Genomic DNA, 48152 nt, shown 5'->3' with positions numbered 1-48152 from the left:
TCCCGAAGGCACCAATCCATCTCTGGAAAGTTCTCTGGATGTCAAGAGTAGGTAAGGTTCTTCGCGTTGCATCGAATTAAACCACATGCTCCACCGCTTGTGCGGGCCCCCGTCAATTCATTTGAGTTTTAATCTTGCGACCGTACTCCCCAGGCGGTCTACTTAACGCGTTAGCTCCGAAAGCCACGGCTCAAGGCCACAACCTCCAAGTAGACATCGTTTACGGCGTGGACTACCAGGGTATCTAATCCTGTTTGCTCCCCACGCTTTCGCATCTGAGTGTCAGTATCTGTCCAGGGGGCCGCCTTCGCCACCGGTATTCCTTCAGATCTCTACGCATTTCACCGCTACACCTGAAATTCTACCCCCCTCTACAGTACTCTAGTCTGCCAGTTTCAAATGCTATTCCGAGGTTGAGCCCCGGGCTTTCACATCTGACTTAACAAACCACCTGCATGCGCTTTACGCCCAGTAATTCCGATTAACGCTCGCACCCTCCGTATTACCGCGGCTGCTGGCACGGAGTTAGCCGGTGCTTCTTCTGTCGCTAACGTCAAACGATGCCGCTATTAACGACAACGCCTTCCTCACGACTGAAAGTACTTTACAACCCGAAGGCCTTCTTCATACACGCGGCATGGCTGCATCAGGCTTGCGCCCATTGTGCAATATTCCCCACTGCTGCCTCCCGTAGGAGTCTGGACCGTGTCTCAGTTCCAGTGTGGCTGATCATCCTCTCAGACCAGCTAGGGATCGTCGCCTTGGTGAGCCCTTACCTCACCAACTAGCTAATCCCACCTAGGCATATCCTGACGCGAGAGGCCCGAAGGTCCCCCTCTTTGGCCCGTAGGCATCATGCGGTATTAGCCATCGTTTCCAATGGTTATCCCCCACATCAGGGCAATTTCCTAGGCATTACTCACCCGTCCGCCGCTCGACGCCGTTATCGTCCCCCGAAGGTTCAGATAACTCGTTTCCGCTCGACTTGCATGTGTTAGGCCTGCCGCCAGCGTTCAATCTGAGCCATGATCAAACTCTTCAATTTAAAGTTTTTGATTCCCTAAATAAATAGGGAGAGGCTCAATGAATACTGACTTCAAAACTACTTATGTAATTTTAAAGCTATTATCGTTCCAACAGAACGATAATGAATTGACTGTGCCAAGTCCGAAGACTTGATTGGTCACTTCGTATCATTGAAACCTAATTTGATACCGAAGTATCGAATTGGATTATCATCAACGAGTGCCCACACAGATTGATAGGTCTATATTGTTAAAGAGCTTGCTTCGTAAGCTTTGCTATCGAAGCGGAGGCGTATTCTAAGGAATTAACTTTCAGTGTCAAACACTTTTTTAAATTAATTTTTAGAAGCTTTTCTTTCGCCTTGTTGCCAACCGCTTTTGCGTTTCCGCTTTGCCCTGACAACGGAGGCGCATTATAGGGAGATGATTTTTCTTGGCAACCCCTTTTTAGAAAAAAAACCAAAAAAAAGCGTCGAGTGATTAAATCTCACTCAAACGCTTATTTTTAGCACTCAGTTGTTAACTTCAAGTAGCAAATAGGCAATCAGTATGTGTCTACCCAGCTTTCTTTAAAGCTGGTGATATCAAGATCCAGTAATTGCGCCGCTTCGATTTGCTCAATTGCCTCTAATTCTTTATTTACACTACTCATCGTCAATGTGTTGTTGTCTAACTCAAACACCTGACTTTGAGTCGTGTAGTAGAACTTAAGGATCGTCAGCGCTTTTACATCGTGCTCAGCAGAAGCAGCTTTAATGCTTTTCAGTTTGCGAAAGATCTTGTTGTGCAGCTGCTTGAGTTTCCAGACATACAACACTTCTTCCATATAAGGGCGTGTTTTGAATTGGTTCAACAAAGACAGTGAAGTAGCTAAGGCAAGCACAACACCAATTAAGTTCCAGTGAAAGTTCCCCGTCGACTGTTCAGGTACTACATCTGTATTACCGAACAAAACGATCAATAGCGTACTAAAAGCAAGAGAAGAGATAGCAAGCAAGGCAACAAAGCCACCAATCACTAGGTTGACCTTCTTTCTATAGACTTGTTTGTTTATTTTTTTGATTTCCATATACCGCTCCTAACAGGTTGCCTCTATTCTAACCAGCACACTCCGCACGACAATCGAAGCTTTGTAAGTAAGTTCACATTTGCTATTAAACTCGCATCCCTTCCCTGCTTGGGTATATACTTCCGCGCATTCACTCTTCCTATATAGAGGCTAAATTCATGCGCTCTTTTGTTTTACGAGCTCGCGCGGCGCCAACCACCAGCAAAGCACTGTTAGAAGGTGTTGGTAATGAAGCGCATACAGAGATTCTTGCTCATACCATGATGAACACTATGTTCGTTGCTCAATCACACCGTGAAGATGTGGTTGTTCACTTGGTTTTGGAAAGCACAAAAGACTTCTCACGCACCATTACTATTCGCTCCAACGACATTACCAATATTGGCGGTTTTCACGAGTCAACGTTGATCGCTGCCGTTACCCGTGCGTTGGACGCATCTGTTGGTATGGGTAAAGAGCAGCTTCGCGAAGTTGAACCGGGTATTACGGTTCGTACAGTAAGCTTCGAACGCTTGGTTCAAGAACTAGCCGAAGATCACCAACTTTATATGTTGGACAAGAAAGGCGAATTTGTTCGTGATGCAGAAATTGGTGAAAACCCATGCTTCTTGTTAACTGACCATATTCCGATGCCTAAGAAGTCTTTTAACAGCTTAAAGCGCCTTGGCACAGAGAAGATCAGCTTGGGTCCTAAGATGCTTTTCGCTTCTCAGTGTGTGGTATTGATCCACAACGAACTGGATATCCGCGAATTCTAGTTATTCGCGTACACGTTGCTAGATGATGAAAGAGGACTCGATTGAGTCCTCTTTTTTGTTTCTGATTTTCTATGCTGCGCTTATTTGCCGCCAATACTCAAGCGAGCAAAACGCACATCTGGCGCGAAGAAAGTGCGGCTATCATTAATAAGCTGGGTATCACCCACAGCTTCTACTTCTTGCAGCATCTTATAGAAGTTACCTGCAACTGTAATTCCGCGCACAGGTTGAACACGTTGACCATCACGACACAAGAAACCACTCGCACCAAATGAGAAATCACCACTGACAGCATCTGCACCAGAGTGAACCCCTTGCAGTTCCACTAATTCTAGGTATTCACCTGCTTTGACTTCTGACGCACTGCTGTTGCCTGTCGCAATCACTTTGTGATTCGCTGACACGTCTAAGCTCGATTTTGCACCGCGAGCAGCACTTGCCGTCGACACTGCACCCAAATAACTCGCTGTTTGGCTATTGTGCAATAGCGTATTCAGTTGGCCATTGGAGATCAACACATTGTCTTGAGTAGCAAAGCCTTCACTATCAAAACTTGCGATTGCCATACCATTTGGCATGTAAGCCGCATCGGTAAAGGTGATCAGTTCACTTGCAACGCTTTGACCAAGCTTGTCACCCAGTGGCGAGATGCCTTTCATCGCACTCACACCAGAAAACGCACTGCCGAATGCACCAAACAGGCTGCTTAAAGCATTGATGTGGAAAATGGCCGGATAGTTACCTGTCGCAACCGGAGCGCCTTCAAGAAGATCGCGAGCAAGGTTGTAACCGCCTTCTATACAATAAGCTGGATCCAACTCATCAAAACGGCGACCTAGCGACATTCTTCCCGCCATCGACTGTTTGCCGTCTTTTTCAAACAAGGTATACGCGTAACAAGTGAACGATCGCTCGAAATGTTGACATAACGTACCTTGAGTATTCGCGATGATGAGCTGAGTTTCACCGTCACTGTAACCATTGTATGGTGAGCTTGAAGCGTGAGGCAGAGCCACAACACCTTGCTCAAGCGCAAGGGACAGTTCAATTTTCTCATCGACCGATGTGGTATCGTCTTGCGCAATTTCTGCAATATCAGTGGTGATTTGGCTGTTCACGGAACTAATGCTCTGATGTTCATCTTGCTTGGAAAAGCGAGCACTTTGCAGCGCGTTTGTGAGCATCAAATCTAAACTTGGTTGCTCTAGTGATTCAGAATAACTTGTCGCGACACGAGCATCTTTAATAACTCGAACACCCAGCACTTGACTTGAGCTTACTTTGTACTCATCCAACTTGCCTTGGTTCGCTTTCAGAGAAAAGCTGCTGTTGCGGTTTACAATGACGTCCGCTTCTGCGCCTTGACGCTTTGCTTCTGATAGGACGTAATCAACCGCATTAAGAAGTTGTTTTTCTTGGCTCATTAGTTACCGCCTCCTACCAGAATATTATCTACTTTCAGTGTTGGCTGACCGACTGTTGTTGGTACTGAACCACTTACTGAACCACACATGCCCGGCGCAAGCGCCATGTCTTTGCCGACCATGCTGATTTCTTTCAACACTTTTGGACCCGTGCTGATCAGCGTTGCTGTTTTCAGAGGTTTGGTGATTTTGCCATTTTCAATGAGGTAAGCTTCACGAACGGCAAAGTTAAACTCGCCCGTTCCCGGTTGAACCGAGCCGCCGCCCATCTTCTTCGCATAGATACCACGTTCGATACCTGCCAGCATGTCATCAAGTGAATGCTCGCCTTCTTCAATAAAGGTGTTACGCATTCGCGAGGTTGGTGCGAACTTGTAGTTCTGACGACGACCAGAACCCGTAGGCTCATAACCTGTCTTCATACCACCCATTTTATCGACCATAAAGCTGGTTAGCTTACCGTCTTTGATCAATTGGGTTCGCTGAGTCGTCATGCCTTCGTCATCAACATGAATCGAGCCCCATTCGTTGGTCATGGTGCCATCATCGACAGCATTCACTGCAGTGTGAGCAACCATTTCGCCCATTTTGTCGTGGAATACGGACGCTTTCTTCGCAACCGAAGTGGTTTCGAGTAAGTGACCACACGCTTCATGGAAGATAACGCCGCCAAAGCCGTTACCAATTACCACTGGCATTTCACCCGATGGACAAGTATCCGCGCCAAGTTTCACTAACGCTTGCTGCGCGATAGTTTGACCCAGCTCTTTCGCATCTATCTGCTCACTGAACTCCCAACCGGCAAGAGCGCCAGGACCTTCCATACCAGAAGACTGCTCATTACCTTTTTGAGCAACGGTGTTACCCGCCACACGAATGTAGTGACGCGTATCGTCTACATGCAAACCTTCTGAGTTGAAGATAGACACTTGCTGCTCGCGCTGAAGCACACTACCAATGAACTGGCTTATGTACTCACTTTCTGCACGCGCAGCTTGGTCAACTTTCAATAGAAACGCGATTTTTGAATCTAAGTTGGCATCCTGACTTAACGGCATGCGGCAACCGTGTTGGATTGGGTAGCGGTTCAAATTTAAAGAACCTGCTGACGCGATTTGTTCACGCTTGTCTTTTGCCGCAAGCAATGAGGTTACGCGTTTTAGCTCGGCTTCGTCCGTGCTATTGGTGTATCCATAAAGCACTTTGTGACCGAAGAAGAGGCGAATACCGATACCAAAATCAATCCCCGAATTGACCTTGTCCACCTCACCAGATGCGATCTGGACGGTGTTAGTTTGATGATGTTCAACGAATAGTTCAGCGAAATCAGCCCCTAAAAAGAGAGCATGATCGATCACTGACTTCGCTGTTGCAGAATTAAGCATGAAGTCTCCTTGCTCGATGATCGTCTTAGCCTTCCTAATTAACTGTCGAAAAGTTCAACAAAGTTAAATTGGCAACGCGTTAAATTTTAACAGTTTTTTAACCTTGTTTTGTGCTAATCCTTGCTTAGCGAGACCACGATTATTTATTAAATATTCCAGGTTCAGCTCTTTCACCAGAGCGTTGCACTAGTAAATTCCACACGACGAACCATTTAGATGCTTACTCTATCACTCACCTCGCATAATTGAATACTCAATAATAATTACTCTCAAAAAACGTATCCCTTCTACAAGGGTCCTGCTATCATCCGAGCGAAATAGTCGGGGGGCCACGCGATAAGCGTTGGCTGAGATCGAGATTCGAGACCCGTTGAACCTGATTCAGTTAGCACTGACGTAGGGAACTATGCGCACTTTGCCTTTCGCCGCTCCTCTTTGGCGAGCGAAACGATCGAACAATCGATCTATCCACAACGGTCAAAGTCAGTTCCTATACGTCTTGTAGTAGGAGCGACCATGACGCAGCAATCACAGCCATCTTTACACCAGGCACAATCACCTATAACCACCCCTGTTGTCTTAACCATCGCAGGCTCCGACAGCGGCGGCGGCGCAGGCATCCAAGCCGATATCAAAGCGATGTCCGCAACTGGCAGCTTTGCCTGCTCAGTGATTACCGCCATCACCTCACAAAACACGCAAGGCGTTTCTGCGATTTTCCCGATCCCACTTGATCACGTTGAAAGCCAACTCGATGCGGTGTTTACCGATCTCAATATTGTGGCGGTAAAAGTCGGCATGCTGGCGGATTCGAACATCATTAAAGTCGTTGCTAACAAGATTAAGCAATACCAACCCAAACATCTTGTGATTGATCCCGTCATGGTCGCCACCAGCGGCGATTTGCTACTTGAGCAATCAGCAATCAGCACATTAAAAGAAGAGTTAATTCCACTGGCAGACATCATCACTCCTAACCTGCCAGAAGGTGCAGCATTGACGGGTAAGCCAGTGCCTCAATCAGAATCTGAAATGAACGATATGATTACCGACCTTCGTGCGCTTGGCGCCAAAGCTATTCTGCTCAAAGGCGGTCACCTTGAAGAAAATGAAAACAGCAACGATTTGCTGATCATGCAAGACAGTGCCGAGTTAATTAGCGCCAAGCGATTTCCAACCAAAAACACCCATGGCACAGGCTGTACACTGTCTTCCGCCATTGCGTCTTACCTTGGTCAAGGCAACAACCTGCACAAAGCGGTTCACCTTGGTAAGCAGTACATCAGCCAAGCTATCGCACACGCTGATGAATTGGAAGTGGGGAAAGGTCACGGGCCAGTGAATCACTTTTTTTCGGGTCATACTTATGTTCGCTAACGCGATTGGCATTCAGCTTTCCGACGCCAGTTTGCAATACAAAGACAGCCAAACACCGACTTTAGCGGGAGTGAACATGACCATTCCTGTCGGTCAATGGACGGTATTACTCGGACGAAGTGGCTGCGGGAAAACCACAATATTGCGTTACTTAGCTGGTTTACTGGATGACCAAGTTGACTGGCATGGCGAACTCATCACAACCGATGGCGCTGCACTGCATGACCGTATCGCTTATATGGCTCAGCAGGATTTATTGCTACCGTGGCTTAACGTGCTGGATAACGTCTGCCTCAGCTCGCGCTTTTCTCACACCAACTCAAATCCAGCGGATGAGAAACAACGCGCTCTCAACTTGTTAGAGCACGTTGGGTTGGCAGATTACGCTTACGCCAAACCCGCTCAACTCTCCGGAGGTATGCGACAGCGCGTAGCCCTTGCTCGCACTCTGATGCAAGATAAACCTTTGGTTTTGATGGATGAACCTTTCTCGGCATTGGACGCCGTGACTCGCCACAAATTGCAAACTCTCTCTGCCGAGCTACTAAAAGACAAAACCGTTGTCTTGATTACACACGATCCGCAAGAAGCAGTGCGATTGGCGCATCAACTCTATGTGTTACAAGGCACGCCTGCTCAAGCGCAGCACTTGGTTGTTCCGGACGCCAAGCCACCAAGATCTCTCGATGGAGAATGCGCAACTCTACAACAAGCGATTTTGAATCAATTGGAGAAAGACTATGAGTGATATGACTCAGTACAACTCCGTTTCGGCGCGTATCAGTAAAAAGGAACGCGTGACTCATCCGGCATTGCGTCTGCTAATCAGCGCAGCCGTGATCTTAGGTTTGTGGCAACTCATTGTAGTGGTGTTTGACATGCCAAGCTTCATCTTGCCTTCGCCGATTGAAGTATTGGATAGATTAGTCACTCGATACGACGTGCTACTCAAACACACTTGGGTAACAGCACAAGAGATCCTACTTGGCCTCGCACTCGGCTTATCAATGGGTTTGCTATTCGCTTTGCAAATGCTGATGTTTGAGCCGCTGAAGCGTTGGTTACTCCCAATTCTGATTGCCAGCCAAGCAATTCCAGTATTTGCTATCGCGCCAGTGCTCATGCTTTGGCTGGGTTACGGCATTGCATCGAAAGTAGTAATGGCGGCGATCATCATCTTTTTCCCCGTCACGACATGTTGCTACGACGGTTTACGCAATACACCAACTGGTTACCTCGATCTTGCCAAAACCATGGGCGCATCGAAATGGCAATTACTGCGCCATATTCAACTACCTGCCGCCCTACCAACGTTAGCGTCTGGTATTCGCGTTGCCGTGGTTATTGCGCCGATTGGTGCCGTGGTAGGTGAATGGGTTGGTTCAAGTGAGGGCCTTGGCTATCTGATGCTGCAAGCCAACGCACGCATGATCATCGATGAGATGTTCGCGGCGCTGTTTATTCTCGCCGCGCTGTCTATCGCACTCTATTTCACCACTGACAAATTACTGAAAAAAGCCATTCCCTGGGAAAACAAATAGGGAAAGAAAAAGGAAGAACCCCGTGAATAAAAACAAACTCATGAGCGCTGCTGCTCTGCTCGCTTCAATGGTTTCAACTAACGTACTTGCTGCCGAAAAAGAGCTTACTTTAATGCTGGATTGGTTCGTTAACCCGAACCATGGCCCTATCGTGATCGCACAAGAGCGCGGCTACTTTAAACAGCAAGGTTTGAAGATCAATATCCAAGAACCCGCCGACCCAAGCACTCCACCCAAACTAGTTGCGGCTGGCAAAGTCGATATGGCGATTTCATACCAACCTAGCCTGACCATCGACGTAGCGGCTGGCTTGCCATTAATTCGCTCTGCGACCTTGATTGCTACTCCCCTCAACACATTGATGGTGTTGGATAACGGCAAGAACGACAACCTTGGCGACCTTAAAGGCAAGAAGATCGGTATTGCGATCGCAGGTAACGAAGAGGCGACAATCGGCACCATGCTTGCGCAGGAGAACGTGAAGTTTTCTGACGTGCAAATCATCAACGTCGGTTGGGCACTCTCTTCCTCTCTTGCCTCAGGGAAAGTAGACGCTATTTGGGGCGGCTTGCGTAACTTCGAAACCAACCAACTTGCGCTAGAAGGCTACAAAGCCAAAGCCTTCTTCCCAGAAGAATACGGCGTACCAGCGTATGACGAACTGGTGTTTGTGGCGAATGCAAAAACCTACGATAAAGCGGCTATTAAAGCGTTCAACAAAGCGCTGGAGCAAGCGACCACTTACATCGTCAACCACCCTAAAGAGTCTTGGAAAGAGTTTGTCGCTTACTCGCCAGACACGCTAAACAACGAGCTCAACCAACGCGCTTGGAATGACACGTTAACTCGTTTCGCGCTTCGCCCATCAGCAGTCGACCTAAAACGCTATGACGATTACGCCGAGTTCATGTACTCACAAAAAATCATCGAAACGCTACCAAAAGCAAAAGATTACGTACCGAGCTTTGACTAATTACGAGGCTGCCCCATTATGAAATACCAAGATTTGATCGACGCTTGCTGCCAAGATTGGCAAGAATACACCGAGCATGCCTTCGTGCAGCAATTAGCCAAAGGCACACTGGCTCAACCTTGTTTTCTGCATTACTTGAAGCAAGATTTCTTATTCCTAAAACAGTACGCGCGAGCTTATGCGCTGGCAATCTACAAAGCACGTACGTTAGACGACATGCGCCGCGCACTACCAAGTGTACATGCGCTTTTAGATTCAGAGATTGCCCACCATGTTACCTACTGCGGTCAGTGGGGATTGACGGAATCTGATCTCGAAAACGAGCCGGAAGATTTTGGCACGGTGGCTTACACGCGCTACGTATTGGATGCAGGCATGACGGGCGACTTAGTTGACTTGTATGCCGCGCTCGCCCCTTGCTCCATCGGCTACGCCGTCATTGGTAAAATGCTGATTGAAGATGAAAACACGGTATTCGAAGGCAATCCTTACGCAAGTTGGATTAACTTGTACGGCGGTGAAGAGTTCCAATCTGGCGTGGCAAGTGGGGCCGAACACTTTAACCAGTTGCTGGCTGAAATCGACATCCACAGCCAGCGCGGTCAAAACCTGATTCAGGTCTTCAAAACTGCAACGCGTATGGAAGTGGCGTTTTGGCAACAAGGTCTAAACGCGCAATAAGGTTAATTGGAGAATCTCATGTTAATAGAACAAATAACTCAAGCATTAACTGCAGTGCGTCAGCAAAAGCCTTTAGTCGTGAACATTACCAACTACGTGGTGATGAACAACACGGCGAACGCTTTGTTGGCTATCGGAGCTTCGCCAATCATGGCGCATTCAAAGCAAGAAATGGCAGAAATGATGTCGTTTGCAGGCGCTTTGGTGATCAACATCGGCACCCTAGACAGCGTTTGGACGCCGCGCATGAGCTATGCCGTCGAGCAAGCCAACTCGAACGGTAAAATCGTTGTGCTCGACCCTGTCGGTTGCGGTGCAAGTTCACTGCGCACCGAAACCTCGCGCGAAATCGCCCGCCTTGCAAACAAGTTAATCATTCGTGGTAATGCTTCCGAAATCATTGCTCTCGCTGGTGAGCAAGCACAAAGCAAAGGTGTAGATGCACTCGACAGTAGTGATGCAGCCCTTGGGGCGGCTCACTTCTTGGTTAAAGAGTACGGAGCGAGCGTGGTGATCTCCGGCGAAACTGACTACATCGTGACAAAAGAGCAAACCGTCCAGCTGAATAATGGTCACGAGATGATGCCATACGTAACGGGCATGGGTTGCACGTTAACCGCACTGACAGGCGCGTTCGCAGCAATCGGCGACGAAACAGGCCTTGCTGCGGCAGCGGTGCTTGGCGTTGTGGGTGAAATTGCGGCTGAGCAAGCGCGAGGGCCAGGTAGCTTGCAAATGCATCTTTTGGATGAGCTTTACCAACTGGATGAAAAAACACTGGCAACACGTCTTACATTACAAGTGAGATAAATCGCTTCTCAATGCTTTAAACGCCTCTCACTCCAACGAAAGTGGGAGGCGAAAGGAAACACAATGAACGCCTATCGTTTGTATTTGGTCACCGACGACCAACAAGATTTATTCACTCTCAAACACGTTGTAAGAAAGGCGGTAGAAGGTGGGGTCACCATGGTACAGGTGCGCGAAAAACATGGTGACGTTCGTGCATTTATTGAACGAGCTCAAGCCGTGAAGACGATCCTTGAAGGCACTGGCGTCCCGTTAATCATCAATGATCGTGTTGATGTTGCCCTTGCCGTCGATGCCGATGGTGTTCACCTCGGGCAGTCAGACATGCCAGCAGAGATCGCTCGTCAATTGATTGGCCCAAACAAGATTCTCGGCTTATCGATTGAGACTGAAGATCAACTGGCAGAGGCGGATTCTCTGCCCATTGATTACATCGGCTTGAGTGCCATCTTCGCTACGCCGACCAAAACCAACACCAAAAAACACTGGGGTATTGGAGGTTTGAAGATGGCGTTGAACACCACGTCCTTACCAATCGTCGCTATTGGTGGCATCAACGAAACCAACATTCCTGCCCTGAGTGCGACAGGTGTACATGGTTTGGCTTTGGTTTCTGCCATTTGTCATGCAGAAAACCCAACCAAAGCAGCAGAATACTTACTTTCTCTGATGGATTAAGACCCCAGCGCTTAAGGATGAGCGCCTTTACCTTCCGGATAAATGTCATCAATTCATCACTCAACCTTCATTCTCTCGTCAAATTGACAAAGCGTTGATAAGTTTTTCACGCCAGATAACGTAAGATAAGTCCCTTATTTTCACGTGGTTGAATAACCCTCAATAAAAACAAAACGCTCTCAATGAAAACCAAAAAATATGGATTGATGATGCTCGCCTTGTTTGTTCTTGGCATCATCCCAATGTCGCTGTTTGGCTCTTATCACGATCTCACTTCACAGGTGCCTGAAAGTCTGGGTATTACTTTTACTTTGCTCACTGACTCTGCTGGCAGCAAAGGCTTTTTAATTACCTTAACACTGCTACTGCTTTCTTTATTTCGCTTTAAGCCAAGTCGCACTGAGTGGATGCAAAAACTCTCAATGTTAGGGCTGTTACTTGTGATTGGCTTTGCCAGCAAAACGGGGCTAAAACTGATGACAGAAAGCCCTCGCCCGTACACGGAATTGCTCGCAGCAGAACAATTAATTGAAACACCAGAAACGTTTTATCAGTTAGATACAAAGCAACAAGCCAACGTAATTAACCAGATTTCTGAACACGTCAGTGATTGGCGGACACGCCATTGGCAAGGCGAGAAAGACTATTCTTTCCCGTCGGGCCATACGATTTTCGTTTCGATTTGTTTGGCTTTCTTTGGTGGGTTGTTCTTACAGAACAAGTGCTATATCTCTGCACTGTCATTGTGGATGTGGGGAATGAGCGTCGCATATAGCCGCTTATGGCTGGGCATGCATCGCCCTGAAGATTTAATAGGTTCGGTCTTGTTTGTCGCGATTGTATTTACTTTACTCCCGACATTTCAGATTAAGAAACAGATGCCGTTTGTTTCTCTCGCTTCGCGCTAATGTGAACGATGACTAGATAAAAAAGAAGCCAGCGATTCGCTGGCTTCTTGCTTTCAAGCGCTACTTTTTTCTAGCCATTTTTTGGTGGTTCAAACGCTGTTAGTTCTAATTCTGGGCCAGTGTATTTTTCAATACGAACCAGTGCCGAGTTCGCCGCACAGCCGTTTGCAAGTCGAGAGGTCGGAATATCCAACGTTAACACGTTACAACCGCCGTTCTTACAAATGCCGGTTTTCGGATCCAAATCCGGCCAACCACCTTCATGAATACACACTGAACCTTGCTTGATTCGGTCAGTCACTTCTGCGCCAACCAATACTTGGCCACGGTTGTTAAACGCACGAACTAGATCGCCCGTTTTAATACCACGCGCTTTCGCATCTTCAGGGTGAATCCAAATAGGCTCACGGTTTGCAATTGCGTACTCTTCGCGAATCTTCGCGTAGTTAAACTGGCTGTGTAGACGATGCGCTGCGTGCGCGGTCATTAGCTGCAACTCGCCATCTTTTGCATTGCCAGTGTACTCGGTTGGAGCCATCCACGTTGGGTGTGGAGGACAGTCTTCCAACTGGTAACCTTCAATCGTTTTCGAGAAGATTTCGATCTTACCACTTGGCGTACCTAGCGGATTCATGATCGGGTCTTCACGGAAATCCGCGTAACGAACAAACTGTGCGTTCTTCTCGTTCCACTTCATCTCGATCAGTTGGTTATCTTCCCAGAACTTGCTGAAGTTCGGCATTGCTACGCGAGAGCCACGGCCACCTTGTTGCGCCGCCTTGTAGAAGCCGTACAGCCATTCCATTTCGGTTTTGCCTTCGGTGTACACATCACGGCCACCCGGTGCTAGCATCTCCGCCATGTCCGCGAATACGTCGAAGTCATTACGCGCTTCACCTTGCGGCTCAACCACTTTCTTCATTGGCACCAAGTGTTGGTTACTGTAGTCGCCTGTCATCGTTAAGTCATTACGCTCGAACGATGTGGTGATTGGCAGAACGACATCCGCATGCTTCGCCGCTGCTGTCCAATAAGGTTCTGAAATCACGATCAGCTCAGGCTTTTGCCACGCTTTAATCAAGCGGTTGGTGTCTTGGTGGTGAGTAAAGTTCGCACCACCTGCCCACCAAATCATCTTGATATCTGGGAACGTCAGTTCATGACCGTTGTGATGGTAGGATTGACCTGGGTTTTCCAGCGCCTCGACAATACGCGCCACAGGGAAACTTTGCACCGCGCCAGACACCGCCCAGTCGTTACCCGCAGAAGAGCCGCCACCCAGTGATGCTGAAATCGCAGGAAGCACGCCAGCGTCACGAGCAGGGTTACCACCGTTTGAGTAGTGGTAAGAGAAACCAAAACCACCGCCCGGCAAACCGATTTGACCCAACATCGTTGCCAGTGTAACCAGCATCCAGTGACGCTGCTCACCGTATTGTTGGCGCTGCATACCCCAACCAGCCATCAACATGGTGCGGTTTTTACTGAAGATGTCCGCCAGTAGCTCAAGTTGCTTCGCAGGTACGCCACAGATTTGTGATGCCCATTCTGCTGATTTTTCTACGCCGTCTTCTTCGCCCATCAGGTACGCTTCAAACTTATCGTAGCCTGCGGTGTATTTATCGAGGAAGGCTTTATCGTGCTTACCTTGTTTCACCAAGGTGTGTGCGATACCCATCATCATTGCCACGTCGGTCATTGGGTGAGGAGCAATCCACTCCGCATTCTCGCCAAAGAACTCGATGGTTTCAGAACGAATAGGGTCAATCGCAATAACCGTCTTGCCTGATTTTTTCAATTGATGGAAGAACTCAAGACCAGCACAGTCTGTTGAGCTCCACGCGATTTTTAGAGTGTTAATTGGGTTTAAGCCCCAAAGAACCACTACATCACTGTGCTCTAGCACCACTGGGTACGTGGTTTGTTGTTCGTACACTTCGATAGAGCCCACAACGTGCGGCATGATGATCTGCGCAGCACCCGTTGAGTAGTCACCCAAGTGGCCTGAATAGCCACCCGCCATGCTCATGTAACGTTGCAGCAAGGTTTGTGCTTTGTGCAGTACGCCACTTGAACGCCAGCCGTAAGAGCCTGCAAACACAGAAGCCGGGCCATATTCTTTGCGAATTCGCATGTGCTGTTCGTGGATCAGCTTGTAAGCCTCATCCCAAGACACACGCACAAATTCATCACTACCGCGCACACCTTCTGGCGACGATGGGTTTGCCAAGTAGCCTTTACGTACCATTGGGTACTTCACACGCGCCTTGGTATGCACTTGGTCAGGCCCAGTAGTTTGTAGACTATTTGGTACAGTTTGTGGCAGAGCATTAGTGGTCGATACTAGCTTGCCATCTTTCACTTCACATAACATTGGGCCCATGCGGCCCGCTGTCAAAATGCCCTTGCCACGCTGGTTTGAAGACGCAACAGACATAGGCGCAAAAGAAGTAAATGCCATGGCGCCAGCCGCCATACCTGTGCCTTTTAGAAATCCACGACGGGTTAAATTAGTCATAATCTTATCCTTCTATTTATCGTTAGTGACCAACCACATCTTTCGCGTGGTGCTGGAAGAACTTAGTAAGAATTTCTAGGTTTTCGGCAGTGATGTCTGTTCGATCACCCATACTCTTCGCCACTGGTCCCCATGCGTTCACTGTGAAGTGATTTGAAGGAATTTTCGCGTGACAAGTTGCACAATAAACGTTGTCTAGCTCTTCTGCGTATGACCAAACTGGGTCAAGCGTATCCACAACAGGAGAATCGATCGTGCCTGTTAGTGACACTGCGCGCCATTCGTTGCCGTAAACGTCGGCCTTAAACTCACCGCCCTCAAGAGCTTGCTGACCTTGCTCGGTTAGCGTTGCTACGATGGCACGTTGACCTTCACCCATGTACAGCACTTGCTCTGCGCCTTTCATTTGGAATGCGTCCAACTTAACAGTACGCTCATCACCTTCAGAGCTGATTACTTCTAACTTCGTCGTTGGGTTAATTTTACCCATCTCACCCATTGCGATTTCAGTCACAGGGTAAACGACTTTGGCACCAGGTGATGTTTTTGTGGTGAAGCTCATCAACGTTTCAAATGCCTTGCTGTCTAGCTCAGCTTCTGGTGCAAAGTGAGCAACGCCTTTGTGACAATCGATACACGTTTGATCGTTCGCTTTTGCGTACTCGTGCATTTTCGCTGCATCGCGAGATTGCTCAAATTCTTCCATCGCGTCAAAGTCGTGGCAAGAACGGCACGTTGCAGAGTCGTTTTCACGGAACTGCTCCCACACCATCTCCGCAAGCTCTTTGCGGTGCGCTTCGTATTTTTCTGGCGTGTCGATCTTGCCAGTCACGAACTCATGGTAGATGTCTTTCGATGCACGAATCTTCGTGATCAGGTAGTCCATCGGTTCTTGTGGGATGTGGCAATCAGAACACTCGGCACGAATGCCTTTCGCATTGCTGAAGTGCACTGAGCCTTGGTACTCTTTGTAAGGGATTTCCATAGAGTGGCACGAGAGACAGAACTCAGTATCAGAGGTGTAATGCATTACCGCTGCAGTACCACCTAATGTTAACCAGCCCACACCAATGCCGGCAGCAACCAGCAGTGCAACATATCGTTTTTTTATTGACATAATTAGCAACACTTCCAAATAAAATGTAATTATAGATCGCAAAATACTACTTTATGGGTAGTTCTCTCTTGATCCACATCATTTCCGTGTTGCTCTAAGTGTCTCAAGTATGAAATTTCGTTATTTTCATCCCATAAATGAATATTCAGTAAGAATTCATTACCCAACCAGGCATTCACCACACAAATCACTTTTGTAAGTGCAACCGTTTGATTAAAGAGATAAGAGGATGAGAAACTGGCTCTCTACATAAATGCTGTAAGGACACGCATGTCAGTTTATATTGAGACTCACCGAAGCCGATTAAGACCTATCGAAGCCAGCGATTGGGAACTATTTCAGCGATTACATTCCGAACCAGAGATCATTGAGCTCTGTTTTGATCGCCCGAGCGAAAAACAAATAAAAGAAAAATTTGCTTCGCGATTATTACCATGGACACCAGACAGTCCGCACTGGCTTTGCCTCGTCATACTCGATAAGCAATCTGAACAACCGATTGGCGTCACTGGCCTTGCCATTGAAGAAGGTAACGCAGAGGTGGGTTACTTACTTTTGCCTGAATTTCATGGCCGACAGTTTGGAACAGAAACCCTTCAAGCGCTTCTAAATTGGGCTAGAGCAACACATGACATCGACCGCTTTTCCGCTACGGTCACTGAAGGGAATATTGCTTCAGAGCGTGTTCTCATGAAGTGCGGATTCGAGCTATCTGAAGTCATTCCTGACGCATACCAAATTGGCGACAAGCGTTACGCCGACAAAATCTACTCGCTACAAAAATAAGGATGTATTTTGAATAAAGTAGTCATCGTTACTGGCGCAAGCCGAGGCATTGGAGCCGCAACAGCGAAAAAAATGGCCGAGCAAGGCTATTCCGTGTGTGTTAATTACCGTGCGCAAAGTGAAGCAGCTCACCAAGTGGTCAGAGACATACAAGCAAATGGCGGAAAAGCGATCGCCGTTCAAGCAGATGTATCGGACGAGCAACAAGTGCTCAATCTTTTCGATGCAACAGAAAACGCACTAGGCTCAGTCACCCATTTGGTCAACAACGTTGGCATTCTATTTACTCAGTCACCGTTGGCGGAAATCAGCTTGGAACGCTTTCAGAAAGTAATGAACACTAATGTGAATAGCTGCTTTCTTTGTTGTAGAGAAGCGGCGAAGCGATTCAGTACTGGTGGCGCAATTGTGAATGTTTCTTCTGGGGCATCACGCTCAGGCGCGCCATTTGAATATGTCGATTACGCCACATCAAAAGGCGCAATGGATACCTTAACCAAAGGGCTATCGCTTGAATTGGCAGACCGAAATATTCGCGTCAATGGCGTTCGACCTGGTTTCATTTATACCGATATGCACGCCGATGGTGGAGAACCAAACCGAGTGGATAGGCTCAGCCCTCAAATTCCACTGAAACGGGGCGGTACGGTAGAAGAAGTGGCGAATGCGATCGCTTGGCTACTCAGTGATGAAGCTTCTTATGTTACAGGCTCTTTTATCGATCTTTCAGGCGGTAAGTAAAATGGAAGTCAACATTCGACAAGCAACTCCTGACGATTTGGATGCAATTTTTGAATTAAACCTACAAATCAACGCACTGCATTTCGCCAACGCGCCTGAAGCTTTTGTAGCACCTTCAGAAGACGACCGAGCGTTCCTCACTCAGGCTCTCGAGAATGATGAACGCTTGTTTTTAGTCGCAGAACATGAAAAGGAGGTAGTCGGCTTTTTAACCGCGATGATCACTCAGAATGAAACCGTCAGCTTTCTGATCAAAGATCCAATTTGTCGAGTAGGAACGATTGTTGTCGATGAGGAGCAGAAGCAGCAGGGCATAGGTCGCCAACTGCTTGAGGTCTGTGAGCAATGGGCGCGCGATGCCAATGCTACACAAGTTCGATTAGAAGTGATGGAATTCAATCAACCAGCACAGCGGTTTTACGACAAGCAAGGTTTTAAAACTAACTCACGCATTATGATGAAACATTTGTAACGATAACGACAATTAAGCGCTTTTCACGACTAAAGCCACCTAAATCGCATTTATCGATGCAATTTATCCCCTGATTTTAGAAAAGACGATATGATGTGCGGATAAAGGAGATTCGAACATGATTTATCTTTTCGATTGGGGGAACACCTTAATGGTGGATTTCCCTCACGCACAAGGAAAAATGTGCGATTGGGAACACGTAGAAACGATTCCTCTGGCCAAAGAAACACTGGCAACACTTTCCCAAAATCATGCTATTTACATCGCGACCAGTGCGTCTGATTCCAACATGGAAGAGGTTCAGCGTGCATTCGTCCGCGTCGACTTAGACCAGCACTTAAATGGCTACTTTTGTTTTGCCAATCTCGGCATCGCTAAAAAACAACCTGAGTTTTATCTTGCTATCGCAAAACAGCTAGGGGTTAACGTGAGTGAGTTAACCATGGTTGGCGACTTGCCTCATAAAGACATTTACCCTGCAATGCAAGCTGGCGTAAATACGATTTGGTTTAATCCAACAGGAGCCAGTGCGCCAGCCGATCCCATTCCGAACCAAATTCGCTGTTTATCTGAACTCGTACCTTAACCATCACTAACCTGCACTAATCAAGGAAGATGAATGCAAATCAGACCCATCCAGGTAAGCGATATCGAGCGCTTTACCGAACTGTGGAACCGAGTCTATGCCGAAGGTAAATACCTGCGCAGTCCGGCTCCAGATAAAGACACCCTGACCAATATTTTACGTCGCGTAGAACTTGAATCGATTCCTCAATTTGTTGCTTTGGACAATCACGTTCTGATTGGTAGTGTAGAGATTTTTCCTGCCGAACTGTGCGGTTATGAAGGCGGTCAACTCACTAGCACAGGCATTTTAGGTATTCATATCGATAGAACATTCAGAGGAAAAGGGCTAGGTAAGCAGCTATTGTCTGTCGCACTTAAAAGTGCCTGGGAATATGGTTACGACACCATTGTACTTAATGTTTATAAGGACAACCTTGCCGCGATAGCGTTGTACGAACGATTTGGATTTGAGCACCATGGTGAACTAGGAGGAGTCACTCTCCCCAATGGCGAAGTGTTGATGAGTCAGAAGATGATGTTAAGCGCGCCTAACAACCCTCAGTAACGTGCCCTCGGACGATAGACTCTGTGGATGCTTGATTAACATAATAGAAATAGCATGCCTCTTCTGCCAAGGTATACCCTTGCGGCCAAATGTACACCACCCGATCAAGACCTGACTGGTCGACAAATTGATAATCGGGAATAGACACAAAGTGGGTACTATTTGGGTGTTGCTGACCAATAATACAAAAGTCACTGCCTTTGCAGGGAACATCAATTTTGGACACGCCACTCTGCGGCAAATCGATTTCTAATAACGCGCCAATGCTATTGGCGCTCGCTTCTGGCATACCACTTAAGGTTTTTACGTTCCTATCAATATAGTGGACTAGGTTTTGCTCGGCAGCATTGTCTATCACCACTCGGGCGTTAAAAAATTTAAGCGCGGTACCCAATGACGAATTGGAACTGTGTAACATCGACGCATAGGCTTGGCGATGAATGTGGAGTAGTGTTGGCAACGCAGCCAAAGCGATGAAAGCCAAAGTGGCGAGCACTATGGTGATTTCCATCAGAGTAAATCCCTTTAATCTCACTTTTTTATCTCAGCAGAATGAATGGTCGTTTGCCTCACATCCATGTGAGACCTTGCCAATATATCGCTGCTTTAAAACGTTTAAAGCCCTAGTAGATGACAAACAAGAGTCATGGGCCAAAGTTGAGACCGCTCGCCAAGTTACTATGCAAACGCACACATTTATGTGTCAATTTTAGGACTTTATTTATCAATCACTTATTTACTGAAGTAGATTACCCGAGTAGTGGAACGTTATTACGAACAAGTCCGCGACGTACGTTAGTGCACATCTTCCCGAAACGACGGATCTCATCAAACTGCGGAATCACACCCCGCTCCATTGCCGACTCCCAATAAGTAACCTCTGAATCGACCATTTCTAATAATTTCTTTGGACAACCGATGCACTGCCCTTCCGGCCCACACACAAAGGTTTCCGGTTCGTAAATCGGTAGCTCAGCTTTTACTTGCTCGATGATATTACGCATCGCGGTCATTCGATCTGGCTTTAACGTCATCACTCTGCTCCACGGATTAAGATGAAGCAGAATTGTACTCACTGGCACGTGAATGTCCCTACCCAATTTAGGTATATTCTGTTTGAACCGATTTTTTTATCGTCAGCTCTGGCTTTTTAACCACTAGATAGACCGCCGTGGCCGCTAATACAAAGCCAGAAATGCCCATCCAATCAAACGACTCACCAAACGCGAGCCAAGCTTGAATCGCTGTTGTTGGCGGCACTAGGTAAAACACAGACGCCACACTCGAAGACGCGCCATTTCTCACCATGTACAGCAGCAGCAGAATAGCCACACAAGAGAGCACGACGACCAACCACAACACGGTCAAAATAAACTCCAGTTCCCACTGAACTTGCATGGTTTCAAACTGCATCGCAACAGGCAGAAACATGATGAGTGCGGCCAAATATTGCACCGTCGCACCACCAACCATATCCACCTGCTGGCAATGTTTTTTCTGATACAGCGTCCCTAACGTGATACCAACCAAAGACAGTAAACAGACTCCAATGGCTAAGAACTTATGTTGCTCAGACTGCCACTCCATGTTTCCCATCAGCACCATAGCGATGCCGACAAAGCCAAGAGCCAAACCCAGCCATTGCGAGGGTTTAAATTCCTCACGAACAAACACCACCAGCAAAGCCGCGGTTAAAATCGGCTGAATGCCCACCAACAACGAACTCAGCCCTGCAGGCATACCCAAATCAATAGCGAAATAAGTGCCGCCTAAATAGAAGCCATGGATCAACACACCCACCACACAGCTGTGCCAGAAATCGCTTCCTGTCGGCAACCTTCTACGCAATACCGCCACAAGAACCAAAAACAGTAAGACATTGAATGCCATACGGATAGAAAGTAGTGTCGCTGGCTCGGCATACTGCAAACCAAAACGCGCACCAACAAATCCAGAAGCCCAAAGGATGACAAATACAAAAGGGATGGCTCGGATTAACATGATCGCCTCACTCACGCTTGTTTTATGTTTTGAGATACTGTTAATGTAATTAGGTACAGTGTTTTCAAAAAGTGACAGATGGAAGTGTTTTTATGGGTACAGATTTATTGGAAAGCGGTGAAGGGAATAAGTACCTCGTGGTGGAAAAACACCTCAAACAAGCCATCAATGGTGGCGTTTATCAAACGGATGAACGACTGCCCTCCATTCGCTCGTTGAGCCAAGAATTAAACGTCAGCAAAAATACCGTGATTCGTGCATATCAAGAGCTGGAAGCGCAAAACTTGGTGTACTCGGTTCCCAAATCGGGTTATCGAGTGAAAGTCGCTTTGCCGACCTCTCGCTCAATTCCGGATCCGACTCGTGTGGATTTGCTCTCGATCTGCAAAGAAATCCTCACGTATCCTGAATACCAAGAGCGTTTGCCCGCTGGCTCTGCCCACCCAAACATTGATTCCCCCGCGATCAAAAGCTTGTACGCCGAGATTGGCCGTCACAGCCGCCAGCAAACGCATGTACCGAGCCATTACCAATTGCCACCCGGAGATCACCTATTAATCAAACAACTGGCGAAAATCACGCAAGATTTGGGCACGCCAGCCAAATTGGATGAGATCATGGTGACGCACGGCGCTCAACAAGCAATAAGCCTAGCGCTGCGCGCAACGACACAAAAAGGCGATATCGTCGCGGTGGAGTCTCCTTGTTATTTTGGCAACTTATTGATGCTCGAATCACTCGGCCTCAAAGTGGTGGAGATCCCGAGTTGCCCACGAGACGGTATGTGCCCCGAAGCCTTAGCAAAAGCAATGGCGACATGGGACATAAGAGCGATCATCGTAACACCAAACTTCACCAACCCTACTGGAGCCATGATGCCGCTAGAAAAGCGCCAGCAATTGCTATTGGCGTCCGGCAATATTCCTATTATCGAAGACGATGTGTTTGGCGGGTTAAGTTATGATAAGCCGTTGCCAAGCTTGAGCTTGCTCGATGACAAGCAACGCGTGATTTACGTGAATTCGTTATCCAAAACACTCGATTCGCGTTTGAGAATCGGTTGGATGTTGGCGGGCCGATATCGAGACCAAATTGAGCAATATCTACTGTGTGAGAACATGGGCAGTTTGAACCTGATGCAATCTGCCGTGGCAACGTTTCTAACGTCAGGCAAGTATCGAACGCATACTGCGCGAATGGGGCGGGTTTATCAAAACAACATGCGTCGATTTATCCAGATGCTTCATCAATACTTAGATGAATACGAATCTCTAAAAAAACGATACCAGATCAACGCCGTGCAAGGTTCGTTCTTGCTTTGGTTGCGCCTGCCCAAAGAAACGGACAGCTATGCGTTGTATCAAGCGTGTAATCAACACAGAATCAGCCTACTTCCCGGTACCGTATTTGGCACTCAAGGACAATATCGACATTGCGTGCGCCTCAGCGTGGCAAACTTTGGTAGTGAAACCGATTGGATTCACGCGATGCAAACACTGGCAAAGTTGATAGCAAAGCATGTTCGTTAACTCGCTCTTGCTAAATGAACTTATGCCCGCATACGTAGACTGGTAACAACAAAAAACTCCACGCAAAGGTGGAGTTTTTTCGTATCGTTATCGCCCTCAGTGCGACTTAATTTGCCACATTCTCGCGACGTTTTCGGCTAAATTGGCAACGTTGACGTCGGCCTCTTTCATGGCCTCAGGTAAGCTCATCGCCCTTGGTACACAAGCAAACACCGCATCAATGCCGCACTCATAAACCGCCTGATAGTTGTCGCCCACACAGCCTGCTAATGCAATGACTGGTAAATTACACTGCTTAGCCACCTGAGCAACGCCCATCGGCGTTTTGCCATGTGCGGTTTGATGATCGATTCGACCCTCGCCTGTAAATACGATATCCGCATCCGCAACATGCTGAGCAAGTTTGACCGTTTCAAGCACAATCTCAATTCCCGGTTGCAAACGTGCTGGCGTGTACCCAAGCAAGGCCGCTCCCATACCACCAGCAGCACCCGCCCCTTCACGAGTCAGTACGTGCTTACCCGTCGCTTGTTCCGTCAACTCGCCAAACTTGCGCAATGCGTTATCGAGCAGAGTGACGTCTGACGCCGTCGCTCCCTTTTGTGGGCCAAAGATAGCCGACGCGCCTTTGTCACCACAGAGTGGGTTATCAACATCGCACGCTACCAACACTTCGCAAGTTGCTAAACGAGGGTCAAGACCAGAAATATCGATGGACGCAAGCGCCGCTAACCCGTCTCCATTTGGGGTAATTGCATGACCAGATTCATCAAGAAACGCCACCCCCAACGCGGTCAACATGCCCACGCCACCATCATTGGTAGCGCTGCCACCCAAACCAATGATTAAGCGTTGAATACCTCTGTCTAGCGCGTGTTTGATCAGCTGTCCGGTACCAATGCTGCTGGTCAGTTTTGGGTCGCGAGCATCACTCGGCACAAGGTGCAGCCCACTGGCCTCCGCCATTTCAATAACCGCGGTTTCGCCGTCGCCGAGGATGCCATAAAACGCTTCAACATCATTCCCTAATGGCGCGGTCACCGTTGTGAAGACTTGTTCGCCTTGAGTTGCATCAATCAAAGATTGAACCGTGCCTTCGCCACCGTCTGCGACCGGAACCGTAACAAACTCAGCATCATGCCATACGCGAGCAAGACCTGTTTTGATCGCCTCGCTCACTTGTTTGGCGGTTAAGCTTTCTTTAAATGAATCAGGTGCAATTACCACTTTCATACGTATTTCCAGAGACTTATAAGAGAACGAGGCTCAAAATGTACACCAATGCCATTGCCGTGACACCTTGAACGAGCGTAGCCATGGTTTGCGCGCGGTACGCTAAGCCCACCGACATGCGACTAAACTGCGAAACTACCCAGAAGAAACTGTCGTTTGCATGAGAAACCGTCATCGCACCTGCACCGATCGCCATCACCGTTAATACGCGGCCCATTTCTGAATCGAGCCCCAATTGCGTAAGCATAGGCGCAACCAAAGCCGATGTAGTCACCAATGCAACCGTTGATGACCCTTGCGCCGACTTTAGCGCAGCCGCAACGATAAATGGCATGAAAATACCCACGCCCAGCGCCGATAGCGTCGTACCTAAGTATTCACCTAGCGGCGTGGCTTTTAATACCGCGCCAAATGCACCACCCGCACCGGTAATCAAAAGAATAGGCGCAGCAGCCGTAATACCTTGGCTGATTCGCTCGCCAAATTCTTCAATCTTGTTGTCTGACTTGAGTAGGCGAACAGAAAGGAACAGGCCAATCACCAATGCCGTTAGTGGCTGTCCTAAGAAAGTCAGAACATCAAACACAAAACCTTCGCCCAACGGTAAGCTTGGGAATTTCGCGATAGAGCCAAAACAGATCAATAAGATAGGAACAAAAATAGGAGCGAATGCTTGGCTCGCCGTTGGCAATTTGCCGTAAGACGCTTTGAGTGCTTGCCAGTCTTGCTGAATTTCTTCTACGGCTTCAATGCCATCTGGTTCAACATGTTGGAATCGGTTCGCCCACAGCATACCCGCTAACGCCGCAACCGCTGCAACAAACACACCCACACCAATCACTAAACCAAGGTTAGATTCCAGGCCTAAGTTACCCGCAGCGGCAATCGGGCCAGGAGTTGGCGGCACAAACGTGTGCGTCGCGTATAGGCCAGTAGCCAACGCTACACTCATCGCAACGCTTGAGGTTTTTAAACGCTTCGCGAGTGATTCTTTGAGCGAGTTCAGAATGACAAAGCCTGAATCACAAAATACCGGAACAGAAACGATGTAACCGATGATGCTCATAGTCAATGTTGGGAAACGCTCACCCAACACTTTAATAACCGTATCGGCCATGGTGATCGCCGCACCACTTTTCTCCAAAATAACACCGATGATGGTACCTAAAACGATAACCAAGCCAATGTAACCAAGGATGCCGCCAAAGCCAGAAGCAATGGTTTTGGCAATGCTATCTGCCGGTAAGCCGTAAGCAAATGCCGCAAGGAACGCCGCGATGATCAGCGCTAAAAAGGGATGTAATTTGAATTTGGTGGTCGTGAGCACAATAAATGCGATCACCCCGAGCAGGATTAATATAAGGTTCATGATAACTCCATTTATTCTTATTTTGCTGAGCGAGTCCGTGTTGGCTCACTCAACATGTAGGGACGCATGAATTATTAATCGTTTGCTTTCGAATTCCTTTAGGCGGAGTGACAAATGATGTGGTCAAAAAATGACGAGTATTGTGCAAATGCACAATGTCACGCCATTTTTGAGAGCCGAGTCGCAATATAAAGCTCCGCTAACCCCACAAAATTGGTGGTTGGTAGCCCCGTTATCTCGGTGATTTTTTCTAACCGATAACGCAGAGTGTTCCGGTGAATAAACAGCATTTTAGAGCATTCCGTCACATTGCCATTGCATTCAAACAACGCATCTAGGGTTTTCAATAATTGCCCGGATTTGTCTTTCTCTTTCAACCGTTTCACGCCATCAATAATTTGTTCACCTTGCCAAATATCCGCCAACGGCGCTAACAGCACAGGCAAACGAAGTTCGTCGAACAGGTACTTACGTTTCTCTGGGTAGAACTGCTTGCCAATGGCTAATACCTGCTTCGCGCTTTGGTATGACAACGCGACATCTTTAGGCTCATTAAACAACTGCCCAAGCGCAATGTGAAACGTATGCGAATCGTGATCGCTTAAACGCGACATCAACTTATCAATGCGTTCACTTTCGATTTGGCTATCCCACTGCTTGGCGGAATGACACGGTTTCAACACCACAATTTCATTCACCGAGACAATCGCAACCAGGTTGTTACGCTCCGGATATTCAAGCAGCTCAACAATATTGCGCACGCTCTTCATGCTTTTTGAAGCGGACGGCGTCGAGACTTCAATCACCGTTGCCACTCGTGGTTGAGTCACATCGATAGAAAGACGCATCGCCCAATCTTTCAGCTCTTCATCGGTCAATTTGCCATTGATCCAAGCCAGAATAAACTCTTCGCGATGACGTCTGTCCCACTGAAATTTTTCCACCAGCGCGGCTTGCTCGATTGTCAGTTCAGCGGTCATTTTGACCAGCTTGGCGAAATCTCGGATTTTCTCCGGCTCGCCTGTCACACCAACAATACCGACCACGTCTCCATGCAATTTCAACAGCATATTGATTCCGGGTTTGACACCCTGCAACGTCAAACATTGCTGCTCATTCAGCTCTAGCGAATCGCCGTGATTCAACGCCAATACCGCGCCATCATGCACTTGCCCAACGCGGTTGGGATCGCCACTGCCAATGATGACGCCTGCTGAGTTCATCACATTTACGTTGTGACCAATGATGGACATGGTTCGATCGACAATTTGCTGTGCTAGGGAGTGGTCGAGAATAACCATTTCGATTTTCCAGATTGACAATTTAATCGTTCAATAAATCACAAATAGCCAACTGTCGCGATGATGCAGTTAAAAATAACTGAAGCAGCTCAAAGCATTACTCAATTAACCACACGATAAAAATGGATTAAACCCTCATTTTGAGCTGAGAGTTATATACTTAGAACAAAGGTCACCGATGCATTCGTCACTGTGCATCGATACCGCTCGTCTACCTACAGAGGAGGAAACAACATGGAATTACGTAATAAATCGGGTGAAGTCGCAAAAATTGCAGATAACCTCACATTAAAGGAAATCACAGAAATGGGCTACACCGTAGATTTATGCGATGAAGCATTTGACCCCGGTGAGCATTGGAAAGCGGAAGGTAAAACGCAAGGTATGGGCGAGTACCCAGAGGAGTAAGCGTCCTGACGGGCCAGCGCACAAAGCGCTCCATAAACAGAAAAACCGAGCGACTTAACGCTCGGTTTTTTACTTTTGAACTTCTTGAATAAACAAGCCCATCTCTTCAAGATAATTGCCGTTTGAGCATCCCCAATCGGTGACTTCAATCAGCTCGGTAACTAACTGTCCAGATTCATCATTTTGTACTCGCTGCACAAACGCTTCAAAGCGTTCTAACTGCGCCTGAGTCTTAATGCCATGCACAGCATATTCTACAAGCAAGCCGTTGTATGTCTGCCAGCGCTGTTCACCTGAAACATCACTGCTTAAAATTACAGAGCACTTTTGTTGAATGTTCTCGACCGCATCATTTCTTGGCGGCGTGACTGAAGAGCATCCAACCAAAATCGTACCTAGCGCCAATAGCGTAACTTTTGTCTTATTTATCATATCGTTTCCATATGTACTGCCGCGATATAGAAATATTATTACACATGACAAAGATCATCGAGAGCGCCTCGCAGATTAATTACCTGATGAACTGTAAAATCCGTGCCAGTCTTAACACTGCGCACTCCGAACTCGTAACAACTCTTGCTAACTCATTAAAATGTAAACAAATAGTAAAATCACGTTTACGCAGTACACTACCAGCAAATTAATTTGTCCCTCCTTTATTATCAACAAGCGTGCAATAATTAGGGGTCTACTCCCAACCATTTGAAGGATCAAAATGACCGCAACGGATTATCTCAACGACCTCAATCAACGTTACCTCGCAATTCACCGCACCAAAGAAGATTTCTTTTGGGAAACTTACATGGGGATCAGCGATGACCATGATGGCTCGACGCAAGCACAAACCGCATGGACAAGCTTTTTGAGCAACGCCGAGCAAATTACTGCCATCAAACAACAGCTTGAAGCCACGGACTCAATTACCGACCCACAAGAGAAACAGCAAACCATTACGGGTCTTTCTGGTTGGCTGGCGATGTTTGAATCTCACGCAATCGAGGGCGAAAAGGCACAAGCGTTGAAAAATCAGCTCATTGCCTTTGAAGCTGAGCTGTTCGAGAAAAAACAGAACCACGTACAAACGTTTACCGATGAAAACGGCGAGCAAGTGGAAGGTTCACTGCCAGTATTGAGCTCAACCATTCGCACCAACAATCATGAAGAAGTTCGCCAATCGGCTCATCAAGCGTTGCTGAACCTTGAACAATGGCTACTGCAAAACGGCTTTATAGAACTGATCAAACTGCGCAACCAGTTCGCTCGCTCACTTGGTTATGCGACCTTCTTTGATTACTCCGTGCAAAAAACGGAAAAGATGAGCTCTGAGCAGCTGTTTGAGATTTTGGAAGATTTCGAACAACGCACGCGAGATGCGCACCTAAACAGCTTAGAAAACTTGGCGAAAGAGAAAGGCGCAAGCGCACTAACGGGCTTCAACTTTGTTTACTCGTTCGCGGGTGACGTCATGCGTGACCTTGACCCGTACGTGCCGTTCTCTAAATCTCTGAGACGCTGGGTAGAATCGTTTGGTCGTCTGAATATTGATTACTCTGGCGCGACGCTAACGCTGGATTTGTTAGACCGCAAAGGTAAGTACCCGAACGGGTTCTGCCACGGCCCGATCCCTTCTTTCTACAATCAAGGCGAATGGGTCGCAGCACAGGTGAACTTCACCAGCAATGCCAAACCAGACCAAGTGGGCAGCGGCTACGATGGCATAAACACGCTGTTCCACGAAGGTGGCCACGCAGCACACTTTGCGAATGTAAAAATGAACGCGCCTTGTTTTTCTCAGGAGTTTGCGCCGACGTCGATGGCTTATGCAGAAACTCAGTCGATGTTCTGTGACAGCCTGTTAACCGATGCCGATTGGCTAAAACAGTACGCACTGGATGATGAAGGGAATTCGGTTCCTGATGAGACAATTCAAGCGATGATCAACAGTCGTCAGCCATTCAAAGCTTATGAAGAACGTAGCATCTTGGTTGTGCCTTACTTTGAGCGCGCGTTATATCAACTGAGCGATGATGAGTTAACGCCAGAGCGTATCACTAAGCTGGCTCGCGATTGTGAAAAACAGATCCTTGGTTTGGAATGCAGCCCTCGCCCACTGATGGCGATTCCGCATTTGCTATCCGACGAAGCGGCTTGTGCATACCAAGGTTATCTACTCGCGCACATGGCGGTGTATCAGACCCGTGCATACTTCCTTGAGCAGTTTGGCTATCTGACGGATAACCCAGAAATTGGCCCACTGCTGGCAAAACACTACTGGCACGCGGGCAATCATTTGTCACACAACGAAACCATTTTCAGCCTAACTGGCGAGGGGTTCAATGCTAAGTACTTGGCAGATGTATGTAATCTATCGCCAGAGCAAGCTTGGGGAGTACAACAGAAGAAAATCGACTCACTTGCAACACGAGAACGAGCACCAGTTGCTTCACTGAACGCGACGATTAAAGTCGTCGACGGCAGTAAAGAACTGGCAAGCAACGTCATCTCTGACGAACAAATGTGTGACGATTTTGAACGTTACATCGTAGAGACTTACGGTCGATAACACACCAAGAGCCAGAAGCCACGCTTCTGGCTTTTTGCTATTAAGGCACAATAAAAGGAAGCGCCATGCATCAACAAATCATCAAGTTCTGGTTCGAGGAGCTAACGCCTCAAAACTGGTTTGAAAACAACCCAGAACTGGACAAACATATTGCGTCACGATTTGCCTCGGTACTAGAACAAGCCGCTCGTTGTGAACTGTTTAATTGGCGTGACAGCGCACAAGGACGATTGGCCGAAATCATCGTCCTCGACCAGTTTTCACGTAATGTGTATCGCAACACCCCAAAAGCGTTTGCGCAAGACTCGCTCGCATTAGCATTGGCTCAAGAAGCAATTCGGTTAGGGCACAATCAAGAATTAGCGCCTGATCACCTAAGCTTTTTGTACATGCCGTTTATGCACAGCGAATCGCGCCTCATTCATGTCGAAGCTGAGAAATTGTTTCGCGCATCAGGGCTTGAAAATAACTACGATTTTGAGCTAAAACACAAAGCCATCATCGACCAATTTGGACGTTACCCACATCGCAACGCCATCTTGGGTAGAGAAAGCACACCTGAAGAGTTGGCATTTTTGCAGCAACCCGGTTCCAGTTTTTAACCATCAATAACAACGAGAACGTTGAATGAAATTAGACGCCATATTGTGGGATTACGATGGGACACTCGTAAACTCTGTACCGAAAAACATCGACATCACCAAAGCGATCTTATCCATCGTTGCCCCGCATTTAACTGGCGATAATTTACCGAAATATCTCCATTCAGAAGCCAACTATCACTACGCAAACCACGCGGCGAAAAACTGGCAAGAGCTCTACGTGGATTACTACGGCATGTCCCATGATGAAATGCTGCAAGCTGGCGGTTTATGGGCAGAGCATCAAGAGAAAAACCAAACACCAGTAACCCTGTTTGAAGGCATTGATGGCGTCATTAAAGAGTTTGTGCAGCTGCCTCACGGCATTTGTTCTCAAAACTCACAAAGCAATATTCGTCGAGTGCTGTCCGACAACGGCATCAGCGCGCCGTTTAAATCCATCGTCGGGTATGATGACGTCTCGAATGGGCACCAAAAGCCCGATGCGTACAGTGGCATCAAATGCGTTGAGTCGATTTTTGGTCACGCAGAAAATCGACAGCTGATGTACATCGGTGACCATGAAGCCGACACGCAATTCGCACGCAACATCGAACAGCAGTTGGGTGGCCAAAGTAAGGTGATTGCCGTTGCAGCAGCGTACAGTGGCGCGATGCCAGAGCATTGGAGCGTGCAACCAGATTACGTGGCAAGAACGGTTGACGAGCTGTTTTCGATTATTGCTCAACACACGTAATTTTTGACTGCGGTTTAAGGCCAACACCTTGAATATCAGCGCTCACCTTGCCCTTTCAGACATTGAAACAATTTTAGCCACTACACTGGAGGCCCCATGGTTACATGGCCATGTTTATTGAAACTCGATGGCGACGATGAACTTATCTATTTGCGTTCTCATGCCGATCTTGATTCCGAATGCGAAGCGCTCATTTTGGGGCCAGATGATTACGTAATTGACTCAAATGGCAACACGTTCGGGTTGCAATACAACGATTCGAACACCACCGTTTTACAACCGGAAGAACGCACTCTGTCCGTCGAGGAAGTTACGTCGCTCATCCAGTCGCATGAGTTTAGTCTCGCACAAAGGTGCATCATCAAAATTCACTTCACCTCGGTACAGCAAGCAGTTGAGGCATTAGCCAATTAGCTCGAACTCTGCTCCATTGATTACATAAAATTATTATTTTTATAATTTATGATAATTTCATGTGATTAAAACCGCACCATATACTCTCCCACATCGAAACAAAACAACGTTTAAGCACACATGTTGGGAGCAAACAAATGAAAATGAATCATGTCGGTATTATGGTCGGAGATATGGATAAAGCGGTTGAGTTTTACACGCAAGCGCTTGGTCTAAAAGTCGTTATGGGTAACACGAAAGTGATTGAAGAACGCGAAACCGCAATTGGCAGAATGTGTATTGCGGTCTTTGGTAAGGGCTTTAAAGGCTTCAACATTGCGCATCTAGTGACAAGCGATGGCATCGGACTTGAGTTATTTGAAATGAAAGAGCGTCAAGGGCGCCATGAAGTGGATTTTTCTCGCATCGGTATCTTCCATTTCTGTTTGCAGACGGACGACTTTGAAGGTGCAATCAAGCGCACTGAAGCGTTTGGTGGCAAAGTTCGTATGGACATCATGCGTTACCACCCAGAAGACGATAACAAGCCTGCGAAAATGGTTTATCTAGAAGACCCATTCGGCAACCTGTTCGAGCTTTACTCGCACACTTATGAAGAAACTTACGCTTCTGAATACGAGTAATTACATCATGCAACACAACCGGGATCAGTGCGTTACTGAACCCGGTTGTTCAAACCGTTTCACCAACCATTGTTACGACTCAATGCCTAACGACTTCATCAACGATTCAACGGTATTGTTAACCCACAATATCAACGGATCATTACGGCGCTTTACGCTGTAAACGTAACCGAAGTTACCCTCTAATTTCGGCAGCGCGTCATCAAATTCGATAAAAGAAAAACGCTTATCTAACTGATTGATCAAGTGACGCGAACAAGGAAACAGCACATCGCTATCCGCAACCAAATTCAAAATGGTGTTGATGTGCGTGGTACGCAGTTGAATTCTTGGGACAACTGAAAAAGGCTGTAATAAGCGCGAGATGTGATCTTCTTTTTCATTCCAATGTTGGATGATGTGAACCGCGTACGCGTACTCTGAAATGTCATCCAAATACATGCGTTTGCCACCATGCGGATGCGTCGCGCGACAGGCCAGAGCAAAGTCGTCCCGCCCGCCTTTTTTCTGAACCAGATGCTTCGGCAATTCCATAGGGAAATAGTTGATGCCAAAAGCGATTTCACCCGCATCGATTTTGTCTGGCGTGGTTTCCGTCCAGTCTTCGATCACCAAGTTCATAAACGGCGCTTCTTTGGCTAGCAGCTGAGTAAACGCGGCAGAAAACCATTGCGCAATGGACGAGTTGATCGCAACACGCAGAACACAGCTTTCGGTCGCAGGATCAAAACTATGAGAAACATTCACTAGCTTGTCGATGTCGTTGATGATCCCAGAAAGCTGCGCTTTGATCTCTTCGGCTTTCGGCGTGAGCTCCATATTGGTGCCCTTACGCACTAAAATGTCGTCGTTAAACAAATCCCGAATTTTACGCAAGCTTCGACTCACAGCTGGCTGGCTGGTGCACAAACGCTCCGCAGCCGTTGTGGTGTTGCGTGTTTCAAGAATCACCGCAAGCACCTTGAGCAAATTGTAATCAAAGTTCATCAACGTTATCTCTTTAGCTTTTCTCAAAGCATATCACTTTTGATATAGACTAAACACTCACAATTCATTTCTGTAATAAACGGGTTAACGACTAAGCTTAGCTGGAAACATATCCTCACAAACAAATGGATGAAACCAGCCATGAAACAAAAATTACTCGTTACTCTATTGGGATTATCAGCGCTAGGAGCCAGCTCTGTATTTGCGGCTAACACCAATGTTGATCTTGCAGAAGATGCTTATATCTACGGCTACTCTATTGATGAAGCGTACAAGTTTTTCTATCACACGGCGGTAGAAAACAACTATCCACTGAACCGCTTTCAGAATATTCGTGCTCTAGCTGATGACTCTTACATCGCTCACCCAACCATTAATAACGATACGCTTCACCTTATGGGCTGGTTAGATGTTGCTGCAGAACCTGTCATTGTGAGCGTGCCTGATATGGATGAAGGCCGTTACTGGATCTTGCACACAATGGACATGGGCCACTACACCAACGCAGCGTTCAGTTCTCGTACTCGCGGCACAAAAGGCGGCCAGTTCATGTTTGCAGCACAAGATTGGCAAGGTGAAGTGCCAGCGTCTGTCGACGAAGTGGTTCGCGTAGACAGCAATCTTGTGAAGCTGATGGGTCGCATCATGGCAGTGAATGACGAAGACGCAAAAGTCGCGCTTAACTACATGGACCAATGGAACATTCGTACCCTATCGGAATATTTAGGTAAGAACGGGCCAAAACCAGTACAAAGAACGTACCCAGATCCAAAAAATTCAACATGGCTTGAACGCGTGAACTTCGTGCTATGTGATGGCTCGATGGGCAATGCAGACAAACAGTGGTTGGACAAATACCAATCTATCGGCGTTGAACCATGCAAAACTGACTTCACACCTGAGCAGCTAAAACTGGCAAAAGTTGGTGAGAAGAAAGGCATGGAACACCTCGTCGAACTTGCACCTAAAATGACAGATGCTCGTACGTTGCTTGGTACACGCGATACCTTGGGTGATGCGCCACGCGATATTTTTGCAGAAGGTACTTACCTTGGTCAGTGGGGTTTACCACCTATCGAAGCGTCTTACCGTAAATCAGATTTCGACAGCACTGGTCAAAAACTGGATGGTTCGAAGCATGATTACGTGATGCGCTTTAAAGCGCCGAACGTCAGCGAATTCTGGTCTGTTACTATTTACGGCAACGACAACCGTTTGATGGCGAAAAACGACCTAAACCGTCACAGCCGTGGCGACCGAACCATGAAAGCGGACAAAGACGGTTACTACACCATTTACATGAGTGCGAACGAGAAAGGCCGAGCAGACGATCCAAACTTCTTGCCAGTACCTGAAAAACCGTTCTACGCCATCATGCGTTTTTACGGCGCAGACGATGCAATCCAAAGTGGTGAGTATCAAATGCCTGAAATCAAAGTAGTCAAATAATTCGTTTTAACGAACCACTACTCTGTCGCCTCCTTAGCTCGTAAGTGCGTTAAGGAGGCTTATTTCAAGGTGGGTGCCTAGGGCGAACATCTAGCCCAAAAATCAAAGAGACGCCCACTGAATCTAGTGATTATTTTTATTTAGGTATCGTATGGATTTTAATCTAATCCAAACCTTTTTAATTGTTGCTGAATATCAATCTTACTCTCGCGCCGCAGAGCACCTAGGGCTAACTCAGCCAGCGATTAGCGCATCCATGAAGCATTTGGAAAAAGAAACCAACAAATCGTTATTTGTGAAGGATGGGCGACAAATCAAACTCACTTCTGTAGCGCATCAGTTGCTACCTAAATTTCATCAGGCGTTTGCGATGATCAATGATGCCATTTCCGATCAAAGCACTTTCCGCCTGAGCTGTAACGAAGCGCTGCTCCACCGCATCACACCAACCAACACGATCAGCATTTGCGCCGATACGGATTTACCTTCGTTATTGAACGATCTACGACTTAAACAGATCGATTTGATTATTAGCCCAACGACCATTCATGACCCATCATTTATCAGTGAGTCAATTTTTGAAGAGCCAATGGTGGTGATTTGTCGTCAAGATCACCCACGTATCGCAGGAAAAATCGAACAAGAACAGTTTTATTCTGAAAAGCACTGTCGGTTTGTCGGAGACGAAGACTTCCCAGTTAGCAACACCGAAATTCACCAGCCAGGGCTGCAAGAGCGTGATGTGGAAATGATGACAACATCGCTCTCTGGCATGATGCTTTATGTGGCGAAACACGATTGCTTAGGCGTGCTTCCCCTGTCTTTGGCGCAGAAATGGCAATCGGCTTTGAATCTGCAAGTCATTCAAACTCCAATGTTTTCCGAGCCAGTCAGCTATAAGCTGATTTTCCATAAACGAGATGAATCCAGCACTTCCCATCAATGTTTGCGAGCTTGGGCGCGTGACCAATTTGCTACAGGCCTAAACGCCTGACTCGGTCGCACATCAAGGCGTTTCGCCAAAAACTCTTTCTCTCTTCTTAAACGCACTCTTTATGACTAAATGCGCATATGTTAAAAATGGCTTAACGATCAATATGGACGTTCAGGTCGTATACTTTTCCATAACCGCACAAAAGGAGTGAAGCATGCCCACCAACAACCCAATCGCAATCCAAGCCCTTGATCATGTCGTGTTAAGAACGTGCAACCTCGACGCCATGTTGCATTTCTATCGAGATATTTTGGGCTGCCCTGTCGAGCGCGAAGTAATGGAGCTTGGTTTAACCCAGCTCAGGGCTGGTAACGCATTGATTGATGTGGTGACGGTGGACAGCGAGTTAGGGCAACTTGGCGGAAAGCCACCAGCTCAAAATGGTCGTAATATTGACCATTTTTGCCTGCAACTAGCGCCTTTTTCCGAAAATGAAATACTGGAATATCTGCGTTCGAACGGCATTGAAACCGAAGAGTTTGCGAAGCGGTATGGCGCACAAGGGTTCGGTAGATCACTCTATATACATGATCCGGAAGGAAATATCGTCGAGTTAAAACCTCAAGTGATTGATGAGTAAGCTACACTTAACTGTGTTACTGACCATTTGTTTCTCATCATTGTAGAAGGCTCAAAAAAATGAACGCGATCTCGTTAGTCCAAGGCGACATTACCACCGCACATGTCGATGCCATCGTGAATGCAGCAAACCCGAGAATGCTCGGCGGAGGTGGCGTCGATGGTGCCATTCATCGCGCAGCAGGGCCTGCGCTTATCAATGCGTGTTATGCCGTTGATGATGTCGACGGTATTCGATGCCCGTTTGGTGACGCACGCATTACTGAGGCTGGCAATTTAAACGCGCGTTACGTCATTCATGCCGTTGGCCCGATTTACGATAAATTCGCCGATCCAAAAGCGGTGTTGGAATCTGCATATCAACGTTCGCTGGATCTCGCGCTCGACAAGCATTGCCAAAGTGTGGCACTGCCTGCGATTTCTTGCGGAGTGTATGGTTACCCGCCCCAAGAAGCAGCAGAAGTCGCGATGGCCGTTTGCCAAAGACCGGAATACGCGGCACTCGACATGCGCTTTTACTTGTTTAGTGAAGAGATGCTTTCGATTTGGCAACGCGCCCTGACCCAGCACTAAAATCTGTGTGACAAGAGACATAAAAAAACCGGACTGCCAATACAGTCCGGTTTGTCTTATTTATCACTGAATTATCGTTCGTTAAGCGCTACGAATGCTAGGGGGTCATCCAAAGCGCCTAATGTGTGCGATCTAGTTTTTGAAGAATCCGTTGTACATCATGTACAAATGCGCCGCAGACCAAGAAAAGTTCGACGCACCTTGTACCGCGCCCGTCTCTGGGTTGTAGTTTTCACGAATTGGCATGTCACCCGTCATACCTTCTGCGTTGTTAAACAACTCATTCGCCATTGCAATCGCTTCTTCTTTGTAGCCGTAGTTTTCCATTGCACGGAAGCCAAAGTACACTTGATCTAGCCACACGCGACCACGCCAGTACACATCTTTACCGTAAGCAGGGTTGGTTTGCGATGCGGTCGGCAAAGGCACACCCGTTCCTTGGAATTTATCTGGCGTGTTGAACTCGTCTTGATCACGCATCACCGCGATCACTTTATCGGCATGCTCTTGCGTTGCTGCACCATTAAACAGCGGCGACCAACCTTCAGGGCCACGTCCACGCTCTACAATCGGCAAACCCGCACAGCCATTTGCAAGAGGCGCAGGAGTAGTGCCATCTTCAGCCACATTTAAGTGAATGTCGTAGAAGAATCCTGTGCTTTCATCAAACATACATTGGTTAATGTACGTCTTGATTTTTTCTGCGCCGTTAAGGAATTCTTGCGCACGATCTTTACCTTCTACGCCATCGGACACCAACTTCGCCATTTCCGCTAAGTATTTGTTGTCTGAGTACATGTAAGAGGCTTGATCCACCGATTCTTGCAGCATAGAGAAGCCAAGCAGCTCGCCGTCCGCAGCGTTATTGTTGGTGCGGTTTTCTGCAAAACGAACTTCCCAATCTTTCTTCGCTAGATCGAGTTTCGCTAAGTTTTCCGCTGACGTATTGCTGTACACCCACTCTTCGCCTTCCAGCTTGATGCTGTTATCAAAGCCGTACGCACTTGCCGCGTAGCGACCAAGTTGATCCACATTTTTGTCTGGATTGCTGATGTCTTCAGCTTGCGAATTCATGTTGTGGATATTGTAGATAAAACCAAAACGAGCCGCGTTATCCATGCCCGATTCCCAGCCTGCCGCTTCTTGTGCGCCGACGTGAATCGTCATGTAATCCACTTCATCAAGAATCTTATTGTAAGACGCCATGCCTTTTACTTTATAAGAATTACCGTTTTGCTCGATGATGTCTTCTGCCGGAATAATGGTCGTGAAGTTAGGATCACGCGTTTCTACCCAAACGTACATCACGCCTTCTTCCGTGTTGTGTGCTGGGTCTACTGCCGCGCCGTATTCAGGCACACCATTTTGGTTGTGGTCGCGGTTGGATAGCCACCAATCGTGGTATGCCACCAACTTCGGATACATTTCATCAATGAATTTTTGCGCGTCTTCTGGGCGATCAAACTGGTTCACGAGAGCGTAATACACCTCCATCACAGACCATGCCGCCAACGATGGTTTCGTATTGCGTTCGTTCCAGTTTTCAGAGCCAGCACCACCACGACTAACAGGTTTGGTGTACGTCAATACATCCAGCAAGTAGCCTTTGTCTTGCGGACGAATCTTGTCATCAGCTTGAACTTGCTCTTGGAATACCGTGCGAATGTTGTCCATCGCAACATCTGGGTTGAAATGCGCCATCGCGTACGCTTGTTTCCACGAATCCCACGGCCATGTTAAGTTACCAGAGAACCAACGCGCAGTGACCGATGGCGTGACTGTCGCTTGTTCAATGTCGCCCGCCGCAGAGCGCCAGTTACCGTTTAGGGTCTCCATCGCTTTTACCGCTACGCGAGCTTGGTCTGCTGTCGCTTCTTTGTTGATAAGACCATTCGCTAAATAGCCGTCCCAACGCGCTTTCGACGCTTCCATGTATTGAGTTGGATTCGCCAATACATCTTGCAATTTCAACGATTCTGACTGCACTTCTTTCGCATTGTGCAGGTTAGAATACGCCGTATAAACCGCCGATGTTTGCTCAGCTGGTAGGCTCATCTCCGCGGTAGAACTGAATGAGGTTTCGTTGGTGAACGTCTTAGTCGGTAGAGAACGAGTAATGCGGAACTCGGCATCGCGGTCGTTACGGATCGCCCAGTTGTCTTTCATCTCGCTAAAGTTAATTTTAATGCCGTTCTCGATGGTCGAAATCTGGCGCTTGTAATCTGGGTAGTACTGCGCCACAGTTTGGTCTTTGCGCGTCGACAGCGCGTATTTCACCAACTCGCCGTCCCACTCCAACGCCAAGTTCATATCACGATCAGTTTTGTTAGTGATGAGCGTTTCCACCAGCGAAGAACGGTCAGTCACGAAGCGCAACACCATTTGCACGTGAATATCGTCCAAGTCCAACACCTGCACTAATGCACCAGGAATGGAATAGACTTTCGCTTCTGCGTTCGATAAATCGTAAGTTTGGCCACTCACTTTGTCGGTCAACGTGAGCTTGTCAAACGTTTGGCCAGACATAAAATGCGCGTACTCTTGCGTCACTTGCATAATACCGCCGAAAGCGCCATAACCCGCCGCATCTTCAGGTAGCAAATGGCCATGCCACGCGCCGTTGTCCGTGAGTGCGTTGTACTTCAGGTTCGAATAACTGTCGTAATCACGCAGGTAAGTTGGATTACCAGTACGATCAATCACGTTAGTAAAATCTGAAGTTGGCGCCTGTGGTAAACGGATTTCAGTTTTATCATTGGAACCACATCCAACAAGCGAAATAGTAGCCCCGATCAGAATGGCAAGTGTGCTCTTTTTAAACATACTTTTTCCCTATTATTTACGTTATTTTTATATCCTCATTTATATAAATGAGTTTTTTAGTGTGCAGAAGCCCGGCTCGCACTAAATAAGCCGAGCTTCCAATAATTATTCTTTTATTTTTCTTTAGCGATAGTGATGGATTTTAATAAATCGCCATTAATATTCGGAATTGTGTCAGCCAAAAATATCTGATTACCAGGCGTAAAAGTGAGTAAAACGTTTTTTAGTCGTTGACTGTTCTCACTGGTTTTATTTTGAACATCAAACTCAATTAATTTGTTGTACACTTCATTTGCCAGTTTTTCTTCTTGTTCTTCGGTAATCGCAATACGTCCAACACAAATTGGGGGCCGAATATCGTGGCTAAACACTTCTTCACGAAAGCGCTGTGCAAATAGCGTGTCTAAATTTGAACCTTCTTCAAAAATAAAGCGGCCTGTATCTTTAAATTGATAGTGTTTATCCCCTTTCAGTTCAATGTAATCCATCATTTCTAGCGCGCGTAAATAGAGCGCAACGGAAGTATCACTCAGCTGGTATCTCCGTGCGATCTCTTCTAAAGACCACTCAGGTCGACGCAAAAGATAAAGAAAATCAAATAAGTGAGGATATTGATGGAAAATCTCACTGTTGGTGTCAGTGATAAACTGTTCACTCTCTTGCTGCAGCTGCTTACCTCGCATGGATAACTCAACCAAATCCGTATCAAGGTGCGTGGCGTACAACAAGATTTTATCTAAACCAAGAGACGTATTGTGAAGCTGCCTTTTTATGGTAGAAAGCGGGATTCCAAGTCCAATAGAAAGCTCGGAATATCCAATGCCTTTTTCTTTTATTTTTTCTCGTAAAGCAGCAAGTAAATACGTTGCAGAATTATTCATCGAACAATGCCTGTATTTTATTTATTCAGCATCCATGATGATAAATTCAAGAGAGTCCTACTCTTGTGATTTTGGTCTCAATATTCTATCTTGTTGGCGTAAAACATGTCTTATCCATTAGATTTTTTACTTTTCTTTAACTGGATACATTTTACCCACCCAGAACAAGTTATAGCCATTGCTCTATGGGCTTATCAAGATAATAGTCAGTATAATTGTTTTGAAGAGTAAAATTAAGATGGCAAAGATTTTTACTAAAACTTTTCTGATAAGAGCGCAAATTTTCAGATGAAAAGTATCAAAAAATGACACCAATCGATTTATAAAAGCGTGAGATCACAATTGGAAAGTGAATCTATGGAAATTTTTAATTTCAATGACCAGTAAAAACCTTGTTATATTCTGAAAATAACAAGGTTAATTTCCAAAATAATTATTGAATTAAGATCATATTATTAAGTCAAAATTCTAGCTGGCTCACATATTTCTTTTTCTCGCCACCATTGTTTATTTATATGTTCTTGATGAACGTAAAAACTCTCCCCCGGCATTGGCGTCAGCAGCGTTATATGTTCTTTTTGACAATGGGCAAGCAAATCTAAAATCGGTTCGTCCCAGCGGTGAGTAAACAGTTCGTATGTAGCCCAATGTACTGGCAACAGTTTTTTCGCATTTAAATCGTGAAACGCTTGCACGGTATGATGAGCCTGCATGTGCCCCCAGTTTTCGACCGGATAACCTTGGCCTTTCACATCGGCAGCCACTTCCAAACAGGCAATGTCGATTGGTCCACATCGCTGTGCGATCTCGGAAAAGTGCGAATCGTAAGCTGAATCGCCACTAAAATAGAGCGTCTCTTCTTTGCCTTTGATGACCCAAGAAGCCCACAGGGTCGCGTTTTTATCGAAATAAGTACGACCCGAATTATGGTTAGCAGGCGTACAAATCAGTTCGATTCCAGCATAGTGCACGCTATCCCACCAATCGAATTCCACGATGTTGTCTGCGCAAACGCCCCACTTTATCAGATGCTTGCCAACCCCTAAGGGTACATAAAACGTCACGGGTTTATCGGCGTAGAAACGTATGGTCGATGCTTCTAAATGGTCGTAATGATCGTGCGAAATCACGATAATTTCAGGAATCGGCAAACAATCTCTGGCATGGGTATTGGGAATATTGCGTTCAAACCACGCTTTTGCGATGAACGGAGAAGCGTAATCAAAGACCGGATCGGTCAGAATTCGAATGCCATCGACCTCCACCAGCATAGTGGAATGGCCCAGCCAAGTAAGGCGCATCGATTCACTTCGCTGCGCAAACTGCGTGGGTTGAATTGGGGAATGTGGCAGATGTTCGTTAGGACTCAACGGCGTTCTACCACCAAGATAACTCCAACACACCTGCCAGAATGATTGCGGACTAGGCACATTTGGCATCTCGTTTTTAACGCGGCCGTTTTCAAATTGAGGCGAGTGGTGAACACGGTGCGCCAACTGCGCATGGTAGGTTTGAGGCGGAATCAGTGAACTTGGCTTTTGTGTCTTTTGTTCACTCGTTAGGTATGTGCGCTTAAGTATCGTCTCAGACATATCGTAGTTTTGTCTCACTTGCGAACGCTCAACAGTAGGTTTATTAAAACGTGCGTGTATGTCTATTTCGTGACCAAAATGAGGTGTAAGATGAAGATTCAGTTTCAATCAAACGTCTTCTATTTAAGGATACGGTTCTCAAACCTTCTGAATACTGCGTCGGTTTGAAAGGAGAAAACTATGGTGACTTGCAGCCAATACGATTTTATTGAAATCGCCTGTATGTTTAAGCTCCCTATCGAGATCACACTAAAAAATGGTGAAACTCATCAGGGCAACGCGTTCGACACAGGCTACGACATGCAGCGACAAGAGTGCTTGTTTTTAGATATGGATGGTGAGCACACCGCCTTCCCGACTGAACAATTAGTCGCAATGCGCGCGCTCAAAGCCAATCCGCATTTTGACGAAGTGACGTTTGAGTAAACGTCCTTCTTTCACTGACACCGTCCAATAAAAAACGCCTCTCAAGCTGACACAACTTGAGAGGCTTTCTCTTACACGGTTCACCTGAACTTGTTGTTATTCACGCGACCGGATGAAAACCAGCATCGGCATCATGATCACGAACATCACTCCCACAAGCTGGAAGGTGTGCACAAACGCGACCATTTGCGATTGCTGCTGCAACATCTGTTGGTATTGGTCTAACGCAACCGGGTCGGTAATGGAAAGCCCCTGATTGGCCGCCCAGTCATGCAAGTTAGGATTATAAGGATTAATACCCTCTCCCAGCGCATGCCATTGCTGCTGACTATCACGATATTGGAACGTGGTAGCGATAGAGATACCAAACGAACTACCAATTGTACGGAACAGATTGTAAATACTCGCCGCTGCGACAGATTGCTCTTTCGGAATCGTTAAATACGCCAAGGTGGACAGCGTCGAGAAGGTTAAACCAAGCCCCATGCCCTGAATCATACTCGGCATCACAATCCAAAATGTATCGATCTGCAGTGAGTATTGCGTCATCAAATAACTACCAATCCCGATGCAGCTCAAGCCAAAGACTATTTTGATTCTGGGATCGAATTGCGGATTGAGTTTAATCACCAAAATTAACATCGCCGCTGACGCCAATCCACGCGGTGCCATTAATAAGCCAGTGGTTGAGACCGGATAATCCAGCAAGCTTTCCAACAGCATCGGTTGTTGAGTCGTCAGGCCAAACATCGCCATCGACACCACGGCAATCATCAACGACGAGACCATTAGATTTCGGTCTTTAAGCAGCCATAATGGCGCTATTGGGCTTTTGGTTTTCCAGCTGCGATAAATCCACATCACCGACCCCATGACAGCGAGTAATATCGCGGTCTGGATCATGCGTGAGTTGAGCCAGTCTTCTTCGTTCCCTTTATCCAACACAAACTGCAACGCGCCCACACCTAACGCCATGTAACCGATGATCCACCAGTCAAAGTTAGGTTTGGATTTGTTGTCGATGTGGATATAACGATAAATCAAAGAGGTACAGATCAAACCGAATGGCAAGTTGATGTAAAAAATCCAACGCCAGTTGATGTTGTCGGTGATCACGCCACCCACAACTGGGCCCAAAATAGGACCAAGCAAAATGCCGATGGAGAAAATTGCCATCGCTTTGCCTTTTTGTTCATACGGATAAATCTGCACTAACGTCGACTGCGCCAATGGAATCACCGACGCGCCGAAAGCGCCTTGGATAATGCGAAATAGCACCATCTCTTCAAGAGACTGTGCTTGCCCACAAAGCGCACTGGCAATCACAAAACCGATCACAGCAACCAGCATGACTTTGCGTTCACCAAAGCGCGACACCCAGAAACTGGTCATCGGAATGAAGATCGCTTCCGCCATGCTGTAACCCGTCAGCACCCAAGTAATTTGGTCTGCCGTTGCGCCCAACGCGCCCATCATGTGCGATAGCGACACGTTCGCAACGGTCATATCGATTAACACCATGATGGCAGAAAGCATCACGGCGACGGTGGCAATTCCCCGTTTGTCTGCCGTAATTTGATGGTTCATTGCATGCTACTTTGCAAATCAATGGTGACTTCTGAGCTCGCACCCACGCGAAGTTGCGGCGCATCGGCTGGTACTTCTAATGCCAAACGTACAGGGAAACGCTGTTTGATTTTGACCCAGTTACCCGTTGCGTTTTCTGGTGGCATCAAGGAGAACGATGTACCACTCGCAGGCGATAGTTGTTCTACCGTTGCTTTCCACACCACGTCTGGGTACATATCAATCACCACATCCGCATGCATGCCAGGTTTAATATGAGTAAGATCGGTTTCTTTAAAGTTCGCGCGTACCCAATAGCTGTCTTTTAAAATCACAGGGAACAGCGTTTGACCCACGCTAACGACCGAGCCTACGTGCGTATTGATTTCACCGGCAATGCCATCCACTGGTGACGTAATGTCGGTGTAACTCAAGTTCAGCTCCGCTTGCGCTAACTGAGCGGCCGCTTGTTGAACGACCGCAGCCTCTGCGCCTTCTTCACCACGGTTCGCAATGGCTTTTTCTACCGTCGCGCGCGCTTGCTCTAGGCTCGCTTGGGCATTGGCGAGTTTGTTTTTCGCCGTATCTAAATCTTGGTCCGACGCCAGTTTGCGTTTCACCAAGGAATCCGTACGTTTGTACTCCACTTGCGCTTCTGTCAGGTTAGAGCGCGCCGCATCTAAGCCCGCAACGGCTTCAGTTACCTGCTTATCGGCAACGTCATGTTGCTGGACCGCCAATTGGTATGCCGCTTTTGCCTGCTTCACTGCCAACAGATATGGGCGCGAATCAATCTTCAGCAGTAGATCACCTTTGTTAACAGATTGGAAGTCTTTGACATCCACAGAAACCACTTGGCCTTTTACTTGAGGGGCTACCGATAAAATTTTTGCCCTAACGTAGGCATCTTCCGTGCTTGGATGACTATCTGAATACTGCCAAGACCAATACATCGCACCAAATGCGATAACACATAGAGTAAAGAAAAGAGTTTTTACCAGCTTAGATCTGGAGGAAGAATGCTTTGCGATGTCGTCGCTCATTTATATTGTCCACTTGTTCAATTATGTGATCAGTGTAGGACTTTTCGATCTTCGGACAATAAAATGATTTGCAAGGTAAAGATCCAATTTTACGTGTTGCTAAGTTGAGTAAATGATGTGCAATCAAAACGAGGATAAAAAAGAGGGGCAGTCCCCGTAACCGCCCCCAAAGTCATGCCAATAATAGTAATGTGCGTGTAACTACTGGTTTTTCTTAGAACTTGTAACCGCCGCTGATCATAAATACCCAAGGGTTAATTTTGACGTCGGTTTTTTGCTTCGCTCCACCTGCTTTGTAAGTTGCTTCTGTTTCAATGTTTGCGTACCACGCAGCAGCGTTGAGGAACCATTGATCGTTGATCATGTAGTCCACACCAATATTCGCTGCTAGACCGAATGAGTCATCCAACTTAAGATCTGAAAGGCCAGCGCCTTTACCCGTGCTATTGAACCCCTCATCAAAGAACATGGTGTAGTTGAGACCTGCACCAACATATGGACGGAACTTACTTTGTGGCTCGCCAAAGTAGTACTGAACCATAAGCGTTGGTGGAAGGTGTTTGGTGTCCGCGATATCACCAAGACCTAACAAATCTGTTGAGATATCGTGGCTGAATGGTGTTGCTGCTAGAAGCTCTAGGCTGATGTTATCTGTGAACATGTAGCCAAACGTCAAACCAAGCTGCGTATTTGAATCCACTTTCAATTCTTCTTGAGAACCAAGAATCTTATCGCTGCTGTCATTAGGAACGACAGACGCCGCACCAACACGAAGAACGAAGTCACCTTGTTTATGAGCGAAAACACTTGGTGACACGAGTGCAGCAACCACTGCTAGACTGCAGATTGTTTTTTTCATTTTTTATTTCCTTTTATAGGGCTTCGTTATGTCGTACCCAAAGGTGTGCCTGCTGACTGGCCTTAGATTTCAAGTAAACTCATCGCCTTGAAGCACACGGGCATCTATATTTTTTTGAGCTGCGCGCAATCTAGCACATAGAAACCCTACTATTTTGATGGAAATCAATTTGTGAAAAATATAGGTTTTTTGTATAGAGAAACGCCATACCGATCAACAAATTATGCAAATCGGATACAATTCTGTAATGCAAACTGTGCGTGTGAGAAGCCATGCCTACTCAAAAACACGAATCCTCTCGCTAGGGCTCGTAGCCAGCAAAAACTTTTTTCTTCCTCTACGTCTTCTATTTTCAAAAAACAACCCACTTAAAACGCTCGTTTGACCCCTTAAAATTGCGATTTGAGGGGTTTGTAAAACACTGAAATACAAGAAGTTATTTTTCTGGAAAATCAGTCACTTGGAGTGCTAGTCTGCTCGCAGCTAAGGAGAAGACATGTTAAAAACCGATCTCATTTTTGAACGAGAAAACTTTTCTCACCACGATTTTCAGAATGCCACCTTTAAAAACTGCCACTTTTATATGTGCAGTTTCGACCATGCCGATCTGCGCGATGCTAAGTTCATCGACTGTCGCTTTATCGAATCCAAAGCGCTAGAAGGGTGTAGTTTTCGCTTCGCGAACTTAAAAGATGCCAGCTTCACGAACTGTATGTTGGCGATGAGCCTGTTTAACGGCGCAAATTGTATGGGCTTGGAGCTGCGTAAGTGCGATCTCAAAGGGGCAAACTTCCAAGGTGCGAACTTTGCTAATCGCGTCAGTAACACCATGTTTTTCTGTTCTGCTTTTATTACTGGCTGCAACCTCACCTACTGTAACTTCGAGCGAGTGTTACTAGAAAAATGTGACCTCTTTGAAAACCGTTGGAACGGAGCGAACCTCGCGGGGGCAACTCTTAAAGGCTCGGATTTATCTCGCTGCGAATTCTCGCCAGAACAATGGGGAACCTTTAACGTTGAGCAGTGTGATCTGACTCATGTCGAACTGGACGGGCTGGATGTTCGCCGCGTTTCTCTGTTTGGTGTTAAAATTTGTGATTGGCAACAAGAGCAATTGCTTGCGCCTTTTGGACTGATCATTATCTAAGGAAAGGCCATGAACCTGTTTAAAGACTTACCGAATAACCTCGACGAGGAAGTGTTCGAAGACCTGCTGACCCACAAAAATCTGCGTATAGAACGCATTGTCTCAACAGGGCAAACCTCGCCCAAAAGTGGCTGGTACGATCAAGAAGAACATGAATGGGTATTGGTTCTTAAAGGAGCTGGAGAGCTGACTTTTGAATCAGGTGTAGTGAAACGACTTGAGGCAGGCGATCACGTGACAATTCCGGCTCATACCAAACACAAAGTGAGCTGGACTGACCCAACGCAAGAAACCATTTGGTTGGCAGTGTTTTATCAATAAACACAAAACGATCTTAAATCGAAAAATAGGCGCTGAATTTGCTCGATACTACCAAGCCGTCACTGGCACTGTTTGATTTTGATGGCACCATCACCCGAGAGGATATGTTTAGCCTTTTCCTCCACTATTCTGCTTATGGCCTGCGCAAACGAGTAGGAAAGGTCGCTATCATGCCATTTTATGCGCTGTACAAACTCGGAGTGTTACCCGCTCGTGTTATGCGTCCGCTCAGCAGTTTTATTGCATTTTCAGGGAAAAAAACGCAGCAAATTGAAGCGATTGGCGCTCAGTTTTCCCATGAAGTGATCCCGCTGTACTTACGGCCAGAAGCGATGGAAAGATTGGCGTGGCATCAACACAGAGGCGATACCATTGTGGTGGTGTCGGCATCACTCAATGCGTATCTCACGCCTTGGTGTGAAGCGAACGGTTACCACTTGCTGTGCAGTGAACTGATCTCAGAGCAGCCAAAACTGAGTGGCTTTTACCAACAAGGTGATTGCAGTTTAGAAAGAAAAGTCTCGCGCGTTAAGGCGGCGTTTTCGCTCGACGAGTTTGAATCTATTTATGCCTACGGTGATACACACGAAGACATTCCGATGCTCAAACTGGCAGACTACGCGATGCTCAACTGGAGCGAGTGGAGAGCAAGCGAATAACGATATATGCTCTGATTTTCAAGACAACCACTCCGCCAAAGTGGTCGCTTTAGACTGAAAAAACAAACCCTTCTCACAT

At 46.9% G+C, this 48152-nt stretch carries 48 protein-coding genes, 1 rRNA gene and 1 riboswitch; of the genes, 29 read left to right on the top strand and 20 right to left on the bottom strand.

Features of this window, described 5'->3' with window-relative positions; genetic code table 11:
• Both MSG33_RS08110 and MSG33_RS08105 read right to left on the bottom strand, forming a co-directional pair.
• Positions 1-1045, bottom strand: a 16S ribosomal RNA gene (locus tag MSG33_RS08110); the annotation flags it as partial.
• 524 nt (positions 1046-1569) lie between these two features.
• Positions 1570-2094 (bottom strand): DUF3087 domain-containing protein, encoded by a 525-nt coding sequence (locus MSG33_RS08105; RefSeq protein WP_248380535.1) that lies wholly within the window; start codon positions 2092-2094, stop codon positions 1570-1572.
• A gap of 158 nt (positions 2095-2252) precedes the next feature.
• Here MSG33_RS08105 and trmY point away from each other — a divergent pair, with 158 nt between their 5' ends.
• Complete coding sequence (gene trmY, locus MSG33_RS08100; protein WP_248380533.1) at positions 2253-2852, top strand: tRNA (pseudouridine(54)-N(1))-methyltransferase TrmY; 600 nt, start codon at positions 2253-2255, stop codon at positions 2850-2852.
• Between the two features lie 80 nt (positions 2853-2932).
• Here trmY and MSG33_RS08095 read toward each other — a convergent pair whose 3' ends face one another.
• Both MSG33_RS08095 and MSG33_RS08090 read right to left on the bottom strand, forming a co-directional pair.
• A complete protein-coding gene (locus tag MSG33_RS08095; protein ID WP_248380531.1) occupies positions 2933-4276 on the bottom strand; it encodes a TldD/PmbA family protein in 1344 nt (447 codons plus the stop codon).
• Positions 4276-5661, bottom strand: coding sequence for a TldD/PmbA family protein (locus MSG33_RS08090; protein WP_248380529.1), 1386 nt, complete (start codon positions 5659-5661; stop codon positions 4276-4278). Before MSG33_RS08090 ends, MSG33_RS08095 begins: the two co-directional genes overlap by 1 nt.
• Positions 5662-5973: 312 nt before the next feature.
• Positions 5974-6081: riboswitch (TPP riboswitch) on the top strand.
• A gap of 96 nt (positions 6082-6177) precedes the next feature.
• Here MSG33_RS08090 and thiD point away from each other — a divergent pair.
• From thiD to MSG33_RS08050, 8 genes are all read left to right on the top strand, one after another.
• Positions 6178-7038 carry a bifunctional hydroxymethylpyrimidine kinase/phosphomethylpyrimidine kinase gene (thiD, locus tag MSG33_RS08085; protein WP_248380527.1) on the top strand — a complete coding sequence of 287 codons (861 nt, stop codon included), beginning with the start codon at positions 6178-6180 and terminating at the stop codon, positions 7036-7038.
• On the top strand, positions 7028-7786 hold the full coding sequence (locus MSG33_RS08080) for an ABC transporter ATP-binding protein (protein ID WP_248380525.1): 759 nt from the start codon (positions 7028-7030) through the stop codon (positions 7784-7786). The genes thiD and MSG33_RS08080 overlap by 11 nt, the downstream gene beginning before the upstream one ends.
• Positions 7779-8579: an ABC transporter permease gene (locus MSG33_RS08075; RefSeq protein WP_005391855.1), complete on the top strand. Its 801-nt coding sequence runs from the start codon at positions 7779-7781 to the stop codon at positions 8577-8579. The genes MSG33_RS08080 and MSG33_RS08075 overlap by 8 nt, the downstream gene beginning before the upstream one ends.
• 22 nt (positions 8580-8601) lie before the next feature.
• Positions 8602-9552, top strand: coding sequence for an ABC transporter substrate-binding protein (locus MSG33_RS08070; RefSeq protein WP_079882052.1), 951 nt, complete (start codon positions 8602-8604; stop codon positions 9550-9552).
• A gap of 18 nt (positions 9553-9570) precedes the next feature.
• Positions 9571-10233 (top strand): thiaminase II, encoded by a 663-nt coding sequence (tenA, locus tag MSG33_RS08065; protein ID WP_005391859.1) that lies wholly within the window; start codon positions 9571-9573, stop codon positions 10231-10233.
• Positions 10234-10251: 18 nt separating this feature from the next.
• Positions 10252-11043 carry a hydroxyethylthiazole kinase gene (gene thiM / locus MSG33_RS08060; RefSeq protein WP_248380523.1) on the top strand — a complete coding sequence of 264 codons (792 nt, stop codon included), beginning with the start codon at positions 10252-10254 and terminating at the stop codon, positions 11041-11043.
• A 63-nt stretch (positions 11044-11106) separates the two neighbouring features.
• Entirely contained in the window at positions 11107-11721 is a 615-nt protein-coding gene (gene thiE / locus MSG33_RS08055; RefSeq protein WP_140321052.1) for a thiamine phosphate synthase, read from the top strand.
• Positions 11722-11903: 182 nt separating this feature from the next.
• Positions 11904-12629, top strand: coding sequence for a phosphatase PAP2 family protein (locus MSG33_RS08050; RefSeq protein ID WP_005487073.1), 726 nt, complete (start codon positions 11904-11906; stop codon positions 12627-12629).
• A gap of 70 nt (positions 12630-12699) precedes the next feature.
• Here the strand turns inward: MSG33_RS08050 and MSG33_RS08045 are convergent, their stop codons facing one another.
• Positions 12700-15147, bottom strand: coding sequence for a trimethylamine-N-oxide reductase 2 (locus MSG33_RS08045; protein ID WP_248380521.1), 2448 nt, complete (start codon positions 15145-15147; stop codon positions 12700-12702).
• 22 nt (positions 15148-15169) lie between these two features.
• On the bottom strand, positions 15170-16264 hold the full coding sequence (locus MSG33_RS08040; protein WP_005391870.1) for a NapC/NirT family cytochrome c: 1095 nt from the start codon (positions 16262-16264) through the stop codon (positions 15170-15172).
• 270 nt (positions 16265-16534) lie between these two features.
• Between MSG33_RS08040 and MSG33_RS08035 the strand changes: the two genes are divergently transcribed.
• The 5 genes from MSG33_RS08035 (at position 16535) to MSG33_RS08015 (ending at position 19395) form a co-directional block, all read left to right on the top strand.
• Positions 16535-17050: a GNAT family N-acetyltransferase gene (locus MSG33_RS08035; protein WP_005391871.1), complete on the top strand. Its 516-nt coding sequence runs from the start codon at positions 16535-16537 to the stop codon at positions 17048-17050.
• 9 nt (positions 17051-17059) lie between these two features.
• On the top strand, positions 17060-17791 hold the full coding sequence (locus tag MSG33_RS08030) for a glucose 1-dehydrogenase (protein ID WP_248380519.1): 732 nt from the start codon (positions 17060-17062) through the stop codon (positions 17789-17791).
• A gap of 1 nt (position 17792) precedes the next feature.
• Positions 17793-18263 (top strand): GNAT family N-acetyltransferase, encoded by a 471-nt coding sequence (locus MSG33_RS08025; protein ID WP_248380517.1) that lies wholly within the window; start codon positions 17793-17795, stop codon positions 18261-18263.
• A 118-nt stretch (positions 18264-18381) separates the two neighbouring features.
• Positions 18382-18849, top strand: coding sequence for an HAD family hydrolase (locus MSG33_RS08020; protein WP_248380515.1), 468 nt, complete (start codon positions 18382-18384; stop codon positions 18847-18849).
• Positions 18850-18882: 33 nt separating this feature from the next.
• Positions 18883-19395, top strand: coding sequence for a GNAT family N-acetyltransferase (locus tag MSG33_RS08015; protein WP_248380513.1), 513 nt, complete (start codon positions 18883-18885; stop codon positions 19393-19395).
• Here the strand turns inward: MSG33_RS08015 and MSG33_RS08010 are convergent.
• The 3 genes from MSG33_RS08010 to MSG33_RS08000 form a co-directional block, all read right to left on the bottom strand.
• Positions 19379-19906 carry a hypothetical protein gene (locus MSG33_RS08010; RefSeq protein WP_248380511.1) on the bottom strand — a complete coding sequence of 176 codons (528 nt, stop codon included), beginning with the start codon at positions 19904-19906 and terminating at the stop codon, positions 19379-19381. The genes MSG33_RS08015 and MSG33_RS08010 overlap by 17 nt on opposite strands.
• A gap of 238 nt (positions 19907-20144) precedes the next feature.
• Positions 20145-20429, bottom strand: coding sequence for a hypothetical protein (locus tag MSG33_RS08005; RefSeq protein WP_047009765.1), 285 nt, complete (start codon positions 20427-20429; stop codon positions 20145-20147).
• A 67-nt stretch (positions 20430-20496) separates the two neighbouring features.
• Positions 20497-21396 (bottom strand): DMT family transporter, encoded by a 900-nt coding sequence (locus tag MSG33_RS08000; RefSeq protein ID WP_248380509.1) that lies wholly within the window; start codon positions 21394-21396, stop codon positions 20497-20499.
• A 92-nt stretch (positions 21397-21488) separates the two neighbouring features.
• Between MSG33_RS08000 and MSG33_RS07995 the strand changes: the two genes are divergently transcribed.
• On the top strand, positions 21489-22925 hold the full coding sequence (locus MSG33_RS07995; protein ID WP_248380507.1) for a PLP-dependent aminotransferase family protein: 1437 nt from the start codon (positions 21489-21491) through the stop codon (positions 22923-22925).
• 96 nt (positions 22926-23021) lie between these two features.
• On the opposite strand, the gene MSG33_RS07990 is transcribed toward MSG33_RS07995, so the two are convergent.
• The 3 genes from MSG33_RS07990 to MSG33_RS07980 form a co-directional block, all read right to left on the bottom strand.
• Positions 23022-24158 carry a glycerate kinase gene (locus MSG33_RS07990; protein WP_048625545.1) on the bottom strand — a complete coding sequence of 379 codons (1137 nt, stop codon included), beginning with the start codon at positions 24156-24158 and terminating at the stop codon, positions 23022-23024.
• Between the two features lie 16 nt (positions 24159-24174).
• A complete protein-coding gene (locus tag MSG33_RS07985) occupies positions 24175-25527 on the bottom strand; it encodes a GntP family permease (RefSeq protein ID WP_005391886.1) in 1353 nt (450 codons plus the stop codon).
• A gap of 158 nt (positions 25528-25685) precedes the next feature.
• Positions 25686-26828: a sugar diacid recognition domain-containing protein gene (locus MSG33_RS07980; protein WP_248380505.1), complete on the bottom strand. Its 1143-nt coding sequence runs from the start codon at positions 26826-26828 to the stop codon at positions 25686-25688.
• 234 nt (positions 26829-27062) lie between these two features.
• Here MSG33_RS07980 and MSG33_RS07975 point away from each other — a divergent pair, with 234 nt between their 5' ends.
• Complete coding sequence (locus MSG33_RS07975; RefSeq protein ID WP_005391896.1) at positions 27063-27236, top strand: hypothetical protein; 174 nt, start codon at positions 27063-27065, stop codon at positions 27234-27236.
• Positions 27237-27305: 69 nt separating this feature from the next.
• Here MSG33_RS07975 and MSG33_RS07970 read toward each other — a convergent pair whose 3' ends face one another.
• A complete protein-coding gene (locus MSG33_RS07970; protein WP_047009761.1) occupies positions 27306-27668 on the bottom strand; it encodes a hypothetical protein in 363 nt (120 codons plus the stop codon).
• A 283-nt stretch (positions 27669-27951) separates the two neighbouring features.
• Between MSG33_RS07970 and MSG33_RS07965 the strand changes: the two genes are divergently transcribed.
• The 5 genes from MSG33_RS07965 to MSG33_RS07945 all read left to right on the top strand — a co-directional run bounded on the left by MSG33_RS07965 (position 27952) and on the right by MSG33_RS07945 (position 32174).
• A complete protein-coding gene (locus MSG33_RS07965; RefSeq protein ID WP_248380503.1) occupies positions 27952-29799 on the top strand; it encodes a M3 family metallopeptidase in 1848 nt (615 codons plus the stop codon).
• Positions 29800-29864: 65 nt separating this feature from the next.
• Positions 29865-30401: a DUF924 family protein gene (locus tag MSG33_RS07960; RefSeq protein ID WP_182035877.1), complete on the top strand. Its 537-nt coding sequence runs from the start codon at positions 29865-29867 to the stop codon at positions 30399-30401.
• A gap of 25 nt (positions 30402-30426) precedes the next feature.
• Positions 30427-31137, top strand: a complete 711-nt coding sequence (locus MSG33_RS07955; RefSeq protein WP_023623092.1) for an HAD hydrolase-like protein — start codon at positions 30427-30429, stop codon at positions 31135-31137.
• Between the two features lie 96 nt (positions 31138-31233).
• Positions 31234-31551, top strand: a complete 318-nt coding sequence (locus MSG33_RS07950) for a DUF4144 domain-containing protein (protein WP_025506254.1) — start codon at positions 31234-31236, stop codon at positions 31549-31551.
• 137 nt (positions 31552-31688) lie between these two features.
• Positions 31689-32174 (top strand): VOC family protein, encoded by a 486-nt coding sequence (locus MSG33_RS07945; protein ID WP_248380501.1) that lies wholly within the window; start codon positions 31689-31691, stop codon positions 32172-32174.
• 72 nt (positions 32175-32246) lie between these two features.
• Here MSG33_RS07945 and MSG33_RS07940 read toward each other — a convergent pair whose 3' ends face one another.
• Positions 32247-33161, bottom strand: a complete 915-nt coding sequence (locus MSG33_RS07940; protein ID WP_171058451.1) for a LysR family transcriptional regulator — start codon at positions 33159-33161, stop codon at positions 32247-32249.
• Positions 33162-33302: 141 nt separating this feature from the next.
• On the opposite strand from MSG33_RS07940, the gene MSG33_RS07935 reads away from it, so the two are divergent.
• The 4 genes from MSG33_RS07935 to MSG33_RS07920 all read left to right on the top strand — a co-directional run bounded on the left by MSG33_RS07935 (position 33303) and on the right by MSG33_RS07920 (position 36756).
• Positions 33303-34610 (top strand): DUF1254 domain-containing protein, encoded by a 1308-nt coding sequence (locus MSG33_RS07935; protein WP_248380499.1) that lies wholly within the window; start codon positions 33303-33305, stop codon positions 34608-34610.
• Positions 34611-34761: 151 nt separating this feature from the next.
• The gene (locus tag MSG33_RS07930) at positions 34762-35604 is read left to right on the top strand and encodes a LysR family transcriptional regulator (protein ID WP_248380497.1); all 843 of its coding nucleotides are present in this window, start codon (positions 34762-34764) and stop codon (positions 35602-35604) included.
• Between the two features lie 154 nt (positions 35605-35758).
• Complete coding sequence (locus MSG33_RS07925; RefSeq protein WP_248380496.1) at positions 35759-36184, top strand: VOC family protein; 426 nt, start codon at positions 35759-35761, stop codon at positions 36182-36184.
• A gap of 59 nt (positions 36185-36243) precedes the next feature.
• A complete protein-coding gene (locus MSG33_RS07920) occupies positions 36244-36756 on the top strand; it encodes an O-acetyl-ADP-ribose deacetylase (protein ID WP_046875590.1) in 513 nt (170 codons plus the stop codon).
• A gap of 132 nt (positions 36757-36888) precedes the next feature.
• On the opposite strand, the gene ygjK is transcribed toward MSG33_RS07920, so the two are convergent.
• From ygjK to MSG33_RS07905, 3 genes are all read right to left on the bottom strand, one after another.
• A complete protein-coding gene (gene ygjK / locus MSG33_RS07915) occupies positions 36889-39579 on the bottom strand; it encodes an alpha-glucosidase (protein ID WP_248380494.1) in 2691 nt (896 codons plus the stop codon).
• 113 nt (positions 39580-39692) lie between these two features.
• A complete protein-coding gene (locus tag MSG33_RS07910) occupies positions 39693-40460 on the bottom strand; it encodes a hypothetical protein (RefSeq protein WP_005482920.1) in 768 nt (255 codons plus the stop codon).
• Positions 40461-40915: 455 nt separating this feature from the next.
• Positions 40916-42052, bottom strand: coding sequence for an MBL fold metallo-hydrolase (locus tag MSG33_RS07905; protein ID WP_025517929.1), 1137 nt, complete (start codon positions 42050-42052; stop codon positions 40916-40918).
• Between the two features lie 180 nt (positions 42053-42232).
• Here MSG33_RS07905 and MSG33_RS07900 point away from each other — a divergent pair, with 180 nt between their 5' ends.
• Complete coding sequence (locus MSG33_RS07900) at positions 42233-42478, top strand: Rho-binding antiterminator (protein ID WP_005460845.1); 246 nt, start codon at positions 42233-42235, stop codon at positions 42476-42478.
• Between the two features lie 96 nt (positions 42479-42574).
• Here MSG33_RS07900 and MSG33_RS07895 read toward each other — a convergent pair whose 3' ends face one another.
• The 3 genes from MSG33_RS07895 to ompW all read right to left on the bottom strand — a co-directional run bounded on the left by MSG33_RS07895 (position 42575) and on the right by ompW (position 45946).
• A complete protein-coding gene (locus MSG33_RS07895; protein ID WP_005497744.1) occupies positions 42575-44065 on the bottom strand; it encodes an MDR family MFS transporter in 1491 nt (496 codons plus the stop codon).
• The gene (locus tag MSG33_RS07890) at positions 44062-45087 is read right to left on the bottom strand and encodes an HlyD family secretion protein (protein WP_248380492.1); all 1026 of its coding nucleotides are present in this window, start codon (positions 45085-45087) and stop codon (positions 44062-44064) included. Before MSG33_RS07890 ends, MSG33_RS07895 begins: the two co-directional genes overlap by 4 nt.
• A gap of 214 nt (positions 45088-45301) precedes the next feature.
• Positions 45302-45946, bottom strand: coding sequence for an outer membrane protein OmpW (ompW, locus tag MSG33_RS07885; protein ID WP_005391962.1), 645 nt, complete (start codon positions 45944-45946; stop codon positions 45302-45304).
• Between the two features lie 496 nt (positions 45947-46442).
• Between ompW and MSG33_RS07880 the strand changes: the two genes are divergently transcribed.
• Genes MSG33_RS07880 through MSG33_RS07870 form a run of 3 tightly spaced genes read left to right on the top strand, consistent with a single transcriptional unit; the run spans position 46443 to position 48073 of the window.
• Positions 46443-47093 carry a Qnr family pentapeptide repeat protein gene (locus MSG33_RS07880; protein WP_005391967.1) on the top strand — a complete coding sequence of 217 codons (651 nt, stop codon included), beginning with the start codon at positions 46443-46445 and terminating at the stop codon, positions 47091-47093.
• A gap of 9 nt (positions 47094-47102) precedes the next feature.
• Positions 47103-47414: a cupin domain-containing protein gene (locus MSG33_RS07875; RefSeq protein WP_085344444.1), complete on the top strand. Its 312-nt coding sequence runs from the start codon at positions 47103-47105 to the stop codon at positions 47412-47414.
• A 38-nt stretch (positions 47415-47452) separates the two neighbouring features.
• Positions 47453-48073, top strand: a complete 621-nt coding sequence (locus tag MSG33_RS07870) for an HAD-IB family hydrolase (RefSeq protein ID WP_248380490.1) — start codon at positions 47453-47455, stop codon at positions 48071-48073.
• The last annotated feature ends 79 nt before the right edge of the window (positions 48074-48152 follow it).

Origin of the sequence: Vibrio sp. 1CM7H (assembly GCF_023161645.1) — a bacterium.
GTDB lineage: Bacteria > Pseudomonadota > Gammaproteobacteria > Enterobacterales > Vibrionaceae > Vibrio > Vibrio diabolicus.
This window is presented reverse-complemented; position numbering and strand designations above follow the sequence as displayed.

Bases quoted from the DNA above. Each gene is read 5' to 3' on its own strand.
- MSG33_RS08105 (WP_248380535.1), bottom strand. From the start codon at position 2,094: ATGGAAATCAAAAAAATAAACAAACAAGTCTATAGAAAGAAGGTCAAC.
- trmY (WP_248380533.1), top strand. From the start codon at position 2,253: ATGCGCTCTTTTGTTTTACGAGCTCGCGCGGCGCCAACCACCAGCAAA.
- MSG33_RS08095 (WP_248380531.1), bottom strand. From the start codon at position 4,276: ATGAGCCAAGAAAAACAACTTCTTAATGCGGTTGATTACGTCCTATCA.
- MSG33_RS08090 (WP_248380529.1), bottom strand. From the start codon at position 5,661: ATGCTTAATTCTGCAACAGCGAAGTCAGTGATCGATCATGCTCTCTTT.
- thiD (WP_248380527.1), top strand. From the start codon at position 6,178: ATGACGCAGCAATCACAGCCATCTTTACACCAGGCACAATCACCTATA.
- MSG33_RS08080 (WP_248380525.1), top strand. From the start codon at position 7,028: ATGTTCGCTAACGCGATTGGCATTCAGCTTTCCGACGCCAGTTTGCAA.
- MSG33_RS08075 (WP_005391855.1), top strand. From the start codon at position 7,779: ATGAGTGATATGACTCAGTACAACTCCGTTTCGGCGCGTATCAGTAAA.
- tenA (WP_005391859.1), top strand. From the start codon at position 9,571: ATGAAATACCAAGATTTGATCGACGCTTGCTGCCAAGATTGGCAAGAA.
- thiM (WP_248380523.1), top strand. From the start codon at position 10,252: ATGTTAATAGAACAAATAACTCAAGCATTAACTGCAGTGCGTCAGCAA.
- thiE (WP_140321052.1), top strand. From the start codon at position 11,107: ATGAACGCCTATCGTTTGTATTTGGTCACCGACGACCAACAAGATTTA.
- MSG33_RS08050 (WP_005487073.1), top strand. From the start codon at position 11,904: ATGAAAACCAAAAAATATGGATTGATGATGCTCGCCTTGTTTGTTCTT.
- MSG33_RS08045 (WP_248380521.1), bottom strand. From the start codon at position 15,147: ATGACTAATTTAACCCGTCGTGGATTTCTAAAAGGCACAGGTATGGCG.
- MSG33_RS08040 (WP_005391870.1), bottom strand. From the start codon at position 16,264: ATGTCAATAAAAAAACGATATGTTGCACTGCTGGTTGCTGCCGGCATT.
- MSG33_RS08035 (WP_005391871.1), top strand. From the start codon at position 16,535: ATGTCAGTTTATATTGAGACTCACCGAAGCCGATTAAGACCTATCGAA.
- MSG33_RS08025 (WP_248380517.1), top strand. From the start codon at position 17,793: ATGGAAGTCAACATTCGACAAGCAACTCCTGACGATTTGGATGCAATT.
- MSG33_RS08020 (WP_248380515.1), top strand. From the start codon at position 18,382: ATGATTTATCTTTTCGATTGGGGGAACACCTTAATGGTGGATTTCCCT.
- MSG33_RS08015 (WP_248380513.1), top strand. From the start codon at position 18,883: ATGCAAATCAGACCCATCCAGGTAAGCGATATCGAGCGCTTTACCGAA.
- MSG33_RS08010 (WP_248380511.1), bottom strand. From the start codon at position 19,906: ATGGAAATCACCATAGTGCTCGCCACTTTGGCTTTCATCGCTTTGGCT.
- MSG33_RS08005 (WP_047009765.1), bottom strand. From the start codon at position 20,429: ATGACGTTAAAGCCAGATCGAATGACCGCGATGCGTAATATCATCGAG.
- MSG33_RS08000 (WP_248380509.1), bottom strand. From the start codon at position 21,396: ATGTTAATCCGAGCCATCCCTTTTGTATTTGTCATCCTTTGGGCTTCT.
- MSG33_RS07995 (WP_248380507.1), top strand. From the start codon at position 21,489: ATGGGTACAGATTTATTGGAAAGCGGTGAAGGGAATAAGTACCTCGTG.
- MSG33_RS07990 (WP_048625545.1), bottom strand. From the start codon at position 24,158: ATGAAAGTGGTAATTGCACCTGATTCATTTAAAGAAAGCTTAACCGCC.
- MSG33_RS07985 (WP_005391886.1), bottom strand. From the start codon at position 25,527: ATGAACCTTATATTAATCCTGCTCGGGGTGATCGCATTTATTGTGCTC.
- MSG33_RS07980 (WP_248380505.1), bottom strand. From the start codon at position 26,828: ATGGTTATTCTCGACCACTCCCTAGCACAGCAAATTGTCGATCGAACC.
- MSG33_RS07975 (WP_005391896.1), top strand. From the start codon at position 27,063: ATGGAATTACGTAATAAATCGGGTGAAGTCGCAAAAATTGCAGATAAC.
- MSG33_RS07970 (WP_047009761.1), bottom strand. From the start codon at position 27,668: ATGATAAATAAGACAAAAGTTACGCTATTGGCGCTAGGTACGATTTTG.
- MSG33_RS07965 (WP_248380503.1), top strand. From the start codon at position 27,952: ATGACCGCAACGGATTATCTCAACGACCTCAATCAACGTTACCTCGCA.
- MSG33_RS07960 (WP_182035877.1), top strand. From the start codon at position 29,865: ATGCATCAACAAATCATCAAGTTCTGGTTCGAGGAGCTAACGCCTCAA.
- MSG33_RS07955 (WP_023623092.1), top strand. From the start codon at position 30,427: ATGAAATTAGACGCCATATTGTGGGATTACGATGGGACACTCGTAAAC.
- MSG33_RS07950 (WP_025506254.1), top strand. From the start codon at position 31,234: ATGGTTACATGGCCATGTTTATTGAAACTCGATGGCGACGATGAACTT.
- MSG33_RS07945 (WP_248380501.1), top strand. From the start codon at position 31,689: ATGAAAATGAATCATGTCGGTATTATGGTCGGAGATATGGATAAAGCG.
- MSG33_RS07940 (WP_171058451.1), bottom strand. From the start codon at position 33,161: ATGAACTTTGATTACAATTTGCTCAAGGTGCTTGCGGTGATTCTTGAA.
- MSG33_RS07935 (WP_248380499.1), top strand. From the start codon at position 33,303: ATGAAACAAAAATTACTCGTTACTCTATTGGGATTATCAGCGCTAGGA.
- MSG33_RS07930 (WP_248380497.1), top strand. From the start codon at position 34,762: ATGGATTTTAATCTAATCCAAACCTTTTTAATTGTTGCTGAATATCAA.
- MSG33_RS07925 (WP_248380496.1), top strand. From the start codon at position 35,759: ATGCCCACCAACAACCCAATCGCAATCCAAGCCCTTGATCATGTCGTG.
- MSG33_RS07920 (WP_046875590.1), top strand. From the start codon at position 36,244: ATGAACGCGATCTCGTTAGTCCAAGGCGACATTACCACCGCACATGTC.
- ygjK (WP_248380494.1), bottom strand. From the start codon at position 39,579: ATGTTTAAAAAGAGCACACTTGCCATTCTGATCGGGGCTACTATTTCG.
- MSG33_RS07910 (WP_005482920.1), bottom strand. From the start codon at position 40,460: ATGAATAATTCTGCAACGTATTTACTTGCTGCTTTACGAGAAAAAATA.
- MSG33_RS07905 (WP_025517929.1), bottom strand. From the start codon at position 42,052: ATGTCTGAGACGATACTTAAGCGCACATACCTAACGAGTGAACAAAAG.
- MSG33_RS07900 (WP_005460845.1), top strand. From the start codon at position 42,233: ATGGTGACTTGCAGCCAATACGATTTTATTGAAATCGCCTGTATGTTT.
- MSG33_RS07895 (WP_005497744.1), bottom strand. From the start codon at position 44,065: ATGAACCATCAAATTACGGCAGACAAACGGGGAATTGCCACCGTCGCC.
- MSG33_RS07890 (WP_248380492.1), bottom strand. From the start codon at position 45,087: ATGAGCGACGACATCGCAAAGCATTCTTCCTCCAGATCTAAGCTGGTA.
- ompW (WP_005391962.1), bottom strand. From the start codon at position 45,946: ATGAAAAAAACAATCTGCAGTCTAGCAGTGGTTGCTGCACTCGTGTCA.
- MSG33_RS07880 (WP_005391967.1), top strand. From the start codon at position 46,443: ATGTTAAAAACCGATCTCATTTTTGAACGAGAAAACTTTTCTCACCAC.
- MSG33_RS07875 (WP_085344444.1), top strand. From the start codon at position 47,103: ATGAACCTGTTTAAAGACTTACCGAATAACCTCGACGAGGAAGTGTTC.